General features: G+C 65.6%; 56 protein-coding genes (2 of these 56 cut by a window edge). 28 read left to right on the top strand and 28 right to left on the bottom strand.

Translation table 11 applies throughout. The annotated features are described in order from the left end of the window. The 8 genes from KIT53_RS07725 to coaBC form a co-directional block, all read right to left on the bottom strand. Positions 1-625, bottom strand: partial view of a PhnD/SsuA/transferrin family substrate-binding protein gene (locus KIT53_RS07725; protein ID WP_297750101.1) — the 5' portion only. The gene continues 236 nt to the left of window position 1, outside the view; the window shows 625 of its 861 coding nt (coding positions 1-625); its start codon is at positions 623-625; its stop codon lies off the left edge, out of view. A gap of 11 nt (positions 626-636) precedes the next feature. Then, positions 637-1,752 (bottom strand): acyl-CoA dehydrogenase family protein, encoded by a 1,116-nt coding sequence (locus KIT53_RS07720; RefSeq protein WP_297750098.1) that lies wholly within the window; start codon positions 1,750-1,752, stop codon positions 637-639. A 36-nt stretch (positions 1,753-1,788) separates the two neighbouring features. Continuing rightward, positions 1,789-3,243, bottom strand: coding sequence for an L-seryl-tRNA(Sec) selenium transferase (gene selA, locus KIT53_RS07715; protein ID WP_297750095.1), 1,455 nt, complete (start codon positions 3,241-3,243; stop codon positions 1,789-1,791). After that, a complete protein-coding gene (fdhE, locus tag KIT53_RS07710) occupies positions 3,243-4,271 on the bottom strand; it encodes a formate dehydrogenase accessory protein FdhE (protein WP_297750093.1) in 1,029 nt (342 codons plus the stop codon). Before fdhE ends, selA begins: the two co-directional genes overlap by 1 nt. A gap of 160 nt (positions 4,272-4,431) precedes the next feature. After that, a complete protein-coding gene (locus KIT53_RS07705; RefSeq protein WP_297750090.1) occupies positions 4,432-5,049 on the bottom strand; it encodes a formate dehydrogenase subunit gamma in 618 nt (205 codons plus the stop codon). Then, on the bottom strand, positions 5,046-5,927 hold the full coding sequence (fdxH, locus tag KIT53_RS07700) for a formate dehydrogenase subunit beta (RefSeq protein ID WP_297750085.1): 882 nt from the start codon (positions 5,925-5,927) through the stop codon (positions 5,046-5,048). The genes KIT53_RS07705 and fdxH overlap by 4 nt, the downstream gene beginning before the upstream one ends. Positions 5,928-5,929: 2 nt before the next feature. Continuing rightward, entirely contained in the window at positions 5,930-9,010 is a 3,081-nt protein-coding gene (gene fdnG / locus KIT53_RS07695; protein WP_297750082.1) for a formate dehydrogenase-N subunit alpha, read from the bottom strand. Positions 9,011-9,412: 402 nt separating this feature from the next. Continuing rightward, the gene (coaBC, locus tag KIT53_RS07690; protein ID WP_297750080.1) at positions 9,413-10,639 is read right to left on the bottom strand and encodes a bifunctional phosphopantothenoylcysteine decarboxylase/phosphopantothenate--cysteine ligase CoaBC; all 1,227 of its coding nucleotides are present in this window, start codon (positions 10,637-10,639) and stop codon (positions 9,413-9,415) included. Positions 10,640-10,793: 154 nt separating this feature from the next. Between coaBC and KIT53_RS07685 the strand changes: the two genes are divergently transcribed. Genes KIT53_RS07685 through KIT53_RS07660 form a run of 6 tightly spaced genes read left to right on the top strand, consistent with a single transcriptional unit; the run spans position 10,794 to position 16,384 of the window. Next, on the top strand, positions 10,794-12,464 hold the full coding sequence (locus tag KIT53_RS07685; protein WP_297750076.1) for a CTP synthase: 1,671 nt from the start codon (positions 10,794-10,796) through the stop codon (positions 12,462-12,464). Positions 12,465-12,485: 21 nt separating this feature from the next. Continuing rightward, complete coding sequence (gene kdsA / locus KIT53_RS07680) at positions 12,486-13,343, top strand: 3-deoxy-8-phosphooctulonate synthase (protein ID WP_297750074.1); 858 nt, start codon at positions 12,486-12,488, stop codon at positions 13,341-13,343. Positions 13,344-13,365: 22 nt separating this feature from the next. Further along, on the top strand, positions 13,366-14,049 hold the full coding sequence (locus tag KIT53_RS07675) for a methyltransferase domain-containing protein (RefSeq protein ID WP_297750072.1): 684 nt from the start codon (positions 13,366-13,368) through the stop codon (positions 14,047-14,049). Positions 14,050-14,090: 41 nt separating this feature from the next. Next, a complete protein-coding gene (gene eno / locus KIT53_RS07670; RefSeq protein ID WP_297750070.1) occupies positions 14,091-15,374 on the top strand; it encodes a phosphopyruvate hydratase in 1,284 nt (427 codons plus the stop codon). Positions 15,375-15,425: 51 nt separating this feature from the next. After that, positions 15,426-15,710, top strand: coding sequence for a cell division protein FtsB (gene ftsB / locus KIT53_RS07665; RefSeq protein ID WP_297750068.1), 285 nt, complete (start codon positions 15,426-15,428; stop codon positions 15,708-15,710). After that, positions 15,707-16,384: an ATP-binding protein gene (locus tag KIT53_RS07660; protein ID WP_297750066.1), complete on the top strand. Its 678-nt coding sequence runs from the start codon at positions 15,707-15,709 to the stop codon at positions 16,382-16,384. The genes ftsB and KIT53_RS07660 overlap by 4 nt, the downstream gene beginning before the upstream one ends. A 486-nt stretch (positions 16,385-16,870) precedes the next feature. Here KIT53_RS07660 and KIT53_RS07655 read toward each other — a convergent pair whose 3' ends face one another. Both KIT53_RS07655 and KIT53_RS07650 read right to left on the bottom strand, forming a co-directional pair. Continuing rightward, positions 16,871-17,848, bottom strand: coding sequence for an Hsp33 family molecular chaperone HslO (locus KIT53_RS07655; protein ID WP_297750063.1), 978 nt, complete (start codon positions 17,846-17,848; stop codon positions 16,871-16,873). A gap of 58 nt (positions 17,849-17,906) precedes the next feature. Further along, positions 17,907-18,431, bottom strand: coding sequence for a gamma carbonic anhydrase family protein (locus KIT53_RS07650; RefSeq protein ID WP_297750058.1), 525 nt, complete (start codon positions 18,429-18,431; stop codon positions 17,907-17,909). Positions 18,432-18,478: 47 nt separating this feature from the next. Between KIT53_RS07650 and KIT53_RS07645 the strand changes: the two genes are divergently transcribed. The 4 genes from KIT53_RS07645 (at position 18,479) to KIT53_RS07630 (ending at position 21,019) form a co-directional block, all read left to right on the top strand. Continuing rightward, positions 18,479-19,321 (top strand): ferritin-like domain-containing protein, encoded by an 843-nt coding sequence (locus KIT53_RS07645; protein ID WP_297750055.1) that lies wholly within the window; start codon positions 18,479-18,481, stop codon positions 19,319-19,321. Between the two features lie 97 nt (positions 19,322-19,418). After that, positions 19,419-20,036: a TetR/AcrR family transcriptional regulator gene (locus tag KIT53_RS07640; protein ID WP_297750052.1), complete on the top strand. Its 618-nt coding sequence runs from the start codon at positions 19,419-19,421 to the stop codon at positions 20,034-20,036. A 6-nt stretch (positions 20,037-20,042) separates the two neighbouring features. Further along, entirely contained in the window at positions 20,043-20,354 is a 312-nt protein-coding gene (locus KIT53_RS07635) for a hypothetical protein (RefSeq protein ID WP_297750049.1), read from the top strand. After that, positions 20,351-21,019, top strand: coding sequence for a DNA-3-methyladenine glycosylase I (locus tag KIT53_RS07630; protein WP_297750046.1), 669 nt, complete (start codon positions 20,351-20,353; stop codon positions 21,017-21,019). Before KIT53_RS07635 ends, KIT53_RS07630 begins: the two co-directional genes overlap by 4 nt. 44 nt (positions 21,020-21,063) lie before the next feature. Here the strand turns inward: KIT53_RS07630 and KIT53_RS07625 are convergent, their stop codons facing one another. Next, positions 21,064-22,026 (bottom strand): LysR family transcriptional regulator, encoded by a 963-nt coding sequence (locus tag KIT53_RS07625; RefSeq protein ID WP_297750043.1) that lies wholly within the window; start codon positions 22,024-22,026, stop codon positions 21,064-21,066. A gap of 196 nt (positions 22,027-22,222) precedes the next feature. Here KIT53_RS07625 and KIT53_RS07620 point away from each other — a divergent pair, with 196 nt between their 5' ends. Genes KIT53_RS07620 through KIT53_RS07605 form a run of 4 tightly spaced genes read left to right on the top strand, consistent with a single transcriptional unit; the run spans position 22,223 to position 25,653 of the window. Then, positions 22,223-23,200, top strand: coding sequence for a tripartite tricarboxylate transporter substrate binding protein (locus KIT53_RS07620; protein ID WP_297750040.1), 978 nt, complete (start codon positions 22,223-22,225; stop codon positions 23,198-23,200). Positions 23,201-23,219: 19 nt separating this feature from the next. After that, complete coding sequence (locus KIT53_RS07615) at positions 23,220-24,269, top strand: MaoC family dehydratase N-terminal domain-containing protein (RefSeq protein WP_297750037.1); 1,050 nt, start codon at positions 23,220-23,222, stop codon at positions 24,267-24,269. Next, positions 24,266-25,222 carry a 2-oxoglutarate and iron-dependent oxygenase domain-containing protein gene (locus KIT53_RS07610; protein ID WP_297750034.1) on the top strand — a complete coding sequence of 319 codons (957 nt, stop codon included), beginning with the start codon at positions 24,266-24,268 and terminating at the stop codon, positions 25,220-25,222. The genes KIT53_RS07615 and KIT53_RS07610 overlap by 4 nt, the downstream gene beginning before the upstream one ends. After that, on the top strand, positions 25,219-25,653 hold the full coding sequence (locus KIT53_RS07605) for a VOC family protein (protein ID WP_297750032.1): 435 nt from the start codon (positions 25,219-25,221) through the stop codon (positions 25,651-25,653). The genes KIT53_RS07610 and KIT53_RS07605 overlap by 4 nt, the downstream gene beginning before the upstream one ends. A gap of 73 nt (positions 25,654-25,726) precedes the next feature. Here KIT53_RS07605 and KIT53_RS07600 read toward each other — a convergent pair whose 3' ends face one another. Next, complete coding sequence (locus tag KIT53_RS07600; RefSeq protein WP_297750029.1) at positions 25,727-26,809, bottom strand: porin; 1,083 nt, start codon at positions 26,807-26,809, stop codon at positions 25,727-25,729. 73 nt (positions 26,810-26,882) lie between these two features. Beyond that, positions 26,883-29,057: an acetate--CoA ligase family protein gene (locus KIT53_RS07595; RefSeq protein WP_297750026.1), complete on the bottom strand. Its 2,175-nt coding sequence runs from the start codon at positions 29,055-29,057 to the stop codon at positions 26,883-26,885. Between the two features lie 182 nt (positions 29,058-29,239). Between KIT53_RS07595 and dbpA the strand changes: the two genes are divergently transcribed. The 4 genes from dbpA to KIT53_RS07575 all read left to right on the top strand — a co-directional run bounded on the left by dbpA (position 29,240) and on the right by KIT53_RS07575 (position 33,954). Further along, positions 29,240-30,637, top strand: a complete 1,398-nt coding sequence (gene dbpA, locus KIT53_RS07590) for an ATP-dependent RNA helicase DbpA (protein ID WP_297750023.1) — start codon at positions 29,240-29,242, stop codon at positions 30,635-30,637. A 207-nt stretch (positions 30,638-30,844) separates the two neighbouring features. Beyond that, the gene (locus tag KIT53_RS07585) at positions 30,845-32,194 is read left to right on the top strand and encodes an FAD-dependent oxidoreductase (protein ID WP_297750020.1); all 1,350 of its coding nucleotides are present in this window, start codon (positions 30,845-30,847) and stop codon (positions 32,192-32,194) included. 37 nt (positions 32,195-32,231) lie between these two features. Continuing rightward, positions 32,232-33,206 carry a tripartite tricarboxylate transporter substrate binding protein gene (locus tag KIT53_RS07580; protein ID WP_297750017.1) on the top strand — a complete coding sequence of 325 codons (975 nt, stop codon included), beginning with the start codon at positions 32,232-32,234 and terminating at the stop codon, positions 33,204-33,206. Between the two features lie 4 nt (positions 33,207-33,210). After that, the gene (locus KIT53_RS07575) at positions 33,211-33,954 is read left to right on the top strand and encodes an IclR family transcriptional regulator (protein ID WP_297750014.1); all 744 of its coding nucleotides are present in this window, start codon (positions 33,211-33,213) and stop codon (positions 33,952-33,954) included. Between the two features lie 20 nt (positions 33,955-33,974). Here KIT53_RS07575 and KIT53_RS07570 read toward each other — a convergent pair whose 3' ends face one another. Next, the gene (locus tag KIT53_RS07570; protein ID WP_297750011.1) at positions 33,975-34,466 is read right to left on the bottom strand and encodes an NYN domain-containing protein; all 492 of its coding nucleotides are present in this window, start codon (positions 34,464-34,466) and stop codon (positions 33,975-33,977) included. A gap of 319 nt (positions 34,467-34,785) precedes the next feature. Between KIT53_RS07570 and KIT53_RS07565 the strand changes: the two genes are divergently transcribed. Both KIT53_RS07565 and KIT53_RS07560 read left to right on the top strand, forming a co-directional pair. Then, a complete protein-coding gene (locus tag KIT53_RS07565; protein WP_297750009.1) occupies positions 34,786-35,739 on the top strand; it encodes an IS1595 family transposase in 954 nt (317 codons plus the stop codon). Positions 35,740-35,796: 57 nt separating this feature from the next. Next, complete coding sequence (locus KIT53_RS07560; protein ID WP_297750006.1) at positions 35,797-36,051, top strand: hypothetical protein; 255 nt, start codon at positions 35,797-35,799, stop codon at positions 36,049-36,051. A 103-nt stretch (positions 36,052-36,154) separates the two neighbouring features. Here KIT53_RS07560 and KIT53_RS07555 read toward each other — a convergent pair whose 3' ends face one another. Further along, a complete protein-coding gene (locus KIT53_RS07555) occupies positions 36,155-36,937 on the bottom strand; it encodes a hypothetical protein (RefSeq protein WP_297750003.1) in 783 nt (260 codons plus the stop codon). A gap of 190 nt (positions 36,938-37,127) precedes the next feature. Between KIT53_RS07555 and KIT53_RS07550 the strand changes: the two genes are divergently transcribed. Next, positions 37,128-37,298 carry a hypothetical protein gene (locus KIT53_RS07550; protein ID WP_297750001.1) on the top strand — a complete coding sequence of 57 codons (171 nt, stop codon included), beginning with the start codon at positions 37,128-37,130 and terminating at the stop codon, positions 37,296-37,298. A 504-nt stretch (positions 37,299-37,802) separates the two neighbouring features. Beyond that, on the top strand, positions 37,803-38,627 hold the full coding sequence (locus KIT53_RS07545; RefSeq protein ID WP_297749999.1) for a hypothetical protein: 825 nt from the start codon (positions 37,803-37,805) through the stop codon (positions 38,625-38,627). On the opposite strand, the gene KIT53_RS07540 is transcribed toward KIT53_RS07545, so the two are convergent. Then, positions 38,584-39,066, bottom strand: coding sequence for a DUF488 domain-containing protein (locus KIT53_RS07540; RefSeq protein WP_297749996.1), 483 nt, complete (start codon positions 39,064-39,066; stop codon positions 38,584-38,586). The two genes, KIT53_RS07545 and KIT53_RS07540, sit on opposite strands and share 44 nt — an antisense overlap. Positions 39,067-39,446: 380 nt before the next feature. Here KIT53_RS07540 and KIT53_RS07535 point away from each other — a divergent pair, with 380 nt between their 5' ends. Beyond that, the gene (locus KIT53_RS07535) at positions 39,447-41,261 is read left to right on the top strand and encodes a 3'-5' exonuclease (protein ID WP_297749992.1); all 1,815 of its coding nucleotides are present in this window, start codon (positions 39,447-39,449) and stop codon (positions 41,259-41,261) included. An 18-nt stretch (positions 41,262-41,279) separates the two neighbouring features. Here KIT53_RS07535 and KIT53_RS07530 read toward each other — a convergent pair whose 3' ends face one another. From KIT53_RS07530 to KIT53_RS07515, 4 genes are all read right to left on the bottom strand, one after another. After that, positions 41,280-41,780: a GNAT family N-acetyltransferase gene (locus KIT53_RS07530; protein WP_297749989.1), complete on the bottom strand. Its 501-nt coding sequence runs from the start codon at positions 41,778-41,780 to the stop codon at positions 41,280-41,282. 7 nt (positions 41,781-41,787) lie between these two features. After that, on the bottom strand, positions 41,788-42,345 hold the full coding sequence (locus KIT53_RS07525) for a dihydrofolate reductase family protein (protein ID WP_297749986.1): 558 nt from the start codon (positions 42,343-42,345) through the stop codon (positions 41,788-41,790). Between the two features lie 21 nt (positions 42,346-42,366). Then, complete coding sequence (locus KIT53_RS07520) at positions 42,367-42,735, bottom strand: DUF1428 domain-containing protein (RefSeq protein ID WP_297749983.1); 369 nt, start codon at positions 42,733-42,735, stop codon at positions 42,367-42,369. Positions 42,736-42,849: 114 nt separating this feature from the next. After that, a complete protein-coding gene (locus tag KIT53_RS07515) occupies positions 42,850-43,278 on the bottom strand; it encodes a VOC family protein (protein WP_297749980.1) in 429 nt (142 codons plus the stop codon). A 61-nt stretch (positions 43,279-43,339) separates the two neighbouring features. On the opposite strand from KIT53_RS07515, the gene KIT53_RS07510 reads away from it, so the two are divergent. Together KIT53_RS07510 and KIT53_RS07505 are read left to right on the top strand one after the other, a co-directional pair. Next, on the top strand, positions 43,340-43,621 hold the full coding sequence (locus KIT53_RS07510; RefSeq protein ID WP_297749977.1) for a DUF3297 family protein: 282 nt from the start codon (positions 43,340-43,342) through the stop codon (positions 43,619-43,621). A gap of 92 nt (positions 43,622-43,713) precedes the next feature. Further along, positions 43,714-44,331, top strand: a complete 618-nt coding sequence (locus KIT53_RS07505; protein ID WP_297749974.1) for a DUF1439 domain-containing protein — start codon at positions 43,714-43,716, stop codon at positions 44,329-44,331. Between the two features lie 191 nt (positions 44,332-44,522). Here the strand turns inward: KIT53_RS07505 and xerD are convergent, their stop codons facing one another. Further along, the gene (gene xerD / locus KIT53_RS07500; RefSeq protein WP_297749971.1) at positions 44,523-45,452 is read right to left on the bottom strand and encodes a site-specific tyrosine recombinase XerD; all 930 of its coding nucleotides are present in this window, start codon (positions 45,450-45,452) and stop codon (positions 44,523-44,525) included. After that, entirely contained in the window at positions 45,452-46,429 is a 978-nt protein-coding gene (locus tag KIT53_RS07495) for a tripartite tricarboxylate transporter substrate binding protein BugE (protein ID WP_297749968.1), read from the bottom strand. Before KIT53_RS07495 ends, xerD begins: the two co-directional genes overlap by 1 nt. A gap of 263 nt (positions 46,430-46,692) precedes the next feature. On the opposite strand from KIT53_RS07495, the gene KIT53_RS07490 reads away from it, so the two are divergent. After that, positions 46,693-47,601, top strand: coding sequence for an AEC family transporter (locus tag KIT53_RS07490; RefSeq protein WP_297749965.1), 909 nt, complete (start codon positions 46,693-46,695; stop codon positions 47,599-47,601). Between the two features lie 33 nt (positions 47,602-47,634). Here the strand turns inward: KIT53_RS07490 and KIT53_RS07485 are convergent, their stop codons facing one another. Continuing rightward, a complete protein-coding gene (locus tag KIT53_RS07485; protein WP_297749962.1) occupies positions 47,635-48,804 on the bottom strand; it encodes a DUF898 family protein in 1,170 nt (389 codons plus the stop codon). Between the two features lie 81 nt (positions 48,805-48,885). Between KIT53_RS07485 and KIT53_RS07480 the strand changes: the two genes are divergently transcribed. Beyond that, positions 48,886-50,673, top strand: coding sequence for an ABC transporter transmembrane domain-containing protein (locus KIT53_RS07480; RefSeq protein WP_297749959.1), 1,788 nt, complete (start codon positions 48,886-48,888; stop codon positions 50,671-50,673). 137 nt (positions 50,674-50,810) lie between these two features. After that, positions 50,811-52,142: a Glu/Leu/Phe/Val dehydrogenase gene (locus KIT53_RS07475; protein WP_297749956.1), complete on the top strand. Its 1,332-nt coding sequence runs from the start codon at positions 50,811-50,813 to the stop codon at positions 52,140-52,142. Positions 52,143-52,425: 283 nt separating this feature from the next. On the opposite strand, the gene KIT53_RS07470 is transcribed toward KIT53_RS07475, so the two are convergent. The 5 genes in view from KIT53_RS07470 to KIT53_RS07450 are tightly spaced (at most 38 nt apart) and all read right to left on the bottom strand, a layout consistent with a single transcriptional unit that may run on beyond the window. Continuing rightward, positions 52,426-52,893 (bottom strand): DUF1178 family protein, encoded by a 468-nt coding sequence (locus KIT53_RS07470; RefSeq protein WP_297749953.1) that lies wholly within the window; start codon positions 52,891-52,893, stop codon positions 52,426-52,428. After that, positions 52,890-53,510, bottom strand: a complete 621-nt coding sequence (locus tag KIT53_RS07465; protein WP_297749949.1) for an NUDIX hydrolase — start codon at positions 53,508-53,510, stop codon at positions 52,890-52,892. Before KIT53_RS07465 ends, KIT53_RS07470 begins: the two co-directional genes overlap by 4 nt. After that, entirely contained in the window at positions 53,507-53,809 is a 303-nt protein-coding gene (locus tag KIT53_RS07460) for a DUF2818 family protein (protein ID WP_297749945.1), read from the bottom strand. Before KIT53_RS07460 ends, KIT53_RS07465 begins: the two co-directional genes overlap by 4 nt. A gap of 38 nt (positions 53,810-53,847) precedes the next feature. Continuing rightward, positions 53,848-55,356, bottom strand: a complete 1,509-nt coding sequence (nuoN, locus tag KIT53_RS07455) for an NADH-quinone oxidoreductase subunit NuoN (protein WP_297749942.1) — start codon at positions 55,354-55,356, stop codon at positions 53,848-53,850. A gap of 13 nt (positions 55,357-55,369) precedes the next feature. Beyond that, positions 55,370-55,794: the 3' end of an NADH-quinone oxidoreductase subunit M gene (locus tag KIT53_RS07450; RefSeq protein WP_297749940.1), read on the bottom strand. It continues 1,051 nt past the right edge of the window; 425 of the gene's 1,476 nt are visible here — the last part of the coding sequence; its start codon lies beyond the right edge, outside the window; its stop codon occupies positions 55,370-55,372.

Here is a 55,794-nt window from a genome sequence, read left to right as displayed (position 1 = left end):
GGTCGTATGCCCCCGTGCGCGCCACGATGCGGGTGGCTCCCGGCGGCAGCGTGCCATCGAGGCCGAAGGCCAGGTGATTGCCATCGATCAGGCAGCACGCATCCACCTCCCCGGCCATCAGCGCGGTCGCGGCATCGCGCTCGCCGCCGATGTGGTCGCCATGCTTGCCGCCAAGCACGTCGAAGCGGCGCACGGTGAAGTCCCGGCCGGGCACCAGGCCCTCGGCGCGGAACTGGCCCAGGGGGATCAGCGTGGCCTGTGGCGAATCGATCGCGCCCACACCCACGGTGCGCCCACGCAGGTCGGCCAGCGACTGCACCGCGCTGTCGGCCCGCACCACCACCAGCGAGCGCAGGTCGCAGTCGGTGTCGCGCATGGCCACCGCCGCCACCGTCTGCCCACGGTGGCGCGCGATGCGCTCGGCGCGCACCCAGGCCAATGGCGAATTCCAGGCGAGGTGAATGGCCCCTTCGAACTGCGCCTGCACCTGGCGTTCGTAGTTGGAATACAGCACGTAGTCGAAGGCCAGGCCGTGGCGGTGGAAGTGCGCCTTGAAGCCCTCCCAGATGGTGACCACCTTGGGCGCGTAGGCCACAGCCCCCATCAGCAGCGTGTCACGGGTCATGTGGGTACCCCCTAGAACAGCGGCAGGCCGGTGACGGCCTTGCCGATGAAGTCGTACAGCACATCGGAAGTCGGCGCCATCACGCTGGAGGCGCGCGCATCGCGGAACAGACGCTCGATGCCGGCTTCCTTGCGGAACGCCGCGCCGCCGCACACCCGCATGGCGATGTCGGTGACCTCCAGCGCGTGCTCCGCCGCCGCGGCCTTGACCTCCAGGACCCGCAGCATGGTGTCCGGCCGGCCCGCGCCGATCGCGGCCACGGTGTCGTCGAGCAGCGCGCGCGACATGTCCGCCTTGATGCGGGCGCGCGCAAGGTAGGCGCGGATGGTGGGCAGATCGGCCAGCGACGAACCCAGGTGCTGGTGCCGGGTTCCGCCGGCATGGCCGGCGGCACGCGCGATGGCGCCTTCCATGATCCCAACCGAGCAGGCCGCGCTCAGCGACACGAACCAGGGCAGCACCACGCCCATCATGGTGTCAAAGCCCTTGCCATCCTCGCCCAGGCGGTCACCGGCCTTCACGCGCACGCCTTTCGCGGTGATGGGCGTGGACGCATTGCCACGCAGGCCCAGGCCATCGAAATGACCAGGCTGGCTCAACCCTGGCAGTTTCGCGTCGACCAGCCACAGCGAGCTGGCACCCTCGGCCGCCAGCGGCTTGCTGGACCAGACGTAGCTGTCGGCCTCAAAGGCGGACGTAACCCAGCTCTTGCGCGCGTCCAGCACCACGGCGTCGCCCTCGGCGCTGGCCGTCCCCACAGGCGCCCAGAAGTGGCTGCGCGATTCCGCCTCGGAAAAGGCCAGCGTGCTCAGGTGCTGCCCCTGCGCGATGGCGCGGCGCACCGGCTCCGCCCCGAACGCCTCGATGACGGCGGTGGCGCAGTAGTGCATGCACACCACCATGGCCGTGGATGGGCAGGTCTGCGCGATGCGGGACACCACGTCGACCGCCTCGCGCAGGCCCTTGCCCTGCCCGCCCACCGACACCGCGCTGACCAGGCCGAGCAGCCCGGCCTGGCCCAGTGCCGAGATCATCTCTCGAGGAAAACGGGCCTCGGCATCGGTGCGCAATGCCAACGGCTCCAAGGTGTCGGTGATGATGGGTTGCAGGGCATCCAGCGTGTTCATCGTCGAGGCTCCTCTTGTCCTGGGGTGGGGGAACGGTCAGCCCAGCGCCTGCCGCAGGGCAGGCAACTGCGCCACGAAGGCCGCGCTGTCTTCAAGGCAGCGCAGGTCGAGCAGCAGCCGGTCTTCGGCCACGCGCCCGATCACGGGGCGCGGCAGCGCGCGCAGCGCCGCAGCGAGTTCGTCCAGGGCGCGTCCCGCGCCCTTCTTGCCAACCGGCGCCAGCGCCAGGCCGGCCGATGGCAGGCGCTCCACCGGCAGCGAGCCCGAGCCGATCTGGCCCAGCATGTCCTTCACCTCCACCGAGAAGCGCGGCGCCACGGCGCTCTGCACATCCGCGAGCAGGCTGTCGGCCTGCTCGCGGATGGCCTCGGCCGTGCGCGTGAGCAGCCGCAGCGTCGGCAGATCCTGCGCCAGGCGTTCGGGCCGCAGGTAGAGCATCAGCGTGGCCTCCAGCGCGGCCAGCGGCAGCTTGCTCATGCGCAAGGCGCGCTTCATCGGGAACTTGCGGATGCGGCCCACCGCCTCCTTGCTGCCCACGATGAGGCCAGCCTGCGGTCCGCCCAGCAGCTTGTCGCCGCTGAAGGTCACCACGTCGCAGCCGGCCGCGATCTTCTCGCGCGGCGTGGGCTCGTGCGGCAGGCCCCAGAGCGACATGTCCACCAGCGCGCCGCTGCCCAGGTCTGTGGCCATGGGCAGGCCACGCGCGTGCGCGATGCGAGCGATCTCGCCTTCGTCCACCGACGAGGTGAACCCCTGCACCGCGTAGTTGCTGGTGTGCACCTTCATCAACAAAGCCGTGCGCTCGGTGATGGCGTTGGCGTAGTCGTGCGGGTGCGTGCGGTTCGTGGTGCCCACCTCCACCAGCGTGGCGCCGGCGCTGGCCATCACGTCGGGCATGCGGAAAGCGCCGCCAATTTCCACCAGCTCGCCGCGCGAAACGATGACCTCGCGGCCACGCGCCAGCGCGGCAATGGACAGCAGGACGGCGGCCGCGTTGTTGTTGACCACCGTCGCCGCTTCGGCACCGGTGAGCGTGCACAACAGCTCCTCCACCACGCTGTCGCGGTCGCCCCGGCCGCCGCTGGCAAGGTCGTACTCCAGGTTGTTGGGCCCGGCCATCATGGCCAGCAGGTGCTGCAGCGCGCTGTCCGCCAGCAAGGCGCGCCCCAGGTTGGTGTGGATCACCGTGCCGGTGAGGTTGATCACCGCGCGCAGGCGCGGTGCCAGGCGTGCCTGCATCCGCCCCAGCACGGCCTCGTCCACCGCCTCGGGCGTGATCTGCGCGGCGTCCAGCGTGCCTTGGCGGGCGCGTTCGCGCAGCGACTCGGCCAGCGCACGCACCTCGTCGGCCACCAGGGTGTGGCCGTGCTCCGCCACCAGCGCGGCCACGGCGGGCCGGCGCAGGACGCGGTCGATGCTGGGAAGGTCTTTGGGGTTCGCCGGGTTCTTCGCCTGGGAACCGTCGACGACGGATTCGGTCAGGCGAGTCATCAGCGTTTCCCTGGTGGTGATTCGTCTTCGAGCAAAGGCTCGGGCGCGCCGAACAGCAGCATGAAGTTCACACCGTGGCGCTGCTTGCCGGTCTCGGCCACCAGCAGGTCCAGCGTGAGGCTGGCCAGGTCATCGGCGACCGGATCGACAAAGGGGTCGCGGTCGGTGTGGGCGATCTTGAGGTAGTGGCCACAGTCGTCGCAGGTTTCCGCCTGCACCTTGGCGGCGGTGGCGCGCGAGGCGCTGTCCTCGCCCACGGCATCGGCCAGGTCCAGCGACTGGTAGGCCAGCGACTGGGTGCTCAGGCAGTGCGGGCATTTGCCGCGAACCATGTGCCATTCCAGGTTGCACAGCGAGCAGTGCAGGTAACGCTGGCCCAGCGATTCGCCGCTGGTGCGCGTGATGCTCGCGGTCGGGCGGCTGCCGCAGCAGGGGCAGGCGGTCTCGTCGTCGATGCGGCCAAAGGGCGAACCCTGGCCCTGGTGCGCCGCCTGTACCGACAGCAGCAGGTGCGTCCAGTACACCTGCAGGGTGCCCCCCAGCAGCGGCGCCGCCGCCATGTCCAGACCGGTGGCCAGTCCGTTGAGCAGCAGGTCCGCCTGCCGCTCCAGGTAAACATCATCGGCCTCGGCCAGCCGGCGCAGCACGTCGCGCCCACCCTCTGGCGCGCGCGGCAGCAGCGCAGCCGCCATGCGGCGCGCCAGATCACGCCAGGCCATATCGCGCGGCCAATCCGCCGCCGGCAAGAGCGGCACACCGTCGCGCGCCGCACGGTCCACCGCCTCGGCGCCGGGCAGCGGCACCGCCGGCATGCTCTGCAGCGCACGCTGCTGCTCATGCACCAGGTCCGCCATGAAACCCAGGTAGTCCCCCAGCGCATGCCCGGCACCGGCCAACTGCCGCAAACGCATCTCCCGTTCGGCGAACAGGGTAGCCCGCTCAGGAAACCGCAGAAACACCGTGTCCCCGCCACCCCGCGCAGCGATCTCTTCCGCCGACATGATGCGCACCGTAGCGCTACTGGTCATCCCAAAATCCTTCAACAACAACAAACGAGCAAGCGAAGCGAGCCCCCACCCAGAGATGCCGAGGGTCCGGCTCCGCCGGCCCAAGGCATCGTCCCCCCTCGAAGCGCCGAAGGCGCGCTACGGAGGGGGGAAGCCGCGCAGCGGCGCAGGGGGGTGCCCCTCACTTCTTCTCTTCGTACCAAAGCGGATGGTTCAACCGCGCCCAGCTCTCGGTCACCGTGCCGCGCGTCATGGCGCGCACCGTGCCCTTGACCCAGATCGCGGCGTACACGTGCATGATCACGCTGAGCACCAGCACGACGGCGGCGACGGCGTGCAGCAGCACGGCGATGCGCATGACCGGGATGCTGAAGAACGGCGTGAACCATGGCCGCCAGAACATGAAGCCCGTGACCACCAGCACCAGCAAGCTCAAGGCCATGGCCCAGAACACCATCTTCTGGCCGTAGTTGTACTTGCCGGCCGGCGGCATGCCGGCCTTGTCGCCCCGGAGCATGCGCCCCGCATGCTTCGCCCACTCGCGGTCGGTGGCGGTGATGAGGTTCTCGCGCCAGATCTTGACGAAAAACACGAGGAAACCCAGCACCATCAGCAGGCCGAGGAAGGGGTGCAGGATCCGCGTCCACTGCCCACCGCCGAACAGGTTGGTGAAGAAGAACAGGCTGGGGTGGAAGAAGGCCAGCCCCGAGAGACCGGCGAGGAAGAACATGAGCGCGATGAACCAGTGGTTCATGCGGTCACCGTCCTTGTAGCGGACGATCAGGCGTTGCTTGCTCATTTCACGTCCTCCTTCTCGCCAGGTTCCTTCTCCTCGATGGGGCCGACCTTCATGTAGTGGAAGAAGCCCGCCACGGCGGCACCCAGCACGGCCGCGACCGCGAGCGGTTTGGCCACGCCCTTCCAGAGCGAAACGAAGGGACTGATCGTCGGATCCTTGGGCAGGTCCACCAGCTCGGGACGGTCGGCATGCTTCATCACGTACATGACGTGCGTGCCACCCACCCCTTGCGGGTTGTACAGGCCGGCGTTCTGGAAACCGCGCTCCTTGAGCTCACCCGTGCGCTTCTCGCCGTAGGCCACCATGTCGTCCTTGGTGCCGAACGAAATGGCGCCTGTCGGGCAGGTCTTCACGCAAGCCGGCTCCAGCCCCACGCCCACACGGTCGGAACACAAGGTGCACTTGTACGCCTTGTTGTCCTTCTCGCTGATGCGTGGCACGTCGAAGGGGCAACCCTTGACGCAGTAACCGCAACCGATGCAGTTCTCGCTGATAAAGTCGACGATGCCGTTGGCGTACTTCACGATCGCGCCGGGCGACGGGCAGGCCTTGAGGCAGCCCGGGTCCTCGCAATGCATGCAGCCGTCCTTGCGGATCAGCCATTCCAGGTTGCCCTCCTTGGGCTCGACCTCGAAGAACTTCATCACCGTCCAGCTCGAAGGCGTGAGATCGGCGGGGTTGTCGTAGACACCGATGTTGGTGCCAACCTCATCACGCAGGTCATTCCAGTTCATGCAAGCCACCTGGCAGGCCTTGCAGCCGATGCACTTGGACTCGTCGATGAGCTTGGCGAGCGCCGGCATGGACGTTCGCACCTGCGGCGTGGGTGTGGTGGTGGCCGAGCGCGCCACCACGTCGAGTGATTGGAGGCTTGACATGGTTACACCTTCTCGATGTTGACGAGGAACGCCTTGAACTCCGGTGTCTGCGAGTTCGCATCACCGACGAAGGGTGTCAGCGCATTGGCCAGGTAGCCGTTCTGCGTCACGCCCTTGAAGCCCCAGTGGATCGGAATGCCCACGTGGTGGACCTTCTGACCGTTGACATCCAGCGCCTTGATGCGCTTGGTGACCACACAAGCCGCCACGACTTCGCCGCGGTTGCTGCGCACGCGGACCTTGTCCCCTTGCCTGATGCCCTTCTCCTTCGCCAGCTCTTCGCCGATTTCGACGAAAGGCGCCGGCTGAACGATGGCGTTCGAGCGCGAGTGCTTGGTCCAGTAGTGCAAGTGCTCCGTGAGGCGGTAGGTGGTGGCCGCGTAGGGGAACTCTTCCTTCTTGCCGAAGGCTTCGAGATCACCCTTGAACACGCGGGCCGCCGGGTTGCTGACCGCCTTGGGGTTGTTCGGGCACATGAGGTTCACGCCCAGCGGCGTCTCGAACGGTTCGTAGTGCTCGGGGAACGGGCCATCGTTCATGCCGATGGCGTGCAGGCGGGCCACACCTTCGGGGTTCATGATGAAGGAGCCCACGCCTTCTTCAGGCGCCGCATTGGGCCGCATGTCCGGCACATCCACGCCACCCCAGGCCGAACCGGTCCAGCGCAGGTAGGAGCGCGAGGCATCCCACGGCTTGCCCGCCGTGTCGGCCGAGGCACGGTTGTAGAGGATGCGGCGGTTGGCCGGCCACGCGAAGCCCCAGCCGGGGAACACACCGAGACCACTGGGGTCGGAGGTATCGCGGCGCGCAGTCATGTTGCCCGCCTGCGTGAAGCAACCGGCGTAGATCCAGTTGCCGCACGCGGTCGAACCATCGGCCTGCAGCAGCGCGAAGTTGGGCATCTGCTCACCCGCCTTGACCAGCACGGCGCGCGGCGCGTTCGGGTCTTTCGGGTCGGGCGGCGCCAGCACGTCCTTGAGCGCACGGCCGTTGATCTCGCGCAGCAGTTCCACCGGCGACGGCACGTTGGCGTTCAGGTACGGCCAGGTCAGCGCGGCCACCGGTTCGGGCAGCGTGCCGCCGTCCTTCGCGTACATCGCGCGGATCTTCATGAAGAGCCGTGCCATGATTTCCGAGTCGACCTTGGCTTCGCCCGGCGGATCGACCGCCTTCTCCTTCCAGGCGATGACGCGGCTGGAGTTGGTGAAGGTGCCGGTCTCCTCGGCGAAACAACTGGTCGGGAAGCGGAACACCTCGGTCTGGATGGCCTTGGGGTCGACGTCGTTGAGCGGGCCGAAGTTCTTCCAGAACTCGCTCGTCTCCGTCTCCAGCGGATCCATCACCACCAGGTACTTCAGCTTGCTCAGCGCCTGCGAGAGCTTCTTCTTGTTGGGCACCGCCGCAATCGGGTTGAAGCCCTGCACGAGGAAGCCATTCATCTTGCCCTGGTGCATCAGCTCGAACATGTGCAGGATGTCGTAGCCGCCGTCGCGCTTGGGTATCCAGTCGTACGCGTAGTCGTTCGTCTCGTTCGCGGCGTCACCGTAGTAGGCCTTCATCAGGCTGGTGTGCCACTTGGGGAAGTTCTGCGGGAACGACATCTGGTTCGGACGCAGCGGCTTGGGCGTGCGGCGTGCCAGGTAGTCGGTGCGGTTGGTGTCCGCATCGCTGGGCGCGCTCATGTAGCCCGACAGCACCTCGGAGTAGGCGTTCATGTCGGTGATGCCCTGCACGTTGGCGTGGCCGCGCAGCGCGTTCACACCACCCCCCGGACGGCCCATGTTGCCCAGCAGAAGCTGGATCATGGCCATCGAGCGGATGTTCTGCGAGCCCACGCTGTGCTGGGTCCAGCCCAGCGCGTAGCAGATGGTCATCACCTTGTCGGGCCCCGCCGTGCCGGCCAGCATCTCGGCCACCTTCAGGAACTGGTCCTGCGGCGTGCCGGTGATCTTGCTGACCATCTCGGGCGTGTAGCGACTGTAGTGCTTCTTCATCTGCTGGTACACGCACAGCGGATCCTGCATCGTGTCATCGACCTTGACGAAGCCGTCCTCGCCGATCTGGTAGCCCCAGGTCGACTTGTCGTAGCTGCGTTTTTCCTCGTTGTAGCCCGAGAAGAAGCCGTTCTCATAGCTGAAGCCGGGCTTGGTGAGGAACGTCGCGTCGGTGTTGAACTTGACGTATTCGTGGTGAATCTTGTCCTGGCTCAACAGGTAGTTGATGACGCCGCCCAGGAAGGCGATGTCGGTACCCACCCGGATGGGTGCGTAGTAGTCGGCCACCGCCGCGCTGCGCGTGAAGCGGGGATCGACGACGATCAGCTTCGCCTTGCGGTGCTGCTGCGCCTCGGTCACCCACTTGAAGCCGCAGGGGTGGGCTTCGGCGGCATTGCCGCCCATGATCAGGACAAGATCCGTGTTCTTGATATCCGTCCACGAGTTGGTCATCGCTCCGCGACCGAAAGTCGGGCCCAGACTGGACACCGTCGGCGCGTGTCAGATGCGTGCTTGCGTGTCGAGGGTGACGATCCCCAGACCGCGAGCGATCTTGACGCTCAGATAACCGGATTCGTTGGAAGAAGCAGAGGAAATCAGGAAACCGGTGGAACTCCAGCGGTTGACCGTCGTGCCAGCGGCATTGGTCTTGATGAGGTTCGCATCGCGGTCGGCCTTCATGTGCTTGGCCACGCGCGTGAGCGCATCGTCCCAGGAGATGCGCTTCCACTCATCGGTGCCGGGCTCGCGCACCTGCGGGTAGAGCACCCGGTTGGGCGACTGGATCATGTCCATCACGCCAGCACCCTTGGGGCAGAGGGTGCCGCGGTTCACGGGGTTGTCCGGGTCACCCTCGATGTGAATGATGGTCGACTTGACGTTCTTCGCCTTGTCACCCAGGGTGTACATCACCAGACCGCAGCTCACCGAGCAGTACGGGCAGATGCTGCGGGTTTCGGTGGTTCTGGCCAGTTTGAAGCTTCGCGTCTCCGCGAGGGCCGCCGTGGGCGAAAAGCCCAAAGCGACCAGGCTGGATCCCACCAGCCCCGCTCCACTGACCCGGAAGAAATGCCTCCGGTTCATGTCCATGTCGTCGTTCTCCTGCGGGTCGTGGGACCCGTCTCATTGGATGGCCTGCTACCCGGCAGAGCTTTTTCCAGTTTGCACGACGGTCATGGATGGGCTGTGATCGCAATTACTTATGAACCACTTTGCATAAGAAACGGCCACCGGCCTGGCGACATTTCGTGGAGACAGCCTGTCTGCAGGCGCGACAATTTGTCGCAACCCGTCGTCGACAACCCTGCTTACAACGGGGCATTTCTGGCATCTATCTTGCTTCATCGCACAAGCCCCGGGGGAGAAACGTATCAGCCCCTCTGAAGAGGCGCCCCTACAGGCGGCGCGTTCCGTTCGGCCCATGCCGAAAATCACGCGCTTCGTGCTTTTCCGATCGAGTGAACTGTCGCATCCGCGACAGCATGAAGCCCGTCAGCGCTGCAACCGGCGGGCGATCTCCGCCACGAGTTGGCGGGCCAGCACGAGCTTGGACGCGCGGGGCAGTTCCGTCATGCCGCGCTCGTCCACCAGCAGCAGCGCGTTGTCGTCCTGCCCAAAAGTGGCCGGCCCGATGTTGCCGACCAGCAGCGGCACGCCCTTGCGCGCGCGCTTGGCCTGCGCGTGCTCCTCCAGGTCGTGGCTTTCGGCCGCGAAACCCACGCAGTAGAGAGCACCGCTCCTGGCGCGCGGCGAAGCCGCGATGCCCGCGAGGATGTCCGGGTTCTCGACAAAAGACAGCGTGGGCACCTCGCCCGAGCCGTCCTTCTTGATCTTCTGCTCCGCCGACGTGGCAGGCCGCCAGTCGGCCACGGCCGCCGCCGAGATGAACACCGTGGCACTGGGCACCAGCAGATCCAGGCTCTTCTGCATGTTCAGCGCCGACTTCACGTTCACCCGCCCGACGCCGCGCGGCGTGGGCAAGCCCACCGGCCCGGCCACCAGCGTGACCTGCGCCCCGGCCTCGTGCGCCGCACGGGCGATGGCGAAGCCCATCTTGCCGCTGGAGAGGTTGGTCAGCCCGCGCACCGGGTCGATGGCCTCGAAGGTCGGCCCCGCGCTCACCAGCACGTGCTGCCCCACCAGCAGCTTGGGCTGGAAAAAGCGGGTGATGTCGTACAGCAGTTCCTCGGGTTCGAGCATGCGGCCATCGCCGATCTCGCCGCAGGCCTGCTCACCCGCACCCACGTCCAGCACCGTGGCGCCGTCCGTGCGCAACTGCGCCACGTTGCGCTGCGTGGCCGGGTGCGCCCACATTTCGCGGTTCATGGCCGGCGCCAGGATCAGCGGCACCCGCTCGATGGGGCGGGCCAGGCACATCAGGCTGAGCAGGTCATCGGCCCGCCCGTGCACCAGCTTGGCCATGAAGTCCGCGCTGGCCGGCGCCACCACGATGGCATCGGCCTCGCGGCTCAGGTTGATGTGGGCCATGTTGTTGTCAACCCCGGCAGCGGGACGCGAATCCCACTGCGAGGTGAACACCGGGCGGCCCGACAGCGCCTGCAGCGTCACCGCCGTGGCGAACTGCTCGGCCGCCTCGGTCATCACCACCTGCACCGTGGCGCCCTGCTTGACCAGCGCGCGGCACAGCTCGGCCGACTTGTAGCAGGCGATGCCGCCCGAAAGGCCCAGGACGATGTGTTTTCCAGCTAGGTCGTTCATGGGCGCAATGTAGCAGCCGGCACCGTCCCGCGTCGGGCGAGCGGAAAGCTCACGCCCAACGCCCAACGCTCAACTCCCCACACCCGACTCCCCCAGACGCCCCCACCTATAATCGCCATTTCCACCTCCTGCGAGCAACCGGCTCGCCCGAGACATGACCAAATTTGTGTTCGTCACCGGCGGTGTGGTGTCCTCCCTGGGCAAGGGAATTGCCTCCGCCTCCCTGGCCGCGATCCTCGAGTCCCGCGGCCTCAAAGTCACCCTCATCAAGCTCGACCCGTACATCAACGTGGACCCGGGCACCATGTCTCCCTTCCAGCATGGCGAGGTCTTCGTCACCGACGACGGCGCCGAGACCGACCTGGACCTCGGCCACTATGAGCGTTTCATCGAAACGCGCATGAAAAAGACCAACAACTTCACCACCGGCAAGATCTACCAGTCGGTGCTGGAGAAGGAGCGCCGCGGCGACTACCTGGGCAAGACGGTGCAGGTGATCCCGCACGTCACCAACGAGATCCAGGAATTCATCAAGCGCGGCGCGGGCGTGGACACGCCTGACGCGGCCGACGTGGCCATCGTCGAGATCGGCGGCACCGTGGGCGACATCGAATCCCTGCCCTTCCTGGAAGCCGTGCGCCAGATGAGCCTGCGCCTGGGCCCGAACAACTCGGCCTTCGTGCACCTGTCCTACCTGCCGTGGATCGCCGCGGCCGGTGAACTCAAGACCAAGCCGACCCAGCACACCGCCAAGGAGTTGCGCGCCATCGGTATCCAGGCCGATGCGCTGCTCTGCCGCGCGGACCGCCCCATCCCCGACGACGAGCGTGCCAAGATCTCCCTGTTCTCCAACGTGCCCGAATGGGGCGTGATCTCCATGTGGGACGTGGACACCATCTACAAGGTGCCGCGCATGCTGCACGAGCAAGGCCTGGACGGCCTGATCTGCGACAAGCTGCGCATCAACACCCCGCCGGCCAAACTCCAGCGCTGGGACGACCTGGTCTACGAGGTCGAGCACCCGAAGGCCACGGTGAAGATCGCCATGGTCGGCAAGTACGTGGACCTGTCCGACAGCTACAAGTCCCTCAACGAAGCCCTGCGCCACGCCGGCATGAAGAACCATGCCCGCGTGCAGATCGAGTACATCGACTCGGAGACCCTGAGCCCGGCCAACGTCGCCAAGGTGCTCAGCCCCTTCGACGCCATCCTGGTGCCCGGCGGCTTCGGCAAGCGCGGCATCGAAGGCAAGATCTGCGCGGCCCGCTATGCCCGCGAGAACAAGGTGCCCTACCTCGGCATCTGCCTGGGCATGCAGGTCGCCACCATCGAGTACGCGCGCCACGTCGCCGGCCTCAAGGACGCCAACAGCACCGAATTCGAGCCCGACACGCCGCACCCGGTCATCGCGCTCATCACCGAGTGGAAGGACGCCGACGGCAGCATCCAGCAGCGCGACGCCAGCTCCGACCTCGGCGGCACCATGCGCCTGGGCGCGCAAAGCTCCGACGTGGCCAAGGGCACGCTGGCCCACAGCATCTATGGCGACGTGGTCACCGAGCGCCACCGCCACCGCTACGAAGCCAACGTGAACTACCTCGACCAGCTTCGGCAGGCCGGCCTGGTGATCTCCGCGCTGACCCAGCGCGAGCACCTCACCGAGATCGTCGAACTGCCGCAGACCGTGCACCCCTGGTACATGGGCGTGCAGTTCCACCCCGAGTTCAAGTCCACCCCATGGGCCGGCCATCCGCTGTTCAATGCCTACGTGAAGGCCGCGCTCACGCAGCAGGCGCAACGCGTGCCCGCCAAGGCCGTGGCCTGAAAGACGCAAGGACACGGCCCCATGAAACTCTGCGGCTTCGACATCGGACTGGACCACCCCTTCTTCCTCATTGCCGGCCCCTGCGTGATCGAGTCCGAGCAACTGCAGATGGACGTGGCCGGGCAGCTCAGGGAGATCACCTCCGCGCTGGGCATCCCGTTCATCTTCAAGAGCAGCTTCGACAAGGCCAACCGCAGCAGCGGCACCAGCTACCGCGGCCCCGGCCGTGAAAAAGGCCTGGAGGTGCTGGCCAAGGTCAAGGCCACGCTGGGCGTGCCGGTGCTCACCGACGTGCACGGTGAAGACGACATCGCCGATGCCGCGCGGGTCTGCGACGTGCTGCAGACGCCGGCCTTCCTCTGCCGCCAGACCGACTTCATCCGCGCCGTGGCGCAGAGCGGGCGGCCGGTCAACATCAAGAAGGGCCAGTTCCTCGCGCCGCACGACATGAAGAACGTCATCGACAAGGCCCGCGCCGCCGCCAAGGAAGCCGGCCTGCCCGAAGACAGCTTCATGGCCTGCGAACGCGGTGCCAGCTTTGGCTACAACAACCTCGTCTCCGACATGCGCAGCCTCGCCATCATGCGCGAGACCGGCGCGCCGGTGGTGTTCGACGCCACCCACAGCGTGCAACTGCCCGGCGGCCAGGGCACCAGCAGCGGCGGACAGCGCGAGATGGTGCCCGTGCTCGCGCGCGCGGCGGTTGCCGTGGGCGTGGCGGGCCTGTTCATGGAAACCCACCCCGACCCGGCCAAGGCGCTTTCCGACGGCCCCAACGCCGTGCCGCTCAAGCACATGAAGGCGCTGTTGGAAACCCTGCTTGCCCTCGATGCGGTGACGAAGAAGAACGGTTTTCTCGAAGACAGGTTTACCCGCTAATTTTTCATACTAGAAAGAATTCATGTACGGAGGCTATTCCTTTACCACGTTCGACGATCTGTGCGCCTGCGTACTGCAGTACATCAAGCCCGAGCGTGTTCTCGATATCGGTCCCGGCGAAGGCAAATACGGGCGGATGGTGCGTTCTTGCGATATGCCTCAACCTCATTTAACGGCCGTCGAATACGAGCCGCTGCGCCGCGACGAGTTACTGGCCATCGGTTACGACGAGGTGCGCACCATGAGCGCTCTGGATCTCATGAAGAAGCCGGAAGAAGAATTCGACTTCGTGATCCTGGGCGATGTGATAGAGCACTTCCGCAAGTCCGAGGGGCAGGATTTGCTGGAGTACCTGAACTACCGGTGCAAATACATGCTGATCGTTACACCAGAAGCCATGCCCATGAGTTTCCCCAATTTCTACGAAGGGCACAACTCCTTGTGGCGCCCCGAGTCGATGGTGTGGCACGACCTGTGGGCGCATTGCCGCAATGCCACTATGCACTTCTACCTGTTGCGTGGCTACCTGGGTCCCAACTCCCCCGTACAACTGGCCCATGTGGTGGAGCATGCGAACGCGCAGCCATTTATGGGCATGAGAACGAGCCCCAACCAATCCCCGCTCCCCCGGACGCTTTCCCTTCATGACACCGTGATCAGGGACCCTTATCCGCCGGGGCACCACGTACATTACCGGGCGCTCTGACTCGCTCCGTTTTTCCATTCTTCACAACTATCGAGAAAATCATGAGTGCAATCGTTGACATCGTTGGCCGCGAAATCCTCGACAGCCGCGGCAACCCCACCGTCGAATGCGACGTGCTGCTGGAAAGCGGCGTGATGGGCCGCGCCGCCGTGCCTTCTGGCGCATCCACCGGCTCGCGCGAAGCCATCGAACTGCGCGACGGCGACAAGAGCCGCTACCTGGGCAAGGGCGTGCTCAAGGCAGTGGAGCACATCAACACCGAGATCAGCGAAGCCGTGCTGGGCCTGGACGCCTCCGAGCAGGCCTTCCTGGACAAGACCCTGATCGACCTGGACGGCACCGAGAACAAGGGCCGCCTGGGCGCCAACGCCATGCTGGCGGTCTCCATGGCCGTGGCCCGCGCCGCCGCCGAGGAGGCAGGCCTGCCCCTGTACCGTTACTTCGGCGGCATGGGCGCGGTGCAGATGCCCGTGCCCATGATGAACGTGGTCAACGGCGGCGCGCACGCCAACAACAACCTCGACCTGCAGGAACTCATGATCATCCCCGTGGGCGCGCCGAGCTTCCGCGAGGCCCTGCGCTGGGGCGCCGAGGTGTTCCACGCGCTCAAGAAGATCGTGCACGACAAGGGCATGAGCGTGGCCGTGGGTGACGAAGGCGGCTTCGCGCCCAGCGTGGAGAGCCACGAAGCCGCGCTGCAGATGATCCTGGAGGCCATATCCAACGCCGGCTACACCGCCGGCGAGCAGATCGCACTCGGCCTGGACTGCGCCGCCAGCGAGTTCTACAAGGACGGCAAGTACCACCTCGAAGGCGAAGGCCTGGTGCTGAGCGCCGAGGACTGGACCAACATGCTCGCCACCTGGGTGGACAAGTACCCCATCATCAGCATCGAGGACGGCATGGGCGAAGGCGACTGGGACGGCTGGAAGCTGCTCACCGAACGCCTGGGCGGCAAGGTGCAGCTCGTCGGCGACGACCTCTTCGTCACCAACACCAAGATCCTCAAGGAAGGCATCGACAAAGGCATCGCCAATTCGATCCTCATCAAGATCAACCAGATCGGCACCCTGACCGAGACCTTCGCCGCCATCGAGATGGCCAAGCGCGCGGGCTACACCGCCGTCATCAGCCACCGCTCCGGCGAGACCGAGGACAACACCATCTCCGACATCGCCGTGGGCACCAACGCCGGCCAGATCAAGACCGGCTCGCTCTCGCGCTCCGACCGCATGGCCAAGTACAACCAGCTCCTGCGCATCGAAGAAGACCTGGGCGACGTCGCCTTCTACCCCGGGCGTGACGCTTTCTACAACCTGAAGTGAAACGTCCATCGCGGCGGCTGGCCTCTTCGATGACAATCTGAGCCATCCACCATGGCCCGCCGCTTCATCCCCGCCCTCCTGATCGCGCTGCTGCTCATCCTGCACGCGCAGCTCTGGTTCGGGCGGGGCAGCGTGGCCCAGGTGGCGCACATGAAGCAGCAGCTCGCCGCGCAGAACGAGACCAACGAAGCCTCGCGCCTGCGCAACGAACAGCTCTCCAGCGAAGTGCGCGACCTGCAGGAAGGCCTGGACATGGTCGAGGAACTGGCCCGCCAGGAACTGGGCATGGTCAAGCCCAACGAGATCTTCGTCCAGATCGCCAAGAGCAAACCTTGATCCCCCGGGATCGCGCCGCCACCGTCGCACTGCTCGGCGGAGAATCCAGCGGCAAGACCACACTGGCCACCGGCCTGCAGAAGCAGTTGCAGGACCTCCATGGACTGCGCGCCGTGCTGGTGCCCGAATACCTGCGCACCTGGTGCCAGGCGGCGGGCCGCGCCCCCCGCGCCCACGAGCAAGCCGCCATCGCCGAAGAACAGACCCGCCTGATCCGGGCCGCACAGGCCGCGCCGGGCGTGGACGTGGTGATCGCCGACACCACCGCGCTCATGGTGGCCGCCTACAGCGCGCTCTACTTCCAGGACGACAACCTGCTGCCCCCCGCACTGGCCGAACAGGCACACCACGACCTCACCCTGCTCATGGGCCTGGACCTGCCGTGGACACCCGACGGCCTGTTCCGCGACAGCCCCGCCATCCGCGAAGCCACGGACACCTGGCTGCGCCACACACTGCAGACAGCCGGCATCCGTTTTCAGACGGTGTACGGCCCACCCCAGGCACGCGAACGCCAAGCCCTGCGCGCCATCGGCCACACCCTGGACCGCCCGCTGGTGGCACGCGACACCACCCTGGAAACCGGCCTGCGGCCCTGGTCCTGCGACACCTGCAGCGACCCGGACTGCGAGCACCGGCTGTTCACCGCACTGCTGCCCACCCGTCCTATTTGAGCCAACCCTTTCCGTTCCATTCGCCGTGAGCCCCCCCCGTTCGCACTGAGCCCACCCCTTCCGTTCGCCCTGAGCTTGTCGAAGGGCTCTCACAAGGCTTCGACAAGCTCAGCCCGAACGGATGTGGGAGCTCAGCCAGAACGGATTCGGGAACTTAACCCGAACGGATGCGGGAGCTCGGTCCGAACGGGGCTTGGAGGGCCACGCGGACGGGAAAGCGCACTTCAATCCGAGCGGGTCACCTCATTTCAAACAGAGACACCACGCCAGTTCCGAACCCTCCCCTTCCGTTCGCCCTGAGCCTGTCGAAGGGCTCTCACAAGGCTTCGACAAGCTCAGCCCGAACGGATGCTGGAGCCCTGCCAGAACGGATGCTGGAGCTCACCCCGAACAAACGCCGGGGCTCAGACTGAATGGAGCTGGGACTCAGCCCAGACAGAACCGCCCCCATGTATGAGACGTGCATGCACCCAGCCCGGTGCCCTGTCAGTGCTGGCGGTCGCTCGCTGGAGGCTGTTGCGACGGGGTCAGGAACACCTGGGCCGCGTCCACCGGGTCGAAGCGGTACTTGGTGCCACAGAACTCACAGCCCACTTCCACCTGGCCTTGTTCGGCCAGGATGGACTCGACCTCTTCGTGGCCCAGGCCGCGCAGCATGCCGCTGACGCGTTCGCGTGAGCAGGTACAGGCGAAGCGTGGGCCCTGCTCGCCGGTGAGCGGCTCGAAGCGGCGCACGTCCTCTTCCCAGAACAGGCGGTGCAGGATGGTGTCCGCATCCAGGCCCAGCAGTTCCTCACGCTTGAGGCTGGCGGCCAGGATGGCGATGCGGTTGTAGTCCTCGTTGCGGCCGATCTGGTCCTCGTCGCGCTGCCCCGAGGCGCCTGCCAGGTTGCCCTCGCCCTGCAGAGGCAGGCGCTGGATCAGCAGGCCCGCTGCCATGTTCTCGTCGGCCGCCAGCACCAGCCGCGTGTCGAGCTGTTCGCTCTGCAGCATGTAGTGCTCCAGCACTTCGCTGAGCTTCTCCAGCTTCTCGTGCCGGTCACCGAACAGCGGCACCACGCCCTGGTAAGGCTGCTGGCCGGGCAGGCGGTCCTTGGGGTCCAGGGTGATGGCGCAGCGGCCCTGGTTGTTCACGTTCACCATGTGCGAGAGCGGCGCATCCGCCGCCACCTCGCCCATCACGGTGGCGGTGGCACGCAGGCTCAGGTCGGGTTGCACCTCGGCCACGGCCAGCTTCACCGGGCCATCGCCCATGATCTGCATCACCAGCGCACCATTGAACTTGATGTTGGCCTGCATCAGCGTGGCCGCGGCCGTCATCTCACCGAGCAGCTCGGTCACGGCCGCCGGGTAGCCGCCCGCCTCGCGGTGGCGGCGCAGGATCTCCTGCCAGGCATCGGTCAGACGAACCAGCATGCCCCGCACGGGCAGGCCTTCAAAGACGAATTTGTGGAGTTCGGACAAGCGCTTCTTTCAGAGGGACAACAGATCGCAGATCGGGACGAACACAGGTACGTCGGGGTCAGGCGATCCTTTTCAAGGTCTTGCGGAACAGGCGGGCGTTGTCGATGTAGTGGCGCGCGCTCCAGCGCAGGCGCTCGATCTGCTCCGGCGTGAGGCTGCGCACCACGCGCGCCGGGCTGCCCATGATCATGGAGCCGTCCGGAAACTCCTTGCCCTCCGTCACCAGCGAACCCGCGCCCACCAGGCAGTTGCGCCCGATCTTCGCGCCGTTGAGCACCACCGAGCCGATGCCGATGAGCGACTCGTCGCCGATGGTGCAGCCGTGCAGCATCACCTGGTGGCCCACCGTCACGTTCTCGCCAATGGTCAGCGGCAGGCCCTCGTCGGCGTGCAGCACCGAGCCGTCCTGGATGTTGCTGCCGCGCCCGATCGCGATGGCCGCCGAATCGCCGCGCACCGTGGTGCCAAACCACACGCTGCTGTCCTCGGCCAGCGTCACCTCGCCCATCACCTGCGCGTTCTCGGCCACCCAGGCGGAATCCGCCACGCTCGGCGCCACGCCGTCCAGTTCGTAAATTGCCATGCCCTCGGTCTCCGTCTGCCTGGTTCGTGAAACCTAGAATTGTAGGGATGCAAGCGCCCGCCATCCTGTCGCCCGTTTCCCTGCGCCAGCAGGCCCTGGCGGCCCTGTGTACCGCCGAACCGCAGGCCAAACTGGCCGCCGCCCACGCGCTGCACGTCGCCTTGCAAGGCGGCACGGCGGCCATAGACCCCGGCGAAACCCCGCAACCCGACCCGGCCGACGAGCTGCCCGGACGCCCCGCGCGCCCCGCACTCATCCCTCCTGCCGACGTGCCCCAGCGTTCGCCCTTCACACCCGAAGGGCTGGCCGCGCTGCTGCACGCCGTGGCCCACATCGAGTTCAACGCCATCGACCTCGCGCTGGACGCCATCTGGCGCTTCCCGCACATGCCCGAGGACTTCTACCGCGACTGGACCCAGGTCGCCCATGAAGAGGCCATCCACTTCGGCCTGCTGAGCGATCACCTGCGCAGCCTGGGCCACGTCTACGGCGACTTCCCCGCGCACAACGGCCTGTGGGAAATGTGCGTGAAGACCCGACACGACGCCACCGCCCGCATGGCGCTGGTGCCGCGCACACTGGAAGCACGAGGCCTGGACGCCACCCCGCTCATACAGGCCCGGCTGCGCAAGGTGAACAGTCCCGCCGCGCTGCGCGCCATCGAGATCCTGAACGTGATCCTGCGCGACGAAATCGGCCATGTGGCCGTGGGCAACCGCTGGTACGCCTGGCTTTGCCAGCAGCAGGGCCTGGACCCCGTGGCCCACTACCGCACGCTGGCCCGTGCGTACAACGCACCGCGCCTGCGCCCGCCGTTCAACGACGCGGCCCGCCGCGCGGCGGGGTTCACACCGGCCGAGCTGGAAGCGCTGTCCAGCGGCACGGCCTGAGCGCTTCGTCAACAACCGCCTTCTTGACAGATTGGGACGACCGTCCTAATCTCGCACCCCACATAGGACACACGTCCTACGAACCGAAACCCCTCCCATGCCCACCACCCGCGACCAGATCGTTGACGCCGCCGACCAGTTGTTCTACGAGCAAGGGTTCGAGCACACGTCCTTCGCGCACATCGCGGACGCGGTGCGCATCTCGCGCGGCAACTTCTACTACCACTTCAAGACCAAGGACGAGATCCTGGACGCGGTGATCGCCGCGCGCATGGAGCGCACCCGGCAGATGCTGGCGCAGTGGGCGCAGCAAGGCGACACGCCGCAAGCGCGCATCGCCGCCTTTATCGACATCCTCGCGCGCAACCGCGACAAGATCATGCGCCATGGCTGCCCCGTGGGCACCCTGTGCGCCGAGATGGCCAAGCTGGGCCACGCCGCCGGGCAGGAAGGCGCCAACCAGATCCTGGCGCTCTTTGGCGACTGGCTGGCCCGGCAGTTCGGCCAGATGGGCCACCGCAAGCCGCAGGCCCGGGCGCTCGCCCTGCACCTGCTGGCGCGCAGCCAGGGCGTGGCCACGTTGACCAACGCCTTCCAGGACCCCGCCTTCGTCCGCCACGAAGTGGCGCAGATGCACGCCTGGCTGGCCCAGCAAGGCGCGGAGCCCGGCCCCCCAGCCACCACCAACACCCCACCCTCTCGCAGAAAGGCCTGACGCACCATGCACATCGTCCTGCTCCGCTTCTCGCACAACAAGGCGGCCGCGCCGCAGCACATGGCCGGCCACAAGGACTGGCTGCAGCGCGGCTTCGACGACGGCAGCTTTCTGCTCTCGGGCAGCCTGGCGGGAGGCCAGGGCGGCATGGTGCTGGCCGCGCCCGGCGTGGCGCCCGCGGCGCTGGCCGAACGCGTGCAGCAAGACCCCTTTGTGAGCGAGCAGGTGGTGAGCGCCGAGATCATCAGCGTGGCGCCCCACCGCGCGGACGAACGCCTGCGCTGCCTCATGGCCGAAGAAGGCGCCCGCACCGCATGAGCACGAACACCACCACAACCTCCTCCGCCGCGACCACGCCCGCCCAGGCACCCGCGCGTCTGCTGCCCGGGCCCGACGGCCGGCCGCGCTGCCGCTGGTGCGCGTCCGCACCCGAGTTCCTGCCGTACCACGACACCGAGTGGGGCTTCCCCGTGGACGACGACCGCCGCCTGTTCGAGAAAATCTGCCTCGAAGGTTTCCAGTCCGGCCTGAGCTGGCGCACCATCCTCGCCAAACGCGAGAACTTCCGCGCCGCCTTCCACGGCTTCGACTTCCACCGCATCGCCCGCTACACCGAACGCGACGTGGACCGCCTGCTGGCCGACGCCGGCATCGTGCGGCACCGGGGCAAGATCGAAGCCGTCATCCACAACGCGCGCTGCGCCCAGACCCTGGTGCAGGAAGCCGGCTCGCTGGCCGCCTTCTTCTGGCGCCACGAACCCACCGCGCAGGAAACACAGGCCGCTGAACCCCAGACCGCCTCCACCTCGGCCACGTCCGTGCGCCTCTCCAAGGAACTCAAGCGGCGCGGCTGGAAGTTCGTCGGCCCCACCACCGTGTTCGCCTTCATGCAGGCCATGGGCCTCATCAACGACCACGCACGCGGCTGCGTAGTGCGCGCGCAGGTGGAGAAGGCACGCAAGGGGTTCCAGCGGCCGGCATGAGGCGGACCTCAGTCCCCAACAGGTTCAGGTCAGCGCCTGCGGCGTCACGCCTGGGAAGATGCAGGCCCGCCGCCAGCTCCCCGGATCGCCCGCGACAACTGGGGATAGGTGCCCGCAACGGGTGAAGGAAAGGCCGCGATCAACCTGTCCGCAAGCAATCGAACAACGGCCGGCAACTGCCGACCGGCCTTGGCAAACAAGCACAGCCGGGGGTGAAGCTCCTTGTGTCCCGCCAGCGGCCGAAACACCAACTGGCCGGTGGAAAGTTCGTAGAGCACGGCGGCCAGAGAAACAAAGCCGATACCCGAGCCGTTCATCACCAACTCTCGGAACATCGCCGCGGAATCGGTTTCCACCACCGGCTCTATCGGCACCCCCTCCTCCCGCTGCATGCGAGTGATGTTCTCCCGCATCTCGCCAGAGCGCTGCAGGATGATGGGAAACGCCGCGCATTGCTCCAGGGAAATCTCCTCATGCCTTGCGAGCGCATGCGTCGGCGGAAGAATGACGCCCGTTGGCATTTCAGCGCTGTGCAGGACCGTCAGCGGCGCACCTGGCGGCGGGTCGTACGCCAGGCCCAGGTCGATGTCATCCTCGGAAACCAGGCGCACGGCCTCCACCGAATTCCTCACCACGAACGAATAGCGGATCGCCGGGTGCTGCTGCAGCAGTTCATGAATGACGGGTGGCAGCAGATCCTCCGCCAGCGCGTGCAAGGTGGCCAGCGAGACATGCCCCCGCTTGGCCTGCCGAATCTGGTCCACCTCCGACACGGCGTAGTTGTAGTCCTGCTGCAGGCGTTTGGCGGTATCGAACAGGATCTGCCCGGCCTGCGTCAGGCGCATGCCCCTTGGCAACCGCTCGAACAGCGGTGTCCCCAACTGCTCTTCGTATTCGAGGATATGCCTGTTGATGGCGGACGCGGCGATGTGCAGCTTCTCGGCGGCTGCCCGGATGGAGCCCTCTCTCGCCACTTCGACGAAGTAGCGCATCAGCGGCGCAAACATAGATGTCCTTCCGATTCGGATCGTGGGAGGTGAATCGCTCGGACCGTACCCGTTTTGAGTACGGGTCGTGACCAAATCAATGCTTGTTGGGGGCATGGTAGCCCCACTAGCATGAACCCTGCCATGCGCTGCTTCATCCCTCGCATGGCGAAGGCAGCGCATTCCCTCTCTTTCTCATCGAACCAGGACAAACGCCATGAAGCATCCCTTTCTGACCGCGTTGATCGTAGCCACTTCCGTGGTCAGCGCAACCCATGCCTCGGCCCAATCCACGTGGCCGGAAAGGACGGTCAAGATCGTGGTCCCCTACCCCGCCGGCCCTGGTCCCGCGGACACCATCGCCCGCATCCTGGGCGAGAAGCTGGCCAAGCAACTCGGGCAGCCGTTCGTTGTGGAAAACAAACCCGGTGCCAGCGGCAACATCAGCACAGAGTACGCGGTGCGCTCGCCCGCCGACGGCTACACCCTCCTGCTGGGTGCCATCGGGCCAATGGCGATCAACCCCAATATCTTCAAAAGCCTTTCGTTCGATGTGTCCAAAGACCTTCAGCCTGTCTCCTTCGTCGGCACTGAAAACTTCGTCCTGGTGACAGGAACATCGACGGGCGTGACAAGCCTGAAGGACCTGGTCGTTCGGGCGAAGGAGAAACCCGACGCCTTCAGCTACGGCTCCAGCGGCGTCGGCTCGGGCACGCATCTGGCCGGCGAACTGTTCCAGCGCGCGGCAGGCATCCGCCTTCTGCACGTGCCCTACCGGGGAGGCACCTCGGTCATAAACGATGTGCTGGCCGGCACCATCCCGTTGAACTTCACCTCAGCCCCCCTCGCCGCCATTCATCAGAAGTCCGGCAAGCTCAACGTGTTGGCCGTCACGAGCAACGTGCGCACCACTTTGCTACCTGACGCACCAACCATGAGCGAAGCCGGCTACCCCGAAGCACAGTTCACTTCCTGGTACGGATTCTTCGTGCCCGCCCAGACACCCAAGCCAATCGTTGACCGCATCCATTCGCAGATCAACCTGGCTCTGGAAGACCCCGACGCGCGCAAACGCATTGCCGACATCGGCTTGACCTTACGCCCCATGACCATCGATGGCTTCAAGTCGTTCGTCAAGGACGAAACGGCACGCATCCAGGGCCTTGTCCGTTCCGCCAACATCACCGCCGAATGACGGGGCCAGAACAACAGCCATGAACACCGAAGCCACCCTGGACATCCGCGCGTTTCACGCCATTGTCGACAAAGACCTTCCGCAGCCGCACCAGATCAACTACGAAGTCACACGGGACTCCATACGCACCTTCGCCTACGCCGTCGATGACCACAACGCGCTCTATCTCGACGACGACTACGCCAGCCGCATGGGGTGGGGTCACCGCATCGCTCCGCCCGGCTACCTGGCCAGTCATGGCTCGTCGGTCTGGCTCGCACAACACGTGCCCACCATCGAAGACGCCGATGGCAACAAGCTCACCGAGATCGTCCACGCATCCGAAATGTGGCGCTTTCTCAGACCGGTTCGTCCCGGCGATCACGTGCTCTCGCACAGCAAGATCTCCCGGGCGCAGGCCAAGTTCGGCAGGAAGGTAGGCGCCAGCGTGATGGTCGACCTCCATACCCGCTACTTCAACCACAAAGGCGAGGACGTGGCGACCCGCGTCGACACCTGTTTCGTCCTCAAGGAGGGCAAAGGTGGTGCAGACAGCGCGGCCGGCTACCCGCCCCTGGAGAACGGAAAGAGCCGCAGCGTCATCCAGCCCACCCGGTTTCCAGGCACCTTCGAACTGCCATCACCGCACGAGTACACCCAGCGCTACTTTGAAGACGTCGCCATCGGTGACCCCGTGGACACGCTCAAGATACCGCCCGTCATGCTGCAGAACCTCGGTCGCTACTGCGCCGCCACGCTGGCAAGCGGCGTCGACGAAGTGGGTGGCCCTTCCCCGAACGGCGCCATGCCGGACGCCTACGTCTTCGGGCATCTGCGGGTGCCATGGTTCGGCAGGATGCTGACCGCGTGGGCCGGACCCAGGGCCTGGATACGAAGCCTGGAGCAGCGGGACAAGAGCTGGCTGCTCATTGGATTCGCGGTCGAGTGCCGCGGCCGGATCACCGGCAAGTCTGGCTCACCGTCTGACCCCTGGATCACCGTCGAGCTGGAATGCGTCAATGAACTCGGTCATGTCACGAACACGGGCAGTGCAGACCTGACATTGCCCACGCGAGAGCCGCGCGCATGATCCCCGTGATCGACATCTCTTCTGCGCTGGCCCAAGGTTCTCCCTCTGGCGTGACCGTCTCCGGGCTCATAGGACAGGCCTGCCGTTCGGCAGGCTTCTTTTACGTCACGGGCCATGGCGTCCCGAGGGAAGTGGTGGAACAACAGTTCGATGCGGCAAGACAGTTCTTCGATCTGCCACTGCCCGCGAAGACATCGCTGGCCATGACCCGCACCCACGCCATGCGCGGGTACGAATCCATGGGCTCTCAGACACTGGACGCGCAGGCGCAACCAGACCAGAAGGAGAGCTTCCAGTGCGGCATCGACTACCCGGACACGCACGATTACGTGCGCAAGCGGTACGCGGCCTACGGAAAGAACCAATGGCCCGAGGAACTGCCCGGGTTCAGAACCCAGTGCGAGCGCTACTTTGGCGCCATGCAGACGCTCTCTGCGCGGCTGATGCAGCTCATCGCACTTTCGCTGGGTCTGCGGGAAACGTACTTCGATGCCTTGAACCAGCATCCATCGGCCACGCTGAGACTGCTTCGCTATCCACCGCAGCCCCCGAACGTGGGTGAGCGGACGTTCGGCGCTGGCGCCCATACCGACTGGGGCGCCATCACGGTCCTGGCGCAAGATGACCTGGGGGGCCTGGAGGTCCAGATGCCCGATGGCACCTGGGTGGCGGCCCCGCCGCTGCCAGATTCTTTCGTGGTGAACCTCGGAGACATGATTCCCCGATGGACTGGCGGCCTCTACCGTTCCAACTTCCACCGGGTGCGCAACATCAACAGCCAAGGTCGGCCACGCTACTCCATCCCTTTCTTCTCCGATCTCGACTACGAGACGGTCATCCACCTCCTGCCAGGAATGCCCGGCAACGCCCACGGCGCGAACTTCACTCCGTGCACCATTGCCGAGCACATGACCGCGATGTACGAACGCACATACAGAAGCGCCCGCGCATGAACGCCTGCTTCAGCTTCTTCTGCCGCGACATGGACGCCCAGTTCCGCTTCTACCAGGCGGTGCTGGGCATGCCAGAGCGCGTTCATGAGCGCTCCCCCATCTACAGGTCCATGGGTACGGATGCCATGCAGATCGGGCTGCATGCCGAGCCCGCGTACGTGCTTCTGGATCTCGGCAACAGGGCGCCGGCCGATGATGATCGCTTTCCCGTCACCGCCTATCCCACGTTCTTCGTCGAAGCACCGGAGCGCGTGGACGATGCCGCCCGGCGCACCACCCAGACCGGTGGCTCGGTCATCAAGGGACCCTACGCCACCTACTACGGGCACTGGCAAGTGGTCGTGCAGGATCCCGAATCGCATGTGTTCCGCATCAGTTGCACGCGGCTTCCGGCCGGCGTCCTGGCCCCGGCACTGGTCCACCCGGTCTGAACACGTCCTGGGCAATGCGCTCCTTCCAAAAGAAAAACTCGCCCGAGGGCGAGTTTTTTTGCGGCAGGCCGCTTCAGAAATCGTGGCGGATGCCCACGTCGAAAGCGGTCGAGCTTCCGCCGGGCCGGGTAATCGGCACGCCCTGGGTGAAGAGCGTTCCCGTTCCCTTGTTGTCCATGCGAGCGATGGCGCTGTATATCTGCGTCCGTTTGGAGAGCGGGTAGACATAACCGAACGCCGCCAGGCTGCCGTCATTGGCGGAGTTCACCACGTTGGAACGGCCATACGACGCACGGAAGTAGCCCTGGCCGGCAGGCACCGTGGTACCCAGCAGCCAGTACTTGGCCTTGGAGTACACCGGCCCCTCCCGTTCGTCGCCGCCCACCTGCACCATCAGCTTCGCCACCTTGAAGTCGTACGACGCACCGAGGTTGTATGTCTTGACGTCGCCCGCAGCGTAGATCGCGTTGCCCGTGGCAATCGCCACGTCCAGCGGACCAGCGGTGTACCCCAGGCGAGAGCCCAGGTAGCCACCGTCGCTCCGCGTGGCAGCGGGCGTGCCGGCGTTCTCACCGACCGCCGCCAGAATCTGCCCGTAGAACCCGCCCCAGTTCTTCGGCGTGAGGTACCCAATTGAATTGGACACGCGCCCCGCAGCCACCGTGGTCAGGCCCGCGGTCGTGCCCAGGCCTGCACCCGCGGTAAGGTTGATCGAAGCGCCGGAGCCCTGCGTGCGAAAAGGGTCGAAGATCGTCTGGTTCCAGAAGACCGGCACGGCGTCCCGACCCAGACGGAGCTCTCCGTACGGACCCATCAGGCTCAAGGTGGAACGGCGGTTGAATGTGATGGCACCGCCACCCGAGTTACCGCCAATCTGGTTGTTGATGTTGGTCACGGAACCCGCGCCGGTGTCCCCGTTCAGGCCAGCCTCCAACCAGAAGCCCGTGGACCATCCTCCACCCAGATCCTCCACACCCCGAAACCCGAGGCGACTGGTCAGAGACCCGCCATTGATCAAGCGGTTCACCACACCGGTCCCATCCGCATCAACACGTTGATAGCCCACATCAACGCCACCAAACACCGTGACCGATGACTGCGAACTCGCTGATCCGCACACGGCGATCGCGACAAGGGGAATGCATAGTTTCTTCATGGAGAACGTCCTTTTTTGAACAAGTGGAAACCGGGGGATGACATACCCCTGCACGCAAGGGCGATGGCTGGGCCTAAGCGACCGCCGCTTCCGCGGCAGGCACGGGTCCATCCGTCGTGGGGGACAGCGGGCGCTGATGCTTCGTCACGATCAAGGCGTCCAGAGCCATGGCGCCTTGACCATCGGGGAGAACGGACACGGGATTGAGGTCGATGGCCTCGATGAGATCGCCATACACGCTGCCGACATCGCACAGCACCTGCATCACGGCCAGCAGGGCGTCCCTGTCTGCCCGGGCACTGCCGCGGTACCCTTCAAGCAACACGTGGACCTTGGTCCGCCCCAGCGCGCGCATGGCCTTGTCTCCGTCAAACGGCAGCGTCATCACGCTGGCGTCTTGCATGAGTTCCACCTGAACGCCGCCCCAGCCCACGGCCAACGTGTGGCCAAAGGGCATCTGCCGGCTCATGCCCACCAGGACTTCCACACCGCCGGAAACCATTTCCTGGACAGAAACACCGTGTATCTGTGCTGTGGGAGCAGCCGCCGCCACACTCTTGAGAATGGCGTTGAAAGCCTGCTCCACTTCATCGAGCGTCCGGAGATTCACCCGGACACCACCAACTTCCGTCTTGTGCGAGATGTCGCCAGACTCCACCTTCATCACCACGGGAAGCCCCAACTGTTGCGCGGCCCGCCTGGCCTCTTCGGCCGTCTGCGCCACGACCTCGCGTGGCACCCGGATGCCGCACTCGGCGACAAACTGCTTTGCTTCACGCTCACTGAGCGGCTCCGGCCTCTCGAACCGCTGGACCCAGCGCGCTTCCCTGGTCACGAACGGTCTGCGAATCGACCGGGTGACCACCGGGACTGGGCGCCCCATGAGCTTGCCCAGCGCCAGAAAAGCGTTTCTCGCCCCGCGCACAGTGGGCACCACCCCCCTCAGATGCTGCTCGATTTCTTCATGCAGCGGCGCCGCGACGTTGTTGTAGAAAATCACCGGCTTGTGGGTGGCCACAGCGGCCCTCGCCACCCCACGAGCCACGCCCGCATACGTCCTGGCCTGGGCATCCGTCAAGGTCTCGGAGCTGTCCTGCGCCACCATCAGGACAGAGATCGCGGGGTCCCTGGAGAGAGACAGCAGCAGCTTCTCGTACACCTCGCTGGAAAGGGTTCTGGCATCCAGCGGATTCGACGCAAAGGCAAACTTTGGCATGTTCGCCTCGATGTCGGCCCTGGTCTTCTCTTGCAGACTGGGCAACGACAAACCCATTTCCTCGGCGAGGTCGCAGGCCATGGTGACATTGCCACCGCTGATGCTGATGACGCCCACGCCACCGCCCGAAGGCAGGCTCTTCAGACCGCTGATCAGGGCCGTGGTCTCGACCAGCTCGTCCAGATCATTGACCGTGATCACACCGCATTCGTCAAAGAAGGCCTTGTAAGCCGCATAGGGCCCGGCCACCGCACCCGTGTGCGCCGCGGCGGCAGCTGCCCCCTTGGCGGAGCGGCCATTCTTCAAGACCACCACCGGCTTGCCCGCCTCATGCATGCGCAAGGCGGCTTCCTTGAACGCGGCGGGGTCTTCGATGCTCTCCAACAAGACCGCGGCCATGCGCGTCTTCTCGTCCTGCGCAAAATGCTCCAGGTACTCTGGAATGTCGATGACAGTGCTGTTCCCCGACGAAACGATGCAGCGCATGCCAAAGCGGCCGGTGTTGCTCAACGCCACACAGCCTGACCCCGAATGCGACAACACCGCCACCCCCCCCGGCGACAAGTCCGCATGAATGGGAACGCTGTAGCCGATGAAACGGGAATGAAGATCGGCCACGCCCATGCAGTTGGGGCCGCAAACCACCATGCCATAGCGCCGCGCAATATCCGCCAGCCTGCGCTCTCTCTCCACCCCTTCGGCGTCCTGCTCCTTGAAGCCACTCGCGAAGATCACCGCCGCCTTCACGCCGCGCTTGCCGGCGGCCTCCAGCTCGGGAAGCAGCTTGTCCGAACCCAGCGCGAAGAGCGCGCAATCCGGCACCACAGGCATGGCGTCCCATGAGCCATACGCGGGAAGCCCCATGAACTCTTTCGCGGTCGGGTGCATGGGCAGGACAAGCCCGCCGTAACCGTATGCGCGCATGTTGAGCACAGGGTTGACCCCTTGCGTCCTGGTCGGCGAGGCTCCCACGATGGCCACCGAAGCGGGAGAAAACAGCGCGCTGAGACGCCTGGGCGTTGCATGGTTCATCGGTTGTCATGAGCGCCGGGGCACTCGCATCGAAGGGTCAGGTTGACGATGCGACAGATGCTAGGAGTGGGGGGGAATCCCAACAAGCATTGATTTCCTCACAGCCTGTTCTCGTTTCGTGAACACTTCCTTCCCCTGCCATCGGGACTTGGGCTCTCCATGCGGCAAGTCGATAATCGGAGATGACTTCCGCTTCCCTCCCAACCGACTTCGCGTCCCTCCCCCTCTCCCCGGCCACGCTGGCCAACCTGCAGCGGCTCGGCTATGCCGAGATGACGCCGATCCAGGCCAGCGCGCTGCCACCCGCACTGCTGGGCAAGGACATCATTGCCCAGGCCAAGACCGGCAGCGGCAAGACCGCTGCCTTCGCCCTGGCGCTGCTCGCCAACCTGAACCCGCGCCGCTTTGCGGTGCAGACGCTGGTGCTGTGCCCCACGCGCGAACTGGCAGACCAGGTGACCACCGAAATCCGGCGCCTCGCGCGTGCGGAAGACAACATCAAGGTCGTCACGCTCTGCGGTGGCGTGCCGCTGCGCGGCCAGCTCGCCACGCTGGAGCACGGCGCACACATCGTGGTGGGCACGCCGGGCCGCATCATGGACCACCTGGAGCGCGGCAGCCTGAAGCTGGACGCGCTCAACACCCTGGTGCTCGACGAGGCCGACCGCATGCTCGACATGGGCTTCTTCGACGACATCGTGACGGTGGCGAAGCAGTGCCCCAAGGATCGTCAGACGCTGCTGTTTTCAGCCACCTACCCCGAAGGCATCGCCAAACTCAGCGCGCAGTTCATGCGCGCGCCGCTCACGGTGAAGGTGGAAACGCAGCACGCGGGCGCGCAGATCGAACAGCGCTGGTACGAGGTGACCGAGAACCAGCGACTGGACACCGTGGGCCAGTTGCTGGCGCACTTCCGCCCGGCCAGCACGCTGGCCTTCTGCAACACCAAGGCGCAGTGCCGCGACCTCGTGGCCGTGCTGCAGGCGCAGGGCTTCAGCGCACTCGCGCTGTTTGGCGAACTGGAACAGCGCGAGCGAGACCAGGTGCTGGTGCGCTTTGCCAACCGCAGTTGCTCGGTTCTCGTGGCCACCGACGTGGCCGCGCGCGGGCTGGACATTGCCAGCCTGGCCGCCGTGATCAACGTGGACGTGACTCCCGATCCCGAGGTGCACATCCACCGCATAGGCCGCACCGGCCGCGCGGGCGAAAGCGGCCTGGCGCTGAACCTCGCCAGTCTCGACGAAATGGGCAGCGTGGGCAGGATCGAACAACTGCAGGGGCGCGAATCGGCCTGGCACCCCTTGAGCGAACTGAAACCCGCGAGCAGCGAACCGCTGGTGCCGCCCATGGTGACGCTGCACATCCAGGGCGGCCGCAAGGAAAAGATCCGCCCCGGCGACGTGCTGGGCGCGCTCACCGCCGATCTGGGCTACACCCGCGAGCAGGTGGGCAAGATCAACGTGAACGAATGGTCCACCTACGTGGCGGTGGACCGCGCCATTGCCCAGCAGGCGGCGAGCCGGCTGAACGCGGGGCGCATCAAGGGCAAGAGCGTGAAGGTGCGCGTGCTGGAAGACTGAGCGGACTGCGGGGTGCAGTCGCCGCTGGCCTCCGGCTGAAACAGCACAGAGTCGATCTCGGTTTCGCGAACGAAAGAAAGAAAGAAAGAAAGGCACCTGGGTCGTTTCTGCCTCCTGCGCAATTTGTTCACGTACACGAACTGGCCCGCCGGAACAAAGACCGTCTCGATAGGATTTTGATTTTCAGAATTCCCAGGAGACAAGCCCGTGAAACCCCTGCAACTCACCGAGCACCTGAGCACCCCTCTGGTCGACGACTACGACGTCATCGTGGCAGGCGGCGGTGCATCGGGGCTGATGGCGGCCGTGTCTGCCAGTCGCGCTGGCGCCCGAACCCTGCTGCTGGAGCGTGCCAACTGCATGGGTGGCACCGGCACCACCAGCATGGTGGCGCAATGGATCGGCTTCTTCAACCGCGACCGCCAGGTGGTGGGCGGCATTGCGGACGAACTCGCGCGGCTGGTGGTCCAGCTCGGCGGCAGCGAAGGCTTCAAGCGCTACCTGATGGCCGAAGCGAGCGCGAACCCGATTCCACTGGTGCACTTTGCGTTCAACCCCGAGACGGTGAAGATGGCCTGCGACCAGCTCGCCCTGGCGGCCGGCGTCTCGATCCGGCTTCACAGCCGGGTGGTGGCGCCCATGCGAGAGCGCAGCCGCGTGACGGGTGTGGTGGTGGAAGACGCGGGCGGCAGGAGCGCGATGTCTGCCCGCATGGTGGTGGACGCGACAGGCGACGCGAGCGTGGCGCACGCGGCTGGCGTGGAGCTGGCCGACCCCGAAGTGAAGAGCAAACGCGAGGCGCAGCCCTGCACGCTGATGTTTCGGCTGTCGAACGTGGACGTGCACGCCTTTCGCGCGATTCCCCGTGACCAGAAGCGCGCCCTGGCCTTGAAGGGTATCGCCGAGAAAAAGATCTTCTGGGAGAGCCTGTCGTTCTGCAGCACGCCCGGCAACACCGATGCCATCTGCCTCATGAGCCGCGTCTCCGGCTTCGACACCACCGACCCGCAAGACCTGACGAACGCGGAGATGGAAGGCCGGCGGCAGATCGGCACCATCGTCGAATTCCTGCGCGAGAACGTGGCCGGCTTCAGCCGCGCGGTGCTGGCCGGCATCGCCGCCCACATCGGCGTGCGCGAAACGCGACGCATCGTGGGCCGGTACACGCTGACGGAAGACGACATCCTGGGCCACAGGCGCTTCGCCGATTCCATTGCGCTCGGCGCGGGCCCACTGGACATCCACGAGACCGGCGGCACCGGGATCCGGCTGCACGTGCCCGATCAGCCGTTCGAGATTCCCATGCGCTGCCTGATCCCGTCCAGCGTGCAGGGCCTGCTGGTCACCGGGCGCGCCATCTCCGCCACGCGCGGCGCCAACGGCGGCGCGCGCCACATGGCCACCGCCATGGCGCTGGGCGAAGCCGCCGGCGTGTTGGCCGCACTGAGCGTGGCATCGGCCCATGAAGTGACCGCCGACGAGGTTCGTTCGGTGCTGCGCGGACGCGGGGCCTACGTCAGCCTGGAAGACGCGGAGCAGATGTTCGAGCCCGCCTGAATCAACCCATAAGGCCAACCCACAAGGAGACAAGATCATGATCAAGAACACCCCACGCAGACACCTCATCGTCGCCACGCTGGCCCTGGCCTTTGCTGGATGGAGCCACGCACAGGCCTACCCCAACAAACCGCTGACGATGGTGGTGCCCTTCCCGCCCGGCGGCGCTGCCGACATCACCGCGCGGCTCGTGGCCAAAGGCATGGCCGACCTGATGGGGCAACCCGTCGTGGTGGACAACAAGCCCGGCGCCAGCGGCATCATCGGCGCGGAATTCATGCTGGCCCGCCCAGCCGACGGCTACACCCTGCTGCTGGCCTCGAACTCCGTCACCACCTTCAAATGGCTGTATCCCAACGTCTCCTTCGATCCCGTGAAGGACTTCCGCGGCATCGCCATCGCCCTGCAAAGCCCCTACATGGCCGTGGTGGGCGACAAGTTCCAGGGCAGCGAGATCGCCGACCTGATCCGCGCCGCGAAGGACCATCCGGGCAAGATCGACTACGCCACCGCAGGCAACGGCACCGGCCCGCATCTCTTCGCCGAGATGTTCAAACAAGCCACCGGCACTTTCATGACCGGCATTCCCTACCGCGGCTCCGCGCCAGCGCTCACGGCGGTGATGAGCGGCGAAGTGCCCGTCTACTTCGACATCCTGCTGTCGTCCCAGCCGTTCCTCAGCAGTGGCCGGTTGAAGTCGCTGGGGGTCTCCAGCAAGGAGCGCGTGCCCCAGTTTCCCAACGTGAAAACCTTCGCCGAACAAGGTATCAAAGGCCTCGAAATTTCCGCCTGGTTCGGTGTGGTGGTGAAATCGGGCACGCCCGAGCCGGTGATACAGGCGCTGAGCCAGGCCATGAACAAGGTGGTGCGCAGCGCTCCGTTCGTCACCCGCGCCGGTGAACTCGGCGCCACGGCCGTGGGCGGAACGCCGGAAAGTTTCCAGGCCACCATTGCCGACGAGACGGCCGCCTGGGGGCGGCTCATCAAGGAGAAGAACATTCGTGTCGACTAGCCGCGTGAAATCTGCAGCCCGCACGCTCGACCTGCTTGAAACGCTGGCCAAGGCCCACCAACCCCTGAGCCATTCGGACCTGGCGCTGCGCACCGGCATTCCCAAGAGCAGCCTGACCGAACTGCTGCGCACACTGGAAGCCCGCCACTACATCGAACCGCTCGGACCCCATGGCGGCCCCTTTCGCCTGGGCCGCGCCGCGCGAGATCTGGTGGCCCATGGGCTGGACGTGCAGCACATCGTGGCCTGCGCCAGCCCGGTGATGGAAACACTCAGTGCGCAGGCGGGGTACTCCAGCGGGCTGTATGTGATCCTGGGCGACGTGGCGGAACGCGTGCACGGCGTCACCGCGCCCCAAGGGCTGACCATGCACGAAGGCGTGCGCGCGCCACTGTATGCCTGCTCCATGGGCAAACTCCATCTGGCCCACCTGGACGCCGAGGCGCTGGAAGCCTATCTCACCCGCGTCGAGCTGCGGCCCATCACACCACGGTCGGTCCGGTCCGTGGGCGAACTGCAGCGCCAACTGCGGCAGGTGCGCACCGAAGGCGTGGCGTTTTCGCAGGAAGAGTTCACCAAGGGCGTGGTCGGCTTCTCAGCGCCCATCTTCAACGTGCATTGCCGCATGGTGGCCAGCATCGGCCTGGCCGTACCCACCAGCGGCTTCGAAGCCCGCAAGCAGACGCTGACCGACATGATCAAGGCCTCGGCCAAAGCGGTGTCGGCGCGCCTCGCCGCCAGCCACTGAGGGAAGGTTGATTTCTGCGGCTAAACCTCGGCCGAAGCGGCCTCGTCGTCCAGAAACACGAACTCATCACACGCCGCCACAAAAGACGCCGCCGCGCAGCGCTGCCCAAAGCCATACACCGCCAGACCCGCTTCCTGAATGCGCGCCGCAAGCCCCGTGTAGTCGCTGTCCGAAGACACGATGCAGAAGCCATCCACACTGCGCGCAAGCAGCAGCTCCATCGCATCCATGATCAAGGCCGAGTCCGTCGCATTCTTGCCCTTGGTGAAGCGGAACTGCTGGCAAGGCCGAATGGAGAGCGGGTGCAACAGCTTCTTCCACGGCATGAGCTGCGTGGTGGTCCAGTCGCCATACGCCCGCTTGGCCGTGGCCTTGCCCAACTGAGCCACCCGCGCCATGAGCTGCGCGGCCTGCGCGGCGCGCGCGTTTTCCGCGTCGATCAGCACCGCCAGGCGGGGCCGGGGTGCGAACGGGTTCGATGAATGGTGATGCGCATGGCCTTGTGGCTGCATGAGTCCCCCTGTCCTGACTTGCTCTCTGTGACTGCCACCACCAGACCCTTTGTGAGGGATGGCGGTGGCCCGAGCGGGTCGGCGTACCGGGACTCTTTTCCAAGACCGGCGAGCCTTGCGGCTCCCCACCCGGGCCACCATAAAAAAGCATGGCACGGACAAGGAGATGGCCGCAACACGAATGTGGTGCTGCCATCTCGCTGGAAAAGAATCTCCGGGACGCCGATCCCGCATCGCACTGATTTGTACGACGGAAGCGTGAGGTATGTACTTGACAAACCCTTAGAAATATTCGATACTTCAGCCACTGGAGAAAAACATGGCTGAAGCAATCCTCAATCAACCGCACTTTCAAGACGCAGACAAGGCCCGCGAATACCTTGAGGCTCTGCGCTGGCCGCATGGCCCGGTGTGCCCCCACTGCGGTTCTGTGCGCGCTCCCTTGAAGTTGGAGGGAAAGTCCTACCGTCCGGGCTTGTTCAAGTGCAAGGACTGCTACGAGCAGTTCACCGTGACCGTGGGCACCGTGTTTGAGCGCTCCAAGATCGCCCTGAATGTGTGGCTCCAGGCGGTGCACCTGATGTGCGCCAGCAAGAAGGGCATTTCTGCCAAGCAACTGGAGCGCATGCTGGGCGTCACCTACAAAACCGCTTGGTTCATGTCTCACCGCATCCGCGAAGCCATGACCGGCGACAACGCTACGTTGCTCGGTGGCCCCGGCTCTTCTGGCATCGTTGAGGCCGATGAGACCTTTTGGGGCACCGCTACCAACGCGAAAGGCGACAAGCTGGAAAAGCGCTCCGGTGTCGCTCACAAAATGATGGTGGTGTCACTGGTTGAGCGCAACGGCAACAAACGCTCCTTCCACATCACCGCCGTCAACGGCAAGACCCTCGGCGCGGTGCTCAAGTCGCAGATCGATGCACGCGCTCGCCTGATGACCGACGAGGCCCGCGCATACAAGACCTTCTCCACGCACTTCAAGAGCCACGAATCGGTGAGCCACGGCAACAAGGAATACGCTCGCGGCGACGTCACCACCAACACCGTGGAAGCCTCCTTCTCCATTCTCAAGCGCGGTTTGGTCGGCACGTTCCATAGCGTGAGCGAGAAGCACCTGCAGCGCTACTGCAACGAGTTCGACTTCCGCTGGAACACTAGCCAGTCACAGGGCTACAGCGATACCGACCGCGCCGTGGCAGCGCTCAAAGGTATCTCCGGCAAGCGCCTGACCTATCGGCGGATTGGTGGTGAGTCGCAAGCCAACGCTTGAAAGCGTTCTGGCCCTTTTGATGCAAAAACGATAAGCTGCCTCTACCAAGGAGGCAACATGACAGACGATCAGAAGGAAGCAACGCTTGCGAATTTGGCAGCAGCTAGTAGCGCAAACTCCGCTCTGCTCATGGCATTGTTTGAGTGCCACCCGCAGCAGAAGGACGTGCTCGCCGCGTTCTTGCGCTATGCGAATCTTTCAGCCGCAGACCTAATAGCTTCGCCAGTGCCTGACGCAGTCGTTGACTCAGCCGAAGACGCGAAGAAACTGTGGGCGCAAGTTCTTCAGCAAGTGATCGATAACCGAAATTGATAGCGTCTTCGGGCTTCATGATTTTTCTGGGGCCTTTTCAGGCGACTCAGAAGTTTTCTTCACCTTTGGGTCTGGTGGCGTATTCAGCATGCGCTTGAGCACGTCATCCATGGGCGGGTTTCTTTGAGTACACACGCGCAAGGTGCCTTTTCATGCCGAACCCCGCCATGCGTTGCCTCGCCTTCACCACCTTGTCACACCAACGGGCGTCCAAAAGTAGAAAGTCCGCGATCGGCGCAGCGTAAGCAGCGTGCACGAGATCGATAGTGTCGTTCTCCGTGAACTTCGCTGCGGGGTTGAGGTGAAAGTCCCGTGTGAATTCAGCGAAAAGAATATCTACGGTAGCCATGTGATCGCGCGGAACAAATCGCTTGGCTTCTTTCGAGTCCGTTGCTAGGAAACTGCCTATTCCTTCGGCTACCCGCTTCTTCATCTCTTCAAGGTCAGGACGAAGTCGATCGCTCTGCTGGACTAGCGTCGAAATTAGGTTTTCAACCGACAGAAACGCCCCGCCTGATGGGGACTTCATGCCCATGTAGTAGAGCAGCCAGTTCTGAGGGGGCGCGCCCGGCCCTTCTGCTGGGGATTTCGGAGATTTGAAAGGCGCTTGCGTGAAGTCCGCGATGTAAAAGTTGGGTAACACGCCGTTGATGAACCTCTCGGCCTTTACCGCTTGCTCCGCGTCCTTCATTGCGCAAAATTCACTAAGATTGTTCTGCGAGAAAAGCAGAGCGCCGTTCTTGGCCTTCAACGCTTGCACAAACCGGGACTGAAGTGCATCGTCCATCGAGAACAGACGCACGGCCCAATGGTCCATGTACACGATGGGCTGAGCCAGCGACTGCGCGATTTCCCATCGACCATCGGGCAGTTCGGTGATTGACATTGCCATAGGTTTTCCCAACCTAACAACGGTGACTATGTCCTCGCGCGGCGCCGAGCACTACGGGCACTGTTAGCGCAGGAATCCAGTCAGAAATCGACATAGATGATGCCCTCCTGCGAGGACTATACCTACCAACCGAAACTCCCCAAAGGACCGATATCGAGCGTCACACCAGCAAGCGGACAGCGGCTTGCATGCCTACGTCTTGGCAGTTCACACCAAACGCGGCGAAGGAGAACTCGCTCATCCGATCGTGAAGGCTACGAAGGCACCGACCGGGCGCATTCCATTCAAGTGGCTGAAAACTGGGCGCAAGCTCATGATCGCTGCACTGGCCGAGATCAATGCTGAAGGGTACTGAGGGGACATTTGTAGCGACGGCGATGCCGCATGTGCGCGGTTGACGCACATCACATCGTTGGAGGATGGTTGGACCGAAATGGCGGCGACTCTGCCCATCGCCGCGCTGGTGCGTGTGTCGGTTTTCGGCGAAGGTGGACGCTCAGGCGAGTGATCGGGAGAGACGCCTGTCGCTGCATACCGAACTTGAAGAATCGGAGTCCACAGGCTGGGAGCTGCCTGTGAGAGCAGATCAGCTCAGCGACTGCTGTCGCCGTCGATTGCTGCCCTTGGGCGCTGGATGTTGAACGACAGCCCTCGCTACAGAGGCGACTACAGGCATAAACTGTTGTAGCTGCTCGCGCAGCATCCATCCGGAAGTGGTGTTTTTCCCTTGAGCGGAGTCCCTTCAAGCAGGTGGATGGCACGACATTTCGCTGCCGACGTTTGATCGGAGGGCATGTTTGTGGCTTGATGTGATGGTCAATCGGCTGCGTTGAAGCAGTCTTTTCAGGGAGAAACTCACGTGGCATCAGACCACCAACGCATCCTAATTCTGTGCAAGACCTACCCGTCGCCCAGCGCTCGGTATGTCGAAACCTCCTGCGTTGCCGGGATGACCGACGATGGGCGCCTGATCCGATTGTTTCCCGTGCCGTTCCGGCTGGTGGAGGATGACCAGCAGTTTAAGAAGTGGCAGTGGATATCCGCCCGGGTGCGCCGCGCGCAGGATGATGCTCGGCCCGAAAGCCACCGCGTATCGGTGGACACGATCGAGGTGGAAGGCGATCCGCTCCCCACGCGCGACCACTGGATCGCCCGTCGCGAGGTGATCAAGGGCGTTCCGGTGTTCGATTCGTTTGATGCTCTGGAGGCTTCACGCCAGACGAATGGAACGACCCTGGGATTGTTGAGGCCGAGCCGTTTGCTGGGGCTGGACATCAAGGCTGTGGACTCGCCCGACTGGACCGAGGATGAACTGGCCAAGCTGCTGCAGGAGCAGCAACAGGGCAGCCTGTTCGACGCGGTGGAGGATCAGCGCACCCTCAAGACGCTCAAGAAGCTCCCCTACGACTTCCACTACCGCTACGAATGCCAGACGCCGGAGGGGGTGAAGCCGCTCAGGCACAAGCTGGTGGACTGGGAAGCCGGGGCGCTCTACTGGAACGTGCACCGCCGACCGGACTGGCAGGAGGCGATGCGCCAGAAATTCGTCACCCAGTTCAGCGAGTTGGATGTCATGTTCCTCATGGGGACTATCCACCGCTTTCCGGGGCAGTGGCTGATCGTGAGCGTGCTGTACCCGCCTAAGCTGCCAGAGACGCTGGTGCGTCAGCAAACACTGTTTTAGCCGTCAGGTGGTGCACCGCTGGGCCTCCGGCTGCCCGCACGGCGCGGGCCACGTAGGTGCGGTGGCAGGCGGAAAAATCGGCCTCGAAACAGACCAAGCAGGCCCGGTGGTCGCGCGCGGTGGCGGCCAGGTTCCGCACCTCAGTTTTCACGGTACCCAGATGGGCCAGAAAACCACGGGTGTAGTCAGCCCAGTCGCCGTCTTCGCGGTATTGGTCACGCACGGGCTTGGGGCAACCTAGGGCGGGCCGATGCTCATAGCCGATGCCTGCTGCGGCCAGATGCTCGCGAAACGCGTTTTTCGAGAACCCCTTCTTTCGTGAGAGCGGCAACTCCCGCACATCCACGATCAGGTTCACGCGCGCGTCCTTCAGGCGGGCGATGAACCCGTCGATGGTCAGACCTTCGTAGCCGAAGGTTAAGAGCGCTGCTGTGGTCACGAGGAGGCGAAGGTTGGAGCATCACCGATAAGTGGTGAGAACAAATTGTCTCACGCAAGCTTTGACTAGGTCAGACGCGGTCCACGACTTCGCGGTGAAGCAGCGACTGTCGGGAAAGGCGCGTGCGTCAACGCCCGCTCCTGGCCAAGACCTGCCCGTCAATGAGTTGGACCAAACGGCAGCTTTCGCTGCATAGTCGAGCTCCGGGCAGCAGGTCAAAGAAGTTGCAAACGCTCCCTGCCATCCGGTGACCGGACAAGCGCAATCGTCCCCTGCGTCCCAATTCGCGCAGAAAAGTCACGAAAACCCTGTCCCATTCCCGCCCACCATGCGCAATCATCCCCCCTTGACCACCGCATCAGGGAAGGAGACCACCAAGCATGGCGACATTGATCCCATCCATTGGCACCACATCGTTCGATTCCACCGGCGAGCGCCGGCTGGCCGAGCGCCTGGAGCAGAAGCTCGACGACGACTACCTGCTCTGGCACAACGTGCCCATTGGTCCCAAGCAGACGTACCCGGATTTCGTGGTGCTGCACCCGCGCCGGGGCTTGCTGATTCTGGAGACCAAGGATTGGCATCTGGACACGATTCAGGAAGCCACCAAGCAGTACTGGACGATTCTGGCCAACGGCAACACGCCCAAGGTGCTGATGAATCCGCTGGCGCAGGCGCGGCATTGCGCGATACAGGTGGTGAACGCGCTGGAGCGTGACCCGCAGTTGGTGCAAGCCGCCGGCCCACACCAGGGCAAGCTGGCGTTTCCCTGGGGCCATGGCGTGGTGTTGACGCGCATCACGCGCAAGCAGTTCGACACGGCGGGGTTGGCCGAAGCCATTGAGCCGCACCTGGTGATCTGCAAGGACGAGATGGAAGAGTCGGTGGATGCCGAGCGTTTCCAGCAGCGGCTGTGGGCGATGTTCACCTATTCGTTTGGCGGCGCCATGTCGCTGCCGCAGTTGGACCGCGTGCGCTGGATCATGTTTCCCCAAGTGCGCGTGGAGCCGCAGGGCACGTTGTTTGACGATCAGGACGCGGAGGCAGACCTGCCCACCATCATGCGGGTGATGGACCTGCAGCAGGAGCAGTTGGCGCGTTCGCTGGGCGAGGGTCACCGCGTGATTCACGGCGTGGCGGGCTCGGGCAAGACCATGATCCTGGGCCACCGCGCCGAATACCTGGCCAGGGCGAGCACGCCCACGAGCAAGCCCATCTTGATCCTTTGCTACAACGTGCCGCTGGCCATGAAGCTGGCCAGCGTGATGGAGGCCAAGGGCCTGGCAGACCGGGTGCACGCGCGCAACTTCCACAAGTGGTGCCGCCAGCAACTGGTGGCTTTCGGGCAACCCATTCCGCCGCAAGGCCCGCAGATGTTCGAGCAGATGGTGAACAACGTGATTCGCGGCGTGGAGCGCAAGCAGATACCCAGCGGGCAATACCAGGCGGTGCTGATCGATGAGGGCCACGACTTTGCGCCGGAGTGGCTGAAGCTGGTCACGCAGATGGTGGACCCGGCCACCAACAGCCTGCTGCTGCTTTACGACGATGCGCAAAGCATCTACGAGCGGGCGCGCTCGCGGCAGTTCAGCTTCAAGAGCGTGGGCGTGCAGGCGCAGGGCCGCACCACCATCCTGAAGATCAACTACCGCAACACGCGGCAGATTCTGCAAACGGCCAGCCTGATCGCGGCCGATTTGCTGACGGCGGACGACAAGGACGACGACGGCATTCCGCTCGTCAAGCCCGTGAGCTGCGGGCGAGACGGCGCAGCGCCCGTCGTCATTCGCCTGCCCCGCCCACGCGACGAAGCCTTTGCCGTGGCCGACCACCTGAAGGCGGCGCACCAGGAAGGCTTTGCCTGGGGCGACATGGCCATTCTCTGCCGCGACTGGGACGGCATGGAACTGTGTGCCATGGCTCTGCGGCAACGTGGGCTGCCGCACCAGGTGCGCGGAAAAGGCGGCGAATACCAGCCCGGCGCGGATGTCATCCACGTCATGACGACGATGGCCAGCAAGGGCCTGGAGTTTCCTGTGGTGGCGCTGCCCGGTGTGGGGCACCTGCCCGGGGACGGGCGGGACGAGAAAGAGGAAGCGCGCATCCTCTACGTGGCGGCCACACGCGCCACGCAGCGGCTGTTGATCACGCTCAGCAGTGATGGCGAGTTGGGGCGGCGGTTGCCGGCACAGTAGGCGCGCGCAAGCGCCCCCTCAAATCAGCCTGAAGTGCATGTGCACCTTGCCAAGCAGGCGCCCGTCGACCAGGATGGCACGCGGCTCGGTGCCGAAGGCGGTGAAGCCGGCCTCTTGGTAGAGACGGATGGCAGACGCATTGCCTTCGGTGACGGTGAGCACCAGGTCGGTGAGGCCGATGACGGTGGCATGCTGCATCAGCGCCCGCAGCAGCTCGCGCCCCAGGCCGCGGCCTGCCGCTTCGCGGGCCACATACATGGCCACCACCGTTCCCTTGTGCCGCTGCTTGGCGCGGGTCGCGCAATCCAGGCCGACCATGCCGGCCAGCGCACCGTGTTCGTCGAAGGCACCCCAGAACGGCACCTGCCCGGAAGCCAGGCGTTGGCGCGACTCTTCGAGCGGCCTTGAGTTGGCGTCTTCCCAGTCGGAGGTGAAGGCATCCGGGTGTTCGCGCAGCGCGCGCAAGCGCAACTCTCGGTAGGCGGGTGCGTCGTCAGCGGTCAGGCGGCGAATGGGCATGGGCGGGTCAGCGCGCGCGCCGGTAGTGCATGGCAACCGCGCCGCAGCGCAGCGGCTTTGCCGAGATCAATTCAAGCCGGCGCGTGCCGGGCAGCCCGCTCCCGTACAGGGTGGGGCCGTGGCCGGCGATCCTGGGGTGGACGAGCAACTGGTACTCGTCGATCAGGTCCAGCCGGTCCAGCTCGGCCGCCAGCTTGCCGCTGCCAAGCAGCACGCCGTCCGGCGTGGCGTCCTTGAGTTTCTGAATGGCCGTGCGCAAATCGCCGGTGATGGGATGGCTGTGGGTCCAGGGGAAGTGCTTTCGCGTCGAGGACACGACGTACTTCGGCTTCACATCCAGCTTGACCGCCCACTCGCGCAACGCCGGCGGTGCTTGCACATCGCCGCGGGCGACCGCTGGCCAGTGGCCTTCCATCATCTCGTAGGTGACGCGGCCCCACAGCATGGCCTCGGCCTCGTCCATGAGGCGGGTGAAGAAGGCGTGTGTCTCGTCGTCGGCGATGCCTTCCTGGTGGTCGACGCAACCGTCCAGGGTGACGTTGATGCTGAAGGTGAGGCGTCCCATGGTGTGCTTCGCCAGAGAAGCTCAGGCCTTCACTTCAACCACCTGTTCAAAGCCCCCGAAAATCATGCGCTTGCCGTCGAAGGGCATAGGCGGGTTGGCGGGGTTGGACGGATCCATGCGCGGGTCTTCCACCATCTTCTTCATGGCCGCGTCGCGGGTGGCTTTGTCTGGCCATTCGACCCACGAGAAGGCCACCGTCTCGTCGGCCTTGGCTTGGACGGCGCGACGAAAATCGGTGAGCTTGCCGTCGGGGACGTCGTCGCCCCAGCCCTCGATGACGCGGATGGCGCCGAGCTCGATGAAGATCGGGTCGAACTGGCGTGCGTGCTCCATGAACTTCTGCTTGTTGGCGGTGGGGACTGCGATCACGAAACCATCGATGTAGGACATGTCTTGACTCCTGTGGGTTGAACGGCCAGCGCGCCACGCCCGTGAGCGCTTTGTATCTCTACGACGAACGACGGGAGGCCCAATCGACATGGCCAGGTTGGTTGGCCTCTGTCCTCAGAACGTCACCTTCACCGAATCCGCACTCCGCTCCGCCTCCCCATGGAACACAGCCTCGATGTTGTTGCCGTCGGGGTCGATGACGAAGGCGGCGTAGTAGCTGGGGTGGTAGGGGCGGACGCCGGGTGGGCCGTTGTCCTGGCCGCCGGCGGCGATGGCGGCTTGGTGGAAGGCCTCGACCATGGCGCGGTCGCGGGCCTGGAAGGCGAGGTGGTGGCGGCCGGTGAGGTGGCCTTGCGCGGCGGGGCTGGTGGGGGTGGAGACGAAGAGTTCGTCGGCCCAGAAGTAGCTGTCTTCGCTGCCGCCCAGGGGGATGCCCAGCACGCTGAAGATGGCGGTGTAGAAGCGGCGACTGGCCTCGATGTCCTTCACCACGAGTTGCACATGGTCGATGAGGCGGCCTCGGTGGATTTCATGGGTTTCCATGGTGCGTGCGGTCTCCTAGTGGTGGGTTGGGGCTGCGGCCATTCTGGCGGAAAATCTCCGCATGAGCGATACCGACAACACCTCTGCCAACACCACCCCTTCCCACAACACCCGCCCCGCCCTGCCCGACCGGCTGTGCATTGACCCGCGCAGCCCGCACCATGTGGCCGCCGTGTTCGAGCACGACGTGGGCATACGCTTCAACGGCAAGGAGCGCGTCGACGTGACGGAGTACTGCATCAGCGAAGGCTGGGTGCGGGTGCCTTCGGGCAAGACGCTGGACCGCAAGGGCCAGCCGCTGCTGATCAAGCTCAAGGGCGCGGTGGAGGTGTTCTACAAATAGAGACGGTTTGGGCTGAACCCGCGCGGGTGGCTGGCGTCGAACCGTTCATCACCATGAGCAAGATGACCACGACACCACCACCACCAGCGCGAATGCCTTCTGCGCCCTGGCCTTTGTCTGTACCTGCGCGGCAGCGCCGCTTTCTGCTGCTGGCGGCGGCGCTCTTCCCGCTGGCGGTGCGCGCGGAAGGGCCGGGGCCGGATGGCGAGGGGGCACCTTCGCCCTCGCAGGGCTACCCGGTGTCTCTGGCGCAGTTGCAGCAGGCGGTGGCACCGCGCTTTCCCCGGCGCTACCCGGTTTCAGGGCTGCTGAATGTGGACCTGATGGCGCCGAAGCTGGCGTGCCTGCCGCAAGAGAACCGCCTGCGCGCGGAACTGCCGCTGGAGGTGGCAGGACCAGCACTGAACCGGCGGCACGAAGGCAGCTTTGACGTGGACTTTGGCCTGCGCTACGAAGCGAGCGACCGCACAGTGCGCGCCCACCAGTTGCGCCTGCACCGCCTGCGCTTCCCCACGCTGCGGCCCAATGTGGTGGAGCTGCTGGAGATGTACATACCGGCGCTGGCGGACCAGTCTTTGCAAGAGGTGGTGTTGCACGAGCTGCGCCCGCAGGACTTGCGCATGCTGGACGTGATGGGCATGCAGCCGGGGAACATCACGGTGACGGAGACGGGGTTGCGGATTGGGCTGGTGCCCAAGGCTTTGTCTTAGGGTGGGTGAGCCTTGGGGTGGTGGGTGAGCCCAGGTGTGGGTGAGCCCAGGTGTGGGTGAGCCCAGGTGTGGGTGAGCCCTTCGACAAGCTCAGGGCGAACGGAGGGGGGAGGGCTCAGGGTGAACCCATTCCCCCGTTCGGGCTGAGCCTGTCGAAGCCCTGCTACACCCTCCCTCACCCTCACCCCCCCTCACCCCCGCGGATGGTGCTGGGCCACGACGGTCTTGAGGCGTTCGCGGGCCACGTGGGTGTAGATGGTGGTGGTGGAGATGTCTGCGTGGCCCAGCAGCATCTGCACGGCGCGCAGGTCGGCGCCGTGGTTGAGCAGGTGGGTGGCGAAGGCGTGGCGCAAGGTGTGGGGCGACAGGGGGGCGGTGATGCCGGCCTGCTGCGCGTATTTCTTGACCAGGTGCCAGAACATGGCGCGCGTCATGGCTTCGCCGACGCGGGCGCCGCGCGCGGTGACGAAGAGGTCTTCGCTCTGCTGGCCGGCGAGGATGTCGCCGCGCCCTTCGCTCAGGTAGCGCTGCAGCCACTGCGCGGCCACCTGGCCAAAGGGTACCAGGCGTTCCTTGTTGCCTTTGCCGGTGACGCGCAGCACGTGTTCGTTCAGGCCCATGTGCCAGGTCTTGAGGGTGACGAGTTCGCTCACGCGCAGGCCGCTGGCGTACATGAGTTCGAGCATGGCGCGGTCGCGCAGGCCCAAGGGGGTGTCGGTGTCGGGCGCGCGCAGCAGCGCTTCCACCTGGGCTTCGGAGAGGGTCTTGGGCACGCGCAGCGGCTGGCGCGCGGGGTTCAGGCGCAGGGTGGGGTCGGCGCTGATGTGGCGTTCGCGCAGAGCCCAGCGGAAGTAGCGCTTGAAGACGGTGAGGCGCCGGTTGGCGGTGGTGGCGCGGGTCTGGGCGTGGCGCTCGCTGAAGTAGGCCTGGAGGTCGGCCTCGGTGGCTTCTGGCAGGGTCTTGGCCCGCGTGGCGAGCCACTGGCCCAGCAACACGAGGTCGCGCCGGTAGGCGTCGAGCGTGTTGCGGGAGAGGCCCTCTTCCAGCCAGAGGCTGTCGATGAAGGCCCCGGCGAGGCCTTCGCTGGCCTGCACCAGGGTGGCTTCATCGGCGGGGTGCATCAGTCCAGCTTGAGCTTCTGCTTGACGACCACCTGCTTGTAGACCTCGTACTCGGCCTTGATCTGCGCGGCGAACTCGGCCGGCGTGTTGCCGATGATGAGCGAGCCAGTGTCTTCCACGCGCTTGCGCACGGCGGGGTCGGCCAGGGCTTGCTTGGTGGCGCTGGAGAGCTTGTCCACCACGTCCTGCGGCAGGCCCTTGGGGCCGATGAGGCCGTAGTAGGCCATGCGGTTCACGGCCTCCAGGCCCACTTCCTTGAAGGTGGGCACGTCGGGCAGCACGGCCAGGCGCTGGGGCGCGGCCACCACCAGCGGCACCAGGCGGCCGGACTTGATGAAGGGCAGCGCGGAGGGCAGGTTGTCGAAGATGATGGGGACCTGGCCGCCCACGGTGTCGTTGAGGGCGGGGCCCGCGCCACGGTAGGGGATGTGCGTCATGAAGACGCCGGTGAGGCTCTTGAAGAGTTCGGTCTGCAGGTGGCCGATGCCGCCGGTGCCGGAGCTGGCGTAGGTGTATTTGCCGGGGTTCTTCTTGAGCTCGGCAAGGAAGGCCTTGAAGTCCTTGGCGGGGAAGCTGGGGTGCACCGCGATCACGTTGGGCGTGGCGGCGATGTTGATGATGGGCGTGAAGTCCGTCAGCGTGTTGTACGGGATCTTGTCGTTGATGGCCGGGTTGGCGGCGGTGGTGGACACCGTGGCCATGCCGATCACGTAGCCGTCGGGTGCGGAGCGCGCAAGCTCTGTGGCGCCGACCACGCCACCGCCACCGGCCTTGTTCTCCACCACCACGCTCTGGCCCAGGGTCTTGGCCAGGGGCTCGGACATGACGCGGGCGATGATGTCGGTGGTGCCACCGGGCGCGAAGGGCACCTGCAGGCGAATGACCTTGTTGGGGTAGGCCTGGGCCCAGGCGGTGCCCGTGACGGCCACGGACGCAGTGGCCAGCCCGATGGCAACCATGTGACGGCGAGAAAGCATGGTGTGTACTCCTTGGTGAGAAAGTTCTTGGAAGGAAGTTGCAGACAGCGCGACGCCCATGCTAACCGCTGATGCGGCGGGACAGGCGCCCGGTGCCGGGGCTTTGCGCCCCGCCTTGTCTGCCCTGGACTGTAGACGCTGGGGCCTTGGCTGAACATGGGGAGATCACCCACGTACTTACCCGCAAGCCCGTCCGCATGGCACCGAAACGGTGCCTGCTCCGGAGAGCGGTAGCGGCCAGGGCGAGCGGCTATGCTCTCGCGGTGAATTTCGCCCAACTGCTTTTTCCGGACTTCTCGCTCATCCTTTGCGGCTACCTGGTGTGCCGTTTCACGGCGCTCAACCGCAAGGTGTGGGAGCAGGTGGAGAGCCTGGTGTATTACTTCCTCTTCCCGGTGCTGCTGTTCCACAGCATCGTGAAAAGCCCGCTGGACCTGGGGCAGGCGTCCAGCCTCATGGGTGCGGGTCTGGCGTTGGGGGTGTGCGGCATCGCGCTGGCGTATTCGCTGCCGCACTGGCCGTGGATCGGCAAGCGGCTGGACGTGCGGCTGCACGCGGCCAGCGCGCAGGTGGGTTTCCGTTTCAATTCCTTCATTGCGCTGGCGCTGGCGGAGAAGGTGGCGGGCGCGCCGGGCCTGCTGATGATCGCGGTGCTGATCGGTGTGTGCGTGCCGCTGTTCAACGTGGGCGCGGTGTGGCCGATGGCGCGGCATGGCAACAAGGGGTTCGTGCGCGAGCTGGCGCGCAACCCGCTGATCATCGGCACGGTGTCGGGCCTGGTGGCCAACCTGCTGGGGTTCCAGATGCCGGTGTGGCTGGAGCCCACCGTGAACCGCATTGGCCAGGCGTCGCTGGCGCTGGGGCTGATGGCCGCCGGCGCGGGCATGCAGTTCGGCATGCTGGCCATTGGCAAGACGCTGGGTGCGCTGGTGCTGGCGGTCAAGCACCTGGGCATGCCGCTGATGGCCTTCGGCCTGGCGCGCGTGTTCCGCCTGGACCCCACGCAGACCACCATCCTGCTGATGTTCTCCGCCGTGCCCACGGCGTCGAGCTGTTATGTGCTGGCGGCTCGCATGGGCTACAACGGGCCCTACGTGGCCGGGCTGGTGACGCTCTCGACCCTCCTGGGCATGTTCAGCCTGCCTTTCGCGCTGGGGGTGCTGGGGGCTTGAGGCCGGTGCCGGTGCCTGGGCCGCGTGTGCGCTTCAGATGCCGATGTCGACGCCCAGCATGTGGACCGCGCCATCGGCCCAGGCGTCGGGCGTGGATGTGGCCAGCGCAGCACCACCCACCTCACCGGTGATCTCCACGCTCACGGCCTCCAGGCGCATGCGGGTGGTGCGGATGCGGGCAACGGGCCAGTAGAGGCCGAGGGTCAACAGGACCAGGAGCAGGTTGCCCAAGGTGAGACGCAGGAGCGCGGGGAAACGCAACTGGCTCTCGAAGCGCACACGCTGCGAGCGCGTGTTCGACCAGACCATGTTCTGCCGCCTCGCCAATATGTAGGGCCAGACCAGCGCGGGCAACACGCCGTTGACGAGCACGACGAGCAGCAGCAGGAGATAGCCGCGGTGGGGCCACCACCATGCCACACCCCAGAGGACCATGCCCAGCAGCACCAGCGCCAGCATGGCGTAGACGACGACCTTGAACGAGAACGCGTAGAAGGCGCCGGCAGCGAGGTTCATGTGCGTGCGCTCCTGCCCGTACGTGTAACCGGACTGGACGTAGCGCATGAAGCGCAGCCCCACCCACGGCAGCATGAGGCCCGCGACGCCCATGGCGAACAGAAACAAGGCGCCTGGCCCGAAGAGCGAAGGACTCAGCGGGTCGTTCACCTTGTCGAGACCCATGATGAGTGTGAGGGCCACGGCCGCAGGCACCAGCGGCACCGCCAGCGGCCAGAAGCTGCCGTAGATGCCACTCAGGCTGCCGATGAAGCCCATCGGCAGGCCGCGCCAGTGGGTGTGTGCCATGCGAAAGCGCAGGGCGGCATGCATCATCCAGGGCCAGAGCGCCAGGGCCAGCAGGATCGACGGGCCATTCAGTGAGGGCCACAGGTGGGTCACGGCCCACAGCGCGCCGCCAAGCAGCAAGAGCAGGAGGTGGGCGCGGAACATCTGCCAGGGGTTGGCGTGGAAGCTCAGGGGGTCGCGCCCCACCAGGGTGTGGCTGTGAAAGTAGGCCAGCCGCCGGGCGCGCGCGAAAGGCAGGTAGAGTGAGAGCGTCAGCACGATCAGCAGCAGATCGACGGCCCAGATGCGGAAATACGCACTGCCCGAACCGGTGAACCGGATGGGCAGGCGCTGGCTGGCCACCCCGAGCTGGTTGGGGGATGGCGGCTGCGAAGCGGCCGGCATGGCAGACGATTTCACTGGCTCCACGGGTTCTCCTCGAGTTGTTGAATTAAAACAAAGTAGCTCATTTTAGTTTCGTTTGTAACCTGAATTGCTGCAATGCCAGCCTCTACCCTCCCCGCCCGGCCCACCGCAACCACTCCCACGTCCCTCGGTGGCCTGCTGCCGTTCCTGCGGCCCTACCGCCTGCAGATCGCGCTGGCTCTTCTGTTCCTGGTGCTGGCCGCCGTGGCCACGTTGCTGTTTCCGCTGGCATTGCGCACGCTGATCGACCAGGGCCTCGCACCGGCCGGGCGCGGCGAGCAGGTGATGGCGCTGCGCGAGCACTTCGCCTTGCTGTTTGCCGTGGCGGTGGCGCTGGGGCTGTTCTCGGCGGCGCGCTTCTACCTGGTGAGCTGGCTGGGCGAGCGCGTGACAGCGGACCTGCGCAACGCGGTCTACAGCCATGTGCTGCGGCAGAGCCCGCAGTTCTTCGAGACCACGCAAACCGGCGAGGTGCTCTCACGGCTGACGACGGACACGACGCTGGTGCAGACGGTGGTGGGGTCGTCGCTCTCGATGGGCTTGCGCAATGGGGTGATGGGTCTGGGCGCGCTGGTGATGCTGGTGTGGACCAACCCGTATGTGATGACGCAGGTGCTGTTGATCCTGGTGCTGGTGGTGCTGCCCAGCATGTGGTTTGGCCGCCGGGTGCGCCGCCTCTCGCGCGCCAGCCAGGACCGCGTGGCGGACTCCAGCGCGATCGCGGCCGAGGTGCTCAACGCCATTCCCATCGTGCAGAGCTACACCGCGGAAGACCGCGAGGCGGCGCGCTTCGCGGACTCCACGCGCTTCGCCTTCGAGGCGGCGGTGCGGCGCACCAAGGCGCGTTCGGTGCTGGTGGCGTTCATCATCATCAGCACGGCGGCGCTGCTGCTCTGGGGCCTGTACCAGGGCACGCAGGCGGTGCTGGCCGGCACCATCAGCCCTGGGCACCTGGGGCAGACGGTGCTGTACGTGATCATCCTGGCCAGCGCGGTGGCGGTGCTGGGCGAGGTGTACGGCGACCTGCTGCGCGCGGCGGGCGCGAGCGAGCGGCTGATGGAGTTGCTGACGCTGGAGTCGCCGGTGCAGTCACCGGCGCAGCCGCTGCAGGCGAGCGCGCCGCAGGGTGGCAGCGCACTCGCGTTCGAGGACGTCACGTTCCACTACCCGTCGCGCCCGGCGCAGGCGGCACTCAGCGGTTTTTCCCTGGCGGTGCAGCCAGGCCGCACGGTGGCGCTGGTGGGGCCCAGTGGCGCGGGCAAGAGCACTGTGTTTGGCCTGCTGCTGCGCTACTACGACCCGGCGCAAGGCCGCATCCTGCTCGACGGCGTGCCGATCCAGCGGCTGGCCCTGCAGGCGCTGCGCGAGCGCATCGGCATCGTGCCGCAAGACCCGGTGATTTTCTCAACCAGCGCGCTGGAGAACATCCGCTATGGCCGCCCCGGCGCCAGCGACGAGGAGGTGCGCGCGGCGGCGAAGGCGGCGTTCGCCGACGAGTTCATCGAGAAGCTGCCTGAAGGGTATGGCACCTTCCTGGGCGAACGCGGTGTGCGCCTCTCGGGTGGGCAGCGCCAGCGCATCGCCATCGCACGGGCCATGCTCAAGAACCCGCCGTTGCTGCTGCTGGACGAAGCCACCAGCGCCCTCGATGCGCAGAGCGAACGCATGGTGCAGGCCGCGCTGGAGTCGGCCATGAAGGACCGAACCACGCTGGTGATCGCGCACCGGCTGGCCACGGTGCAGCAGGCCGACCACATCGTGGTGCTGGAACACGGCCGGCTGGTGGAACAGGGAACGCACCAGACGCTGGTGGCGGCCGGTGGCGTGTATGCGCGCCTGGCCGCTCTGCAGTTCACGGCCTGAACGCGCATGCGCCGGCCGGTCATGCGCCGAATGCATGACGGCATGGCAACCTGGCCTTGGACAGTTGCGGGCGGGCTTCGTAAGCTCTCGGCCTGGCTCGGACCCTGGGCCAAAGCACCCACAAGGAACCCCGCAACATGTCACAAGCACCGCAACCGCAGGCCGGTGGCGCCACCAGCGCCCCGGCCGTTTTCACACAGGCCCTGCCCTCCTATCTGGACCCCCAGCACCTGGGGCCGTGGGGCATTTATCTGCAGCAGGTGGACCGCGTCACACCCTACCTGGGCAAGCTGGCGCGCTGGGTGGACACCCTCAAGCGCCCCAAGCGCACGCTGATCGTGGACGTGCCCATCCACCTGGACAACGGCAGCGTGGCCCACTTCGAGGGCTACCGCGTGCAGCACAACACCTCGCGCGGCCCGGGCAAGGGCGGCGTGCGTTTCCACCAGGACGTGACGCTCTCCGAGGTGATGGCGCTCTCGGCCTGGATGTCGATCAAGAACGCGGCAGTGAACGTGCCGTACGGCGGCGCAAAGGGGGGCATCCGCGTGGATCCGCGCCAGCTCACGCAAGGCGAACTGGAGCGTGTGACGCGCCGCTACACCAGCGAGATCGGCATCATCATCGGGCCCACCAAGGACATTCCGGCACCGGACGTGAACACCAATGAACAGGTGATGGCCTGGATGATGGACACGTATTCGATGAACGAAGGCGCCACGGCCACCGGCGTGGTCACCGGCAAGCCGGTGGACCTGGGCGGTTCGCTGGGCCGGCGCGAAGCCACGGGCCGCGGTGTGTTCACCGTGGGCGTGGAAGCGGCTCGCCGCATCGGGCTGGAAGTGGCGGGCGCCCGTGTGGCCGTGCAGGGCTTCGGCAACGTGGGCGGCGTGGCGGGCAAGCTGTTTGCCGAGGCCGGCGCGAAGGTTGTGGCCGTGCAGGACCACGGCGGCACCATCTACCGGGAAGCTGGGCTGGACGTGCCGGCGCTCCTGGCGCACGTGGCTCGGCAGGGTTCGGTGGCGGGCTTCCCCGGCGCCGAAGTCATCGCCAACGACGCCTTCTGGAGCGTGCCCTGCGACATCCTGATCCCCGCCGCACTGGAGGCGCAGATCACCGAAGCGAACGCGGCCCGCATCCAGGCGCGCATGGTGATCGAAGGGGCCAACGGACCGACCACGCCGCAGGCCGACGACATCCTGCGCGAGCGCAACGTGCTGGTGCTGCCCGACGTGATCGCCAACGCGGGCGGCGTGACGGTGAGCTACTTCGAATGGGTGCAGGACTTCTCCAGCTTCTTCTGGAGCGAGGACGAAATCAACGCCCGCCTGGTGAAGATCATGAAAGAAGCCTTCGCTGCCGTGTGGCAGGTGGCGGACGAGAACAAGGTGAGCCTGCGCACCGCCACCTTCATCGTGGCATGCAAGCGCATCCTGCATGCGCGGGACTTGCGCGGCTTGTATCCATAGGCTGGCAGCACCCCCCTGCGCCGCTGCGCGGCTTCCCCCCTCTCTGACGCGCCTTCGGCGCTGGGAGGGGGGACGATGCCTTGGGCCGGCGGAGCCGGACCCTCGGCATCTCTGGGCTGAGACGCCTCGCTGCGCTCGCTGTGGTGAGGCGTGGGGGCAGCGACCCGCGCAGCGGCGGAGCGTGGGGGCCACCGACCCCGCCGCCGGGCCGCTCCCAAGGCGGGGTCAGCCCCCTCGGGGGGCAGCGACCCGCGAAGCGGCGGAGCGTGGGGGCCACACCCCCCTATTGAAGGGTTTCCTTCGTGGCGGGAATCATGGGCAGCGGGACCACGTCTATGCCCTCTTCCAGCAGTTCGAGGGCTTCGCGGGCGCTGGCCTGGCCGCGGATCTGGCGGTGTTCGGTTTCGCCATGGTGCATGGCGCGTGCTTCGGCGGCAAAGCGGTCGCCGACGTCTTCGGTGTTGGCCATGACTTCACGCAGGGCCTGGAGCATGCGGGCCTGCAGCGCCGCGAGTTCGGGGTTGGTGGCGTGGTTGCTGAGCGCGACGGTGCCACCGCTGGCGGCGGTTTCGTCGCCCCGGCCGGTGCGCAGGTTCAGACGTGGCGCGGAGAGTTTTTTCTCGACGTGCTCGTCACCGCACATCGGGCAGGACAGCAGGCCTCGCGCGAGCTGGCTGGCGTAGTCGTCTTCAGAGGCGAACCAGCCTTCGAACTCGTGCTGGTGGGCACATTGCAGGTTGAGGACCTTCATGCGCCGGATTTTCCGCCATTCGGCAAGGGGGAGGCCGCCCGCCAGGTCAGAGGCCATTCGCCGCGCTGCACATTCTGCAGCCACATGGAACCGATCAGGGTCTTGCAGTCGATGACCTGACCGCCAAAACACCAGGCATGCAGCTCGGCGGGCGAGGCGGCGAAGACGTCGAGAAACTCGCCATCGTCCAGGCGCCGGTCGCCAGCGGTGAGGCCGCGCGCGAACCAGATGTCGATGACTTCGTCGGAGTAGGCGATGGTGGGTGCGAGCCGGCCGGCAAAGGCCCATTCGCGCGCGCTATAGCCGGTTTCTTCGAGCAGCTCGCGCTGCGCGCAGGCGAGGCTGTCTTCACCGGCATCGAGCTTGCCGGCGGGAAATTCGATCATGACCGCCTGCATGGGGTGGCGGAACTGGCGCTCCAGCACCACGCGGCCGTCGTCGAGCAGGCCGATGACCATGACAGCACCGGGGTGCAGCACGTATTCGCGCGTGGCCTGTCCACCATCGGGCAGACGCACCGTGTCGCGCACCACGTGCAGGAAGTGGCCGCGCAGCAGCTCGGTGCGCGACACGGGCGTTTCCCGCAGGTGGCTGTCGTCGGCCGGACTGGCGCTCATCGGTTGCGGCGGTAGAGGTAGCGGTAGACGAAGCCGGGGAAGGCCAGCGTCAGGAACAGCGAACCGGTGACGGCGTAGAACTCCCAGCCCTGGGGGGCGATCTGGCCGGCCGACTGTTCCAGCGCCAGGCCCAGCGCACCGACCAGGGCATAGAGCACCAGCAGCTCCACCAGACGCATCCACAGCGCCTTGGGCGCGCGGCGCGGCCACACGGCGAGCCAGCGCTCGTTGAGGAAAGGCAGGTTGGCCGCGATGAAAGCGGCCAGCAGGACAAGCGTGACGGAAAACGAATGCGACATGGAGGTGTGAGCCGTCCGCCCGCGGTGAGTTCAGCGGGTCAGACGAAGAGCTGGCTCACCGCCTGCGCGCACAGCGCCATCAAACCACCGGGCACGATGCCGAGCACCAGCACCAGCGCGCCGTTGATGGAGAGCACGGAGCGCACGTCGTTGCCGGCCTCGATGGGCGCGGTCTGGGTGGGGGCGTCGAAGTACATGACCTTGATCAGGCGCAGGTAGTAGAAGGCCCCGATCAGGGACATGACGACGGCGAACACCGCCAGGCCCACGTAGAAAGCACCCGGCGCGGCGAGCAGCGCCTGCAGCACCGCCAGCTTGGCGTAGAAGCCCACCAGGGGCGGCACGCCAGCCAACGAGAACATGCACACGGCCATGATGCCGGCGTAGAGCGGGCTGCGCTGGTTCAGGCCGGCGAGGTCGGCGATGTTCTCGGACTCGAAACCATTGCGCGAGAGCAGCAGGATGACGCCGAAGGTGCCCAGCGTGGTGAGCACGTACGTCACCACGTAGAACATGGAAGAGGCGTAGGCGTTGGCCATGTTGCCGCCGTCCAGGCCGGCCGCGCCTTGCACCACGCCGGCCAGCAGGCCGAGCAACATGAAGCCCATCTGCGCGATGGTGGAGAAGGCCAGCATGCGCTTGAGGTTGGTCTGAGCGATGGCGGCGAGGTTGCCCACCAGCAGCGAGAGCACCGCCAGCACGGCCAGCATCTGCTGCCAGTCCACCGCGAGCGGCGCCAGGCCTTCGACCAGCAGGCGAATGACGATGGCGAAAGCGGCCAGCTTGGGCGCGCCGCCGATCATGAGCGTGACGGCGGTGGGCGCACCGTGGTAGACGTCGGGCACCCACATATGGAAAGGCACCACGCCGAGCTTGAAGGCCAGCCCGGCCACCACGAACACCAGGCCCAGCGTGAGCACCTGGGACGATCCCTTGAGCGTGGCCTCGCCGCCGGCGATGGCCTTGAGCACTTCGGTCACGTCCAGCGAGCCGGTGGCGCCGTAGACCATGGACAGGCCGTAGAGCAGGAAGCCGCTGGCCAGCGCGCCGAGCACGAAGTACTTCATGGCGGCTTCGGTGGCGGGCAGGTCGTCGCGGCGCAGGGCCACCAGCGCGTAGCTGGACAGCGTGAGCAGTTCCAGGCCGAGGTAGATCACCAGGAAGTTGTGGCCGGAGATCATGACGAACATGCCCAGCAGCGCCAGCATGGACAGGCTGAACATCTCGCCGCCACGCAGCATGTCGCGCTGGCCGGCGTAGCCGCGGCCATAGACGAGCGTGACCATCATGGCGATGCTGGCGAAGCACTTGAGCCAGTTGCCCATGGGGTCGCTCACGATCATGCCGCCGAAGCCGACGATGGTGGTGCCCGAGGAACCGGCCATGCCCAGCAGCAGGGCCACCACGGCCAGTGTGAGCAGCGTGAGTCCGTAGGTGGCGCCGCGCAGCGGCGACTTCACGGCCAGATCGACCAGCGCGATCACGCAGGCCATCGTCAGCAGAAGAATTTCAGGGTATGCCGCAACCCAGCTGAGCTTGTCGATCATGTGTAGCTTGGCCTTAGTTCAGTTTGGAGACGGCCACGTGGCGCAGCAGTTCGGCCACGGACGCATCCATCACGTCGGTGAAGGGCTTGGGGTAGATGCCCATGTAGAGCACGGCCAGGGCCAGCACCGCCAGCACCAGGAATTCGCGGGCGTTGATGTCGAGCAGGGCCCGCACGTTGTCGTTGCCAATGGCGCCCAGGTAGACGCGCTTGAACATCCACAGCGAGTAGGCGGCGCCGAAGATCAGGGCGGTGGCCGCCAGCAGGCCGATCCAGAAGTTGGCCTTGACCGCGGCGAGGATCACCATCCACTCACCGACGAAACCGGCGGTGCCCGGCAGGCCGCAGTTGGCCATGGTGAAAAGCAGCGCGAAGGCGGCGAAGTTGGGCATGGTGTTGACCACACCGCCGTAGTCGGCGATTTCACGCGAGTGGACGC

It is taken from the genome of Hydrogenophaga sp., from assembly GCF_026125785.1.
Lineage (GTDB): Bacteria > Pseudomonadota > Gammaproteobacteria > Burkholderiales > Burkholderiaceae_C > Hydrogenophaga.
The sequence above is the reverse complement of the archived record's forward strand: the minus strand, read 5'-3'. Positions and strand labels throughout refer to the sequence as shown.

Bases quoted from the DNA above. Each gene is read 5' to 3' on its own strand.
- KIT53_RS07580 (WP_297750017.1), top strand. From the start codon at position 32,232: ATGATCAAGAACACCCCACGCAGACACCTCATCGTCGCCACGCTGGCC.
- KIT53_RS07460 (WP_297749945.1), bottom strand. From the start codon at position 53,809: ATGTCGCATTCGTTTTCCGTCACGCTTGTCCTGCTGGCCGCTTTCATC.
- KIT53_RS07570 (WP_297750011.1), bottom strand. From the start codon at position 34,466: ATGCAGCCACAAGGCCATGCGCATCACCATTCATCGAACCCGTTCGCA.
- KIT53_RS07475 (WP_297749956.1), top strand. From the start codon at position 50,811: ATGTCACAAGCACCGCAACCGCAGGCCGGTGGCGCCACCAGCGCCCCG.
- KIT53_RS07565 (WP_297750009.1), top strand. From the start codon at position 34,786: ATGGCTGAAGCAATCCTCAATCAACCGCACTTTCAAGACGCAGACAAG.
- ftsB (WP_297750068.1), top strand. From the start codon at position 15,426: ATGGCCCGCCGCTTCATCCCCGCCCTCCTGATCGCGCTGCTGCTCATC.
- KIT53_RS07600 (WP_297750029.1), bottom strand. From the start codon at position 26,809: ATGAAGAAACTATGCATTCCCCTTGTCGCGATCGCCGTGTGCGGATCA.
- KIT53_RS07525 (WP_297749986.1), bottom strand. From the start codon at position 42,345: ATGGGACGCCTCACCTTCAGCATCAACGTCACCCTGGACGGTTGCGTC.
- KIT53_RS07530 (WP_297749989.1), bottom strand. From the start codon at position 41,780: ATGCCCATTCGCCGCCTGACCGCTGACGACGCACCCGCCTACCGAGAG.
- KIT53_RS07515 (WP_297749980.1), bottom strand. From the start codon at position 43,278: ATGGAAACCCATGAAATCCACCGAGGCCGCCTCATCGACCATGTGCAA.
- KIT53_RS07615 (WP_297750037.1), top strand. From the start codon at position 23,220: ATGAACACCGAAGCCACCCTGGACATCCGCGCGTTTCACGCCATTGTC.
- dbpA (WP_297750023.1), top strand. From the start codon at position 29,240: ATGACTTCCGCTTCCCTCCCAACCGACTTCGCGTCCCTCCCCCTCTCC.
- KIT53_RS07705 (WP_297750090.1), bottom strand. From the start codon at position 5,049: ATGAGCAAGCAACGCCTGATCGTCCGCTACAAGGACGGTGACCGCATG.
- KIT53_RS07720 (WP_297750098.1), bottom strand. From the start codon at position 1,752: ATGAACACGCTGGATGCCCTGCAACCCATCATCACCGACACCTTGGAG.
- KIT53_RS07595 (WP_297750026.1), bottom strand. From the start codon at position 29,057: ATGAACCATGCAACGCCCAGGCGTCTCAGCGCGCTGTTTTCTCCCGCT.
- KIT53_RS07495 (WP_297749968.1), bottom strand. From the start codon at position 46,429: ATGCTTTCTCGCCGTCACATGGTTGCCATCGGGCTGGCCACTGCGTCC.
- KIT53_RS07605 (WP_297750032.1), top strand. From the start codon at position 25,219: ATGAACGCCTGCTTCAGCTTCTTCTGCCGCGACATGGACGCCCAGTTC.
- eno (WP_297750070.1), top strand. From the start codon at position 14,091: ATGAGTGCAATCGTTGACATCGTTGGCCGCGAAATCCTCGACAGCCGC.
- kdsA (WP_297750074.1), top strand. From the start codon at position 12,486: ATGAAACTCTGCGGCTTCGACATCGGACTGGACCACCCCTTCTTCCTC.
- fdxH (WP_297750085.1), bottom strand. From the start codon at position 5,927: ATGTCAAGCCTCCAATCACTCGACGTGGTGGCGCGCTCGGCCACCACC.
- fdhE (WP_297750093.1), bottom strand. From the start codon at position 4,271: ATGACCAGTAGCGCTACGGTGCGCATCATGTCGGCGGAAGAGATCGCT.
- KIT53_RS07625 (WP_297750043.1), bottom strand. From the start codon at position 22,026: ATGTTTGCGCCGCTGATGCGCTACTTCGTCGAAGTGGCGAGAGAGGGC.
- xerD (WP_297749971.1), bottom strand. From the start codon at position 45,452: ATGCACCCCGCCGATGAAGCCACCCTGGTGCAGGCCAGCGAAGGCCTC.
- KIT53_RS07505 (WP_297749974.1), top strand. From the start codon at position 43,714: ATGCCTTCTGCGCCCTGGCCTTTGTCTGTACCTGCGCGGCAGCGCCGC.
- nuoN (WP_297749942.1), bottom strand. From the start codon at position 55,356: ATGATCGACAAGCTCAGCTGGGTTGCGGCATACCCTGAAATTCTTCTG.
- KIT53_RS07465 (WP_297749949.1), bottom strand. From the start codon at position 53,510: ATGAGCGCCAGTCCGGCCGACGACAGCCACCTGCGGGAAACGCCCGTG.
- KIT53_RS07645 (WP_297750055.1), top strand. From the start codon at position 18,479: ATGCAAGCGCCCGCCATCCTGTCGCCCGTTTCCCTGCGCCAGCAGGCC.
- KIT53_RS07640 (WP_297750052.1), top strand. From the start codon at position 19,419: ATGCCCACCACCCGCGACCAGATCGTTGACGCCGCCGACCAGTTGTTC.
- selA (WP_297750095.1), bottom strand. From the start codon at position 3,243: ATGACTCGCCTGACCGAATCCGTCGTCGACGGTTCCCAGGCGAAGAAC.
- KIT53_RS07535 (WP_297749992.1), top strand. From the start codon at position 39,447: ATGGCGACATTGATCCCATCCATTGGCACCACATCGTTCGATTCCACC.
- KIT53_RS07635 (WP_297750049.1), top strand. From the start codon at position 20,043: ATGCACATCGTCCTGCTCCGCTTCTCGCACAACAAGGCGGCCGCGCCG.
- KIT53_RS07470 (WP_297749953.1), bottom strand. From the start codon at position 52,893: ATGAAGGTCCTCAACCTGCAATGTGCCCACCAGCACGAGTTCGAAGGC.
- KIT53_RS07560 (WP_297750006.1), top strand. From the start codon at position 35,797: ATGACAGACGATCAGAAGGAAGCAACGCTTGCGAATTTGGCAGCAGCT.
- KIT53_RS07650 (WP_297750058.1), bottom strand. From the start codon at position 18,431: ATGGCAATTTACGAACTGGACGGCGTGGCGCCGAGCGTGGCGGATTCC.
- KIT53_RS07610 (WP_297750034.1), top strand. From the start codon at position 24,266: ATGATCCCCGTGATCGACATCTCTTCTGCGCTGGCCCAAGGTTCTCCC.
- KIT53_RS07510 (WP_297749977.1), top strand. From the start codon at position 43,340: ATGAGCGATACCGACAACACCTCTGCCAACACCACCCCTTCCCACAAC.
- KIT53_RS07620 (WP_297750040.1), top strand. From the start codon at position 22,223: ATGAAGCATCCCTTTCTGACCGCGTTGATCGTAGCCACTTCCGTGGTC.
- coaBC (WP_297750080.1), bottom strand. From the start codon at position 10,639: ATGAACGACCTAGCTGGAAAACACATCGTCCTGGGCCTTTCGGGCGGC.
- KIT53_RS07520 (WP_297749983.1), bottom strand. From the start codon at position 42,735: ATGTCCTACATCGATGGTTTCGTGATCGCAGTCCCCACCGCCAACAAG.
- KIT53_RS07480 (WP_297749959.1), top strand. From the start codon at position 48,886: ATGCCAGCCTCTACCCTCCCCGCCCGGCCCACCGCAACCACTCCCACG.
- KIT53_RS07555 (WP_297750003.1), bottom strand. From the start codon at position 36,937: ATGTCAATCACCGAACTGCCCGATGGTCGATGGGAAATCGCGCAGTCG.
- KIT53_RS07675 (WP_297750072.1), top strand. From the start codon at position 13,366: ATGTACGGAGGCTATTCCTTTACCACGTTCGACGATCTGTGCGCCTGC.
- KIT53_RS07685 (WP_297750076.1), top strand. From the start codon at position 10,794: ATGACCAAATTTGTGTTCGTCACCGGCGGTGTGGTGTCCTCCCTGGGC.
- KIT53_RS07630 (WP_297750046.1), top strand. From the start codon at position 20,351: ATGAGCACGAACACCACCACAACCTCCTCCGCCGCGACCACGCCCGCC.